Below are 56,891 nucleotides of genomic sequence, written 5' to 3' on the forward strand. Positions count from 1 at the left end.
CACGCCGACAAGGCCGACCTCAACGGCATCAACACTGAGTGGGTGCAGGGGCGGAGCGCCGACGACGGATGGATCAGCTTCCCCAAGGAAGGCCTGAACGTGCGCAAGGGGGCCGGACAAACCTGGGGAACCGTGTTCGCTGACAAAGCCGACGTGAACAGCGTGACCACCAGCCAAGTCAACGGAGCAGGCGAGGGCAGGGGATACATCCAGTTCTTGGAACAGGACAAGGGCGTGCGGATATTCGGTGGCGTGTCCGCCGGCTGGATACGGGGACTTAATGATGACGAGGCATGGATTCGCTTCAACAACAAGGGCATATGGGTGCTCAAGAACCAGAACGGCGAGCGCGCGAGCGCGAACGTGGATTGCGCCACGGTCAATGAGCGGCCTACATGATCACGGTGTGATCAGCACTGTCGACGGGTGACAGGCACTCGCCGACGTCGAAGACCACAGCGCGGATCATGATACGAGCCTATTGGAGTTCCAGGTGTGTCGGTCGGTTCACCATTGGTCACGACGGATCGACCGGCCGGTAAGGAGCCTGGACAATTGCCTGACATGATGGGGATTTCCGGCTTCGAGCCGACCTTTCTTGTCGGACTCGAAGCCGTCCGTGAGCGACACGGGCAAGGTCTGGCCACACTTGGTGGCCGACGTCTGACGGGATTCGCGCTCGTGCGTTTTGTCGAGGACGGGGACTGGTACGCCGATTGCCCGATCGTCCTGGACTTCGACGGTGTCCAGGTCGAGATCTGCCACTGGAAGCTCGATGAGCTCTCGATCGGCTGGAACAGCATCGACACGACGGTCGCTATCAGTGGCTGGGAGTGGTTCGAGCTCACCCCGGTGTGGTCCAGCGCCGACGAGCGGCTTGAGCCGTTCGTCGGCCTGGAACTGCGCGAAGTCGCTCTGCTCGAGTGGCGGCCGTCACCATGTCATGACCTGGCGGACGGCACCCTCGCTGTGGAGTTCGCCTTCGATGCCGGTCGTTTCCACATCGCCAACGCTCTTGATGAGAACGGCATCGATGTCGGCGATGCCCATCCGGAATTCGTGCGGCACCGATTGGTATCTGACGCGTAGCCCTCCCAAGAGAGGTGCCCGGACCAAGGGGTAGGACCCTGCCGGCTGCGTGGCGGGAATGATCACTCTTGAGAGTGAGGGCAGCGGGCGGACGGATCCGGATAATGGGCGGATGTTTGCGGCGGGCCGGACCGACAGGGTGGTTGACGGGGCGCTCGCGGCGAGCGTGGTCCTGGCCACGGTGATGCCGCTTGTTCTGCCCGATCCCGATCCGTGGTGGATCATCGGGCTGGGGCTGCTGGCGTCGGTGCCGGTGGTGTGGCGCAGGCGGGCGCCGATGGTGGTGGCGGTGGTGGTCGGGGCGGCGATGTCGGTGTTGGTGACGTGGGAGAAGCCGTTGCTGCCCTTCGGGCCGCTGCTGGCCGTCTACACGATCGCCGACCTGAGTCCCACGTGGAAGAGGCTGGCCGCGATTCCGGCGATCGTGGCGACGGTGGGGACCTCGTTGGTGCTGCCGGGGGAGAACGACGAGACCTTCCGGCTGGTGGGGACCGCCTTCGTGGCCGCCTACGCGCTGGGCACCAGTGTCCGGGCGAGCCGTTCGCGAGCCGCCGAGCTGACCGAGCGGGCGCGGCGGCTGGAGCAGGAGCACATCGCGGCGGCGGCCGAGGAACGCACTCGGATCGCGCGCGACATGCATGACATCATCACCCACTCCGTTGGGCTGATGGTGGTCCAGGCCGAGGCCGGGCCGGTGGTGGTGCGCGGCGACCCGGACAGGGCCGAAGCGGTTTTCGACGCGATCGCCGACATGGGGAGAGGTGCGCTGGCCGAGCTCCGGGGGGTGCTCAACACGCTGCGGACCCCTGGCGAAGGCGGTGGACCGGTGTGCGGCCATGACGGCGACGGCGGATCGGTGTGCGGCCATGCCAACGATGGCGGGCCGGTGTGTGGTCATGACGACGAGCGTCTGAGCGAGGCGCTGTTCCAGCCGCGTCTGGCCAACCTCCCGGCGCTGCTCGACCGCAGCGGTCTCGATGTGGTGAGTACGACCGCCGGTATCCCGCGCCCGGTCGCCGAGAGCGTTGAGGCGGCCGTCTACCGGATCGTTCAGGAGGCGCTCACCAACGTGCGCAAGCACGCCGGTACGAGTGCCGTACGCCTCGCTCTGACCTGGAGGGAGCGCCTGACGGTGGAGATCACCGACAACGGGCGAGGGCCGGGCGAGCGCGGCGGGTACGGGCTGGCCGGGATGCGGGAACGGGCGGCGGCGTGTGGCGGGACGCTCAGGGCCGAGGCTGGGCGAGACGGGGGGTTCACGGTGAGAGCCGAATTTCCGCTTGAATAGCCCGCATGTTGCGGGTGCTCATCGCCGACGACCAGGACCTCTTCCGTGCGGCGTTCGGGCTGATCCTGGGGGCGCAGCCGGACATGGAGGTGGTCGGCGAGGCCGCCGACGGCGAGGAGGCGATCGCCGCGGCCAGGCGGCTCCGGCCGGACGTGGTCCTGATGGACGTGCGCATGCCGGGCATGAACGGCATCGAGGCGACCAGGGAGATCTGCGCCACCACCGCCGCCAAGGTGCTCGTGTTGACCATGTTCGATCTCGACGAGTACGTCTACGACGCGGTCCGGGCGGGGGCGAGCGGCTTCCTGCTGAAGGACATCCGGCGCGACGAACTGGCCCACGCCGTCCGTACCGTCGCATCGGGTGAGGCCCTGCTGGCTCCGGCGGCGACCAGGAGGCTGCTTGAGGACCTGGTGCGCAGACCCGCCCACGGCGTCGCCCCCCGGCTGACGGCCAGGCTGGACGCGCTGACCGAACGCGAGCGCGAGACGCTGAGGCTGGTCGCGCATGGCCTGTCGAACGCGGAGATCGCCGCCGCGCTCGTGGTCACCGAGCACACGGTCAAGACACACGTCAGCCGCATGCTCACCAAGCTGGACCTGCGGGACCGGGTCCAGGCCGTGGTGCTCGCCTACGAGTCCGGGCTGGTGGTCGCCGGCAGGAGTGACAACGGAGATCACACCCGCGAGTGACGCGCCCGCGAGGTGCGGGAAAGCACGATCATCGGCATGGAACGCATCCTGCTCACCCTCGCCTCCGCCGTTCTGACGCACTTCGGCACCGGTCTCCATCCCGTCTGGTGGCTCACCTGGCTCGCGCCGCTCCCTGTCCTGTTCCTGGCTCGCCGGGCGGGCGGGGGTACGGCTTTCTTCGCCGGGACGTTGGTCTGGCTCGTCGGCCAGGCGCGGATGTGGCCGTACTTCACCGGACCTCTTGAAATGCCACCCCTGCTGGCCGCCGCCTTCATCGTCGGTCCCGCGCTCTGTTACGGCTTGGGCGTGCTGCTCTTCCGCACCCTGATCGTGCGCGGCAGGCCACTCCTGGCGGCGTCGGCCGTACCGGCCGTCTGGGTCACCGCCGAGTACGTCATGAGCCTCGCCGCGCCGCACGGGGCCTGGTGGAGCCTGGCGTACACGCAGGCCGACGTCCTGCCCGTGCTGCAGACCGCCTCGGTCACCGGGGTCTGGGGCATCACCTTCCTCCTGCTGTTCGTGCCCGCCTCCGTCGCGGTCCTGCGGCCACGCGCGGCGATGGTCTCGGGTGTGCTGGTCGCGCTCACGCTCGGCCACGGTCTCGTACGGCTCGCGACGCCCGCCGACACCGGGGGGCGGAAGGTCGCGCTGGTCGCGACGGACGACTCCGAGCAGCTCGTCCGCCGGTACGGCGAGGCCGTGGACGCCGCGGTGGCCCGCGGGGCGGAGATCGTGGTGCTGCCCGAGAAGGTTTTCAAGACCGTCGACCTGCCGTTCGCCCGTCCGGGCGTGGAGGTGGTCGCGGGGATCGCCATGGAGACCAACAGCGCGGTGAGCTATCCCTCCGGTGTGCGCTACGACAAGCACCACCTGATCCCCGGGGTGGAGCGCCGGTTCCGGCCCGGCACCGGCCTGGCCTTCCTCGACGGCAATCGGCTCGGCCTCATCATCTGTAAGGATTTGGACTTCCCCGGCCTGGTCGGGGAGTACAGCAAGGCCGGTGCCGCCGCCCTGCTCGCGCCGGCCTGGGACTTCGGCGAGGACGCGTGGCTGCACAGCCGCATGGCGGTGGTGCGCGGCGTGGAGAGCGGCCTGGCGGTGGCCCGCGCCGCACGCGGGGGATGGCTCACGGTCAGCGACGGCCGCGGCCGGATCCCGACCGAGCGGCACACCGGCATGACGGGCATGACCACGGTCATGGCCACCCTGCCTCAGGAGGGTTCGGCCACCCTCTACACCGTCCTGGGAGACTGGGCCGCATGGGCCTCGGCGGGATTGCTGCTGCTCGCGCTCGGTGCGTCGGCCCGGACGAATTCGTGAAGTCGGAACGCCCTCTTTCGTGCCTCCGTTCTAGTGATCGTCGCAACAGCCCGGCTCGAAGGGGGTGCGATCTTGCTCTGGGAGGTAGGGGCTGAAATGGTCGGCGACGATCTCCGCGATCGTGGCGGCGTCGCGGGAACCGTCGACTTCGATGACGCGGATGCCGAGCCGGTGGGCGGTGCGGACGGCGTCCTCCGCGACGAGGCGGTCCCGGGTGAGGCGGTTGGCCTGTGCGCGGGCCGGATCGCTGACGCGGTGCCCGAGCGAGGTGGCGCGCGGTAGTTCCTGGGACTGGTGCCGGCGGAACTCCGCTGTGGGCACCATGACGACCATCCGGCGTGGTGAGTCGATGATGGGGGCGACGAGTTCAGGGCGGAGTCCCCAGCCCTCGGCGATGATCGGGTGGCCTGAGACGAGCGCGCGCAGGTCGTCCAGGGCCCATTCGAACCGGTCGGGGAAACCGGCCAGGGTCATGGCGGCCATCTCCTCCGGGGTGGTGTGGACCCACATCTTGTCCGGGTCGGGCTCGGTGGTGGGCTCGCCGAGGGCGACGCGACGGGCGATCCGGCGATCGTTGTGACCGCGGGCGTCCTGGTGGTCGTAGTGGTAGACGGTGATGCGATATCGGACGGCCAGGAGCCGGGCCACGGTCGACTTTCCGGCCCATTGGCCACCGCCGATCCACAGTGCGCGGCGCAACGTGCCGAAGGGATCCCGGACTTCGCTGTCCGCAGGGGAGTCGTGGCTGGTCATCCGGTGTCCTCCTATGGTGAGGTCGGCACGGTCGGCGTCGACAACCTCATGTCACTCGCCCACGCGGACATGTTCCTGCCGATTGCCGGGTCGGGGAGGTCGTCGGGTATAGGTAAAGTCATGATCTACCTGAGACGTGCAGCGCACACCGCCGTACTCACCTTCGTGCTCGTTCCGATCACCGCCGTTCTCACCACCCCGCAGGCGGCGGCCGAACCGCGTAAACGATCACAGGCGGAGTCCGCGGCCCTCGCCCGGCGCATGCTGGCTCAGCTCAAGGTCGCCAGGCCGCTGTCCATCCGGGGCTACAGCCGCGAGCGGTTCCACTCCCGATCGGCGGCGTACCGCAAGGGCAGGTGCAACACGCGGGAGCTGGTCCTGGCCCGCGACGGGCGGAACGTGCGCCGCGACGCGGCCTGCCATCCGGTCAAGGGGCGCTGGTACAGCCCGTACGACGGCAAGTGGTTGAAGAGCGAGAAGTACGTGGACGTCGACCACCTGGTGCCGCTCGCCTACGCCTGGCGTTCTGGCGCCAAGCGATGGAGTCAGGCCAAGCGGCGCGCGTTCGCCAACGACCTGGTCCGCCCCGAACTGCTCACCGTCAGCCACTCCGCCAACATCGCCAAGGGCGGCAAAGGTCCGCAGAGCTGGCGCCCGCAACGTCGCGCCCACTGGTGTCAGTACGCGACCTCGTGGATCACGGTGAAGCGCCACTACCGGCTCTTCGTGACCCGCAAGGAGAAGGTGGCCCTGCTCAACATGCTCCGCACCTGCTGAGGTCGGCGTTCGCCGGGGCCACCTTCACGTCGAGACGATCGTCAGACGGCCGTGCGCGACCACTGCTGGTTGGTGCCGCTGTTGCACGGATACTGCTTGAGGATCACGCCGTCCGCGGTCGATGCGGCGGGCACGTCCACGCATTTGTTGCTGTGTCGTGCCCGGAGCTGGAAGTAGGTGCCGTTGCTGACCATCTGGAAGTGCTGGTTGTTGCCGAGGCCGCAGGTGTACTGGACGAGCTCGGCGCCGTCGGCGGTCGAGGCGCCCACCACGTCAAGACACTTTCCGCTGTGGCGGCTGACGATGCGCCAGTAGCCGCTGCCGACGTCCTGGAACTGCCACTGCTGCCACGCGTTGCCGTTGTAGGTGTACTGGCCGACGCGCGCACTGTCGTTGGTGCTCGCTCCTTGGACGTCCATGGCCTTGCCGCTGTGGCGCGCGTTGATCCGGTAGGTCACCGTCGGCGGAGGGGTGACGTCGCCGACGGCGTCGCCCCAGGCGTACCGGACCCGGTTGGCGCCGTGGCCGTTGCGGACGGTCACGCTGAGGTTGGTGCCGCTGCCGCCCATGACGTACATCGAGTACCAGTCGTAGCCGATGGTGCCCGGCTTGCCGCCGAGGGCGGGCCAGTAGGTGCCGCCCATCTGGTTGTCCCGCATGACCTGGGCCATGGCGCGGAGGTAGCGCACGAAGTTGTCGGTGCTGGTCGGGTCGGCGTAGTTGAGGCCGGTGGACATCGGCGCGCCGAACTCGGTCGCCACCGCGCGGTGGGCGCAGTTGCCCAGACGTGTCTGGATGTGGCTCCGGAACTCGTCGTAGGTCATCGGGCCGTAGAAGAAGGCGTAGTAGTGGAAGGACAGCAGCGTCGAGTTGAAGCGGCTGTCGTTGCAGATGTCCCGCAGGTCCTGGCTGAAGCCGGTGCCGCCGATGAGCACCCGGCCGGGCACCGCCGAGGTGTGATAGCCGAGCCAGTTCGCCGCGACGTTGCGCCACTCCGTCGACGAGTAGCCGTGCGGCTCGTTCATCGGCTCGAAGTAGACGTTGCTGTTCGAGCCGTACGTGTTGATCACGCTGGACCACATCGTGTTCCATGCGGCGAGGTTCGTGATCCTGCCGCCTGAGGCGGCGCCGTCCTCCCAGTAGGCGAGGATGACCTTGAATCCGCGTTCGGCGGCGGCGTCGATGGCGCCGCGGTAGGAGTTCCACCAGGTCGTGTTGGCCACGGTGTGAGTGTTGATGGGCAACCGGATGGTGTTGATGCCCATGATGTATTCCATGTGGTCGTAGAGCGAGTTGGCCTTCGCGCGAACCGTCGCGTTGCTGTCGGACTGGCTCAGTCCCTGCACGACGAGCGTGCCGGTGCTGAAGTTGTCACCCAGTACGGCCCAGTTCATGCCTCGGAACTGGCTGGTGGCGGCATTGGCCGACGGTGCGGAGACGACGAGGCTTGTCGCCGCGGTGAGCGCGGTCACCACGAGGGCGATCAGCAGTCGGCGCAACGACCGAGTGCTTCGCGACGGTCCTGATGAGTAACCATCAGACGCCATGATCAGTGCCATGAATGTCCAATCACTGAGGAGGGAGGGACACCGCGGGCATCCTTTCCGGGAACCGGGAAGGAGACGGCGAGGGGCGACATCACAGCTGCGCGCTCACGGCTGGACCTGGGGGGAAGGAGGGTGCATCGACGGACGCGCGGAGAATTGTTAGCGATAACATTTCTGCGTGCATCTCGTCCCTGTGGGCTTGGCGGTGGGGCGATCGGTTCTCGATGAAGGCCCGACGATCGGGTCGCATTCGTGTTTCTATTGCATTTCCGCAAAGTGTCAGGGTTCGCAAGGTGGGATGTCAATATCTCGTTATCAGAAATTCGTCCCCATACGGTCGACATTCCGAGGCGGTGGCGATGCCGGTCTCCGGGCCGGAGGCGGCCATATCGCCTGTTCAGCCCTCTTCGGTGCCTGGCGGCCGGAATCTCCGTGGCCCCTCACGACGAGGAGGCCCTCGTCGTCCGGACGGCCACCACACGACCGGCGAAGCTCGGGCACCACCGCCTGGGAACGCATCGCGGAGTCCGGCGGGGCGCCCGAGCGGCCGTTACAGCCTCAAGATCACCGGAGTCCGCAGGCGAAGTGGGACGGGCATACTGTCGGCCATGGCTTCTCTTGTGCACCACGTGAGCATCGACTGTGCGGACACCTACCGGCTCGGAACCTTCTGGGCCGAGGTGCTGAACACCAAGATCGGCGAAGACGACCACCCCGGTGACCCCGAGGCACTGGTCGAGACGGAGGGCGTCTCGATCCTGTTCATCGCCGTCCCCGAGGGCAAGACGGTCAAGAACCGGATCCACTTCGACATCCAGCCCACCGACCGCACTCGCGACGAGGAGGTCGAGCGCCTGCTCTCCCTCGGTGCCACCCTGGTCGCCGACCGCCGCCGTCCCGACGGCACCGGCTGGGTCACCCTCGCCGACATCGAGGGCAACGAGTTCTGCGTCGAGCGCAGCGCCGCCGAGCGTGCCGCCACCGCGTCCTGACTCGGGGACAGCCCGTCACTCCCGGGTGGTGATCTCCTTCGCGGTGGCGAGGAGGCGTTTGGCGGTGTGCTCGACGTCCAGGTCGACCATCGACACGATGCCGAGGCTCGCCTCGAGTGAGCGTCCCTCGCCGTCGTAGAGCGGCACGGCGATGCCGACCGCGCCCGGTGTCAGGTTTCCGCGTGAGATCGCGTATCCGCACTTCCGCGCCTCGACGACCGCGGCCGGGTCGTCGGCCCTGGGCGGCCGGGCGAGCATGATGGCGAGGCCGCTCGCCCCCTGGTCGAGCGGGTGCCGGGCACCGCTGCGCTGGGACAGATGGAAGATCGCGTCGGACGGCTCGACGACCGCCAGCACCACGGCGTCGGCTCCCTCCGACATGACGCACTGCGTGGTGACGCCGAGCTCTTCGGCCAGCGTGCGCAGGTAGGGGATGACCGCGCGCTGGAGCTGCGGGTTGGCCTGCCGGGCGAGCTGGATCACGCCCAGCCCGAGCCGGTAGCGCCCCGAACTGCCCTCGGCGGCGAGGCGGTGACTGCGGAGCGTGGTGAGCAGCCGATAGACGGCCTGCCGGTGCATGCCCAGCGCCGTGGCCAGCTCCGCGACGGTCATGTCGCGATCTTCCGCGGCGAGCAACTCCAATAGCCTCAGGCCGCGATCCAAGGTCTGGGATCCGTTGCCCTGACCGGCGCCGTCTCCGGCGCGATCTCCAGCGCTCACGCCGAGCCACCTCCACCGCTGTCGGTTTTCCTAATGCGCACTGTATCTATATTGAACAAAGCCGATGTCACTTGTCGCATGAGAGTCAACTTATGACGGTCCGATCGGCTGCGGCATTACGTCCGGCTATCCGGCCGAACGCGAGACATTCGGCGATACTGCCGCCACCTGTCGGATAAAGCAGTCCGTGTATTGATCCTAGCTCACCGGCGGAGTAGAGATTGTCTATCGAACCTCCGCGAATCGCGGCCACGCGTGCTTTCGCGTCGCGGCGCGGACCGCCGACCGTATGCGAGCCGCCCGGCCATAGCGGAACCGCGAAATAGCGGTCGCCGCCGAGCGGGGTCAGCGTGACGGGGTCGCGGCCGAAGTCGGCGTCGACGCCCGCCGCGCAGTGCTGGTTGTAGCGGGAGACCGTCTGTTCGAGCACGACCGGATCAAGCCCGCAGGATCGGGCCAGATCAGGGATTGACCTGGCCGAATGGATCCAGCCACGCCGCAGTTCCGCCTCGTTGTCCGCACTCCAGGCGTAGTCTCGCACCGGTCCGGCGGGGCCCGAGTAGGTCGGGACCAGCGTCGCCCGCTCGAAACGGGCTTGATCGAATATCCACCACGTCGGAATCCTCGGGTAAGTGAGCTGATCGGCGTCCATCGCCAAAAGCGCCAGATGGGCGGCGTGCTGCTTTCCCGGTTCGCGGATGAATCGCCGGCCCGACCCGTCGACGAAGATCGAACCCGGTGCGGGCTCGCCCTCGGCCGGTCCGAACCGGCCTGATCCCCACAGATCGACGGCCGTTCCCCCGGTGTATCCGTCGCCGGGGAATCTCGCTACGAAATGCCCTGGCCAAACATTCATGTGCCACAGTTCGGCGCCGATTTCCGTCGCCATGACGATGCCGTCCCCGGTGTTGTGCTCGGTGCCGTAGAAATGCACCGGAGTGACCGGAAGGTAGTGCGTTTTGAGCCGTTCATCGGCCTCGTAGCCGCCGACCGCGAGCACGACGCCGCGGCGTACGCCGATCCGTCGGACCCCGTCGGCGCCGTCGGTCTCCACCCCGACGACCGCGCCTCGCGCGTCGGTGAGCAGCCACCTGGCCGCCGTCGCGTACCGGACCTCGATCCCGCGCTCGGTGACCAGGCTCCGCAGGAAGCCGTGCATCGGGCAGCCGGTGTAGCCGTCGGGCCCGCTCGTGGGCTGCGCCTTGTAGACGCGGATCGACTCGTGGCCGGGCAGGGTGGGGTGCTCGCCGCGGATGTCCAGTTTGAGGTACTTGCCGCCGTGCCGGTCGAGCCAGGCCGGGGTGGCCGCCGTCTCCTCCGCCCAGGTGCGGATCAGGTCGGGGTCGATCGTGGCCAGCTCGCCGTTGACCGCGTACAGCGCGGACAGATATTCGACCGCGCCGTCGACGTCCTCGGGCACGAGGAAGAAGCCGGCGGCGTAGCGGCTGTTGGGCCGGTGGTCGTCGGCCGGTTGCTTCTCGATGACGAGCACTTCCGCGCCCTCGTCGTGGGCGGTCACCGCGGCGACCGCGCCGGCGTCGCCCAGACCGAGTACGACGACGTCGACGGTTCGATCAAAGGGACCGGTGTGCTGCATCGCGACCTCCTTGGCCGGGGGCTGTCGTCACGACTGTCCGGTGAGTCCGAACAGCTTGGCCGCGTTCTCCTTGAGGATCTTCGGGCGGATCTCGTCCCGGATGTCGATCTTGGCGAAGTCGGCCAGCCAGCGCTCTGGAGTGATCATCGGGAAGTCCGACCCGAAGAGCACCTTGTCCTTGAGCAGCGTGTTCGCGTACTGCACCAGCTGGGGCGGGAAGTATTTCGGCGACCACCCTGACAGGTCGATGTACACCTTCGGCTTGTGCATGGCGACCGAGAGCGCCTCGTCCTGCCAGGGGAACGACGGGTGCGCGAGGATGATCTGCAGGTCGGGGAAGTCGGCGGCCACGTCGTCGACGTGCATCGGGTTGGAGTACTTCAGCCGCAGCCCGCCGCCGCCCGGGGTGCCCGCGCCCGCGCCGGTCTGGCCGGTGTGGAACAGCGCGGTGAGCCGGTGCTCGGCGATGACCTCGTAGAGCGGGTAGGCCATCCGGTCGTTCGGGAAGAAGCCCTGCGTGGTGGGATGGAACTTGAAGCCGCGGACGCCGTACTCCTCGATCAGCCGCCTGGCGGCCCGCACGCCCGCCGCGCCCCGATGCGGATCGACGCTCGCGAACGGGATGAGCACGTCGCCGTGCAGTGCCGCCTGCTCGGCGATCTCCTCGTTGGTGGGCGTCTGCTCCCGGCCACTGACGTGCATCGAGTCGACGCCGAAGACGATCGCCGCCATGTTCCGCTCGCGGTAGTACTCGGCGATCATGGGGACGGTGAACCTCTTGACCGCGCCGGCCTTGAAGTAGTCGGCCATCGCCGCGAAGTTGTCGTTTCCCGGCTTCGGCGCCTCGTGGACGGAGAGCTGCACGTGGGTGTGCACGTCGATCGCGTCGAGCGCGGCGATGTCCATCACGTCACCTCACCTCGCCTTCGTCGGAGATGACCGCGGTGGAGATGCCTGACATGTCCGTCACGTCGCCTCACCTTCGTCGGAGATGACCGCGGTGGTCTTCATCACGTCGCCTCGCCCTCGTCGGTGACGATCGCGGTGGCGGTGCCGGACAGCACCTCCACGCCCGCCGCGTTCACCGCCGAGACGGTGAGCTCGGCGCGTCGCTGCCCGTCAACGGTGTCCACCGAGGTCACGGTCGCCGTCGCGGTGATCGTGTCGCCGGGCCAGACGGGCGCCTTGAACCGGGCCCGGTAGCGCCGGATGTTCTCGTGCCCGAACCAGTCGGTCAGCACGCGGCCGGCCAGGCCCATGGTGAGCATCCCGTGCGCCATGACGGTCGGGTTGCCGGCGATCCGGGTGGCGAACGGCTCGTCGGTGTGCAGCGGGTTGAAGTCGCCACCGGCACCGGCGTACATCACGATCTGCGTCCGCTTGAGGTCCGTCACGACGACCCGGCGCACCTCCTGGTCGGTGGTCACGGTCATCGGCCCGCCTCCGGGGTGTCGTCGGTCTTGGGGGTGACCGTAACGGAGACCGTGGTCGAGCGGGCGACCAGCTCTTCCTCGGCGTCGAAGAAGTCGACGTGCCGCTCGGCGAAGTTGAGCACGCCCTTCCCGCCGGTCTTCTGCCAGGTCTTTCCCTCCCGCTTGCGGGCCGTCAGCGTCTCGCCGATCCGGAGCGGGCGGAAGTACTCGAACTCCTGCTCGGCGTGCAGGCCGCCTCCTCCGCCGGATGACACGCCGGGCCCGGACCCGGAGCCGTTCCAGGGCCGGTCGGGACGCATCCGCAGCCCCCAGTCCGGATCGAACTGGGCGAAGGCGATCGGGAAGGTGGGCGGGACCACGTCGGCGTCCTCACCCAGGGCGCGGGCGAAGGCCCGCACATGGCCCTGTTCGATCGGGAACGGTATGCCGGTCACGAGGCTGTCTCCTCTGCTTGCAGGTGGCGGGTCGCCACGTCACGGGCCGACGCGCGGTTGATCTTTCCGGCCGGGCTACGGGGGAGCGAGTCCACCCTGACGATCCGGCGCGGGCGCTTGTAACCGGCGAGCCGTTCGGCCACGTGCCGGCTCAGTGTCTCGTCCTCGACGTCGCCGAGCGCGCTCGCCGGGGCGACGACGGCGGTCACGACCTGGCCCCAGCGGGGATCGGGAACGCCGACGACGACGACGTCGGTGATCTTCGGGTGGGTGAGCAGCGCCTCTTCGACCTCCTCGGGGAAGACCTTCTCACCCCCGGTGTTGATCACGCCGTCGCCCCGGCCGAGCAGGATCAGCCTGCCGTCGGCGTCCAGCGAGGCGAGGTCACCGGGCGCCGAGTAGCGGACGCCGTCGATGACCCGCCAGACCCGCGCCGTCCGGTCCGGGTCCTTGAGGTACCCGACCGGCTGCGGTCCGGCGCTGGCCAGGATGCCGATCTGTCCGGTGCCCGGGGTGATGTCCTCGTCGTTCTCGTCGAGCACCCGGGCGACGGGGGCGAGCGTGAACCGCCCGTCCACCAGGTCGGCCTCCGAGCGAGCCAGGGCCATCCCGAAGGGGCCGCCCTCCGAGGCCGAGATGTTGTCGATCAGGGTGAGGTCGCCGCCGTGCCGCAGCAGTTCCCGCTTGACGCCGACGCTCCACACGACGCCGGAGCTGGTCATCTTGCGCAGGCTGCCGATGTCGTACGGCTTGCCCGCGCTCTGGGCGGCGGCGAGGGAGTCCACCAGCGGGCGGCCGAACGCGTCGCCGACGATGACCATCTCGGTGACCGCGTTCTGCTGCACGGTCCGCCACACCTCGTCCGCGTCGAGGGATTTGGAGGTGCAGAAGCAGATCGTGCCGCCGCCGTACAGGGAGCGCAGTGTCTGCAGCAGGCCGGTGCCGTGGATGAGCGGCGACATCGGCAGCACGACGGGGGCGGTGAACCTCTCGTGCAGCTCGCGCACCCGCGCCCGCACGTCGTCCGGTGTCCTCGGCGCGTCCATACCGTGCTGGCGGAAGACCGACGCGATGATGCCCAGCAGCCCGTCACGGTCCCAGACGACGCCCTTGGGCCGGCCGGTCGTGCCGCCGGTGAGCAGGATGATGCCGTGCGGCGAGTCGGTGTCCGTCTCCCGGTGGACCGGGCCGTGCTCGGCCGCCCACTCGAAGGACAGCGCCGGTGCGGGCGGCTCGCCTGCCGATCCGACCTCCATGAGCAGGTTCAGCCTGGGAAGGTCGTCCATCCGCCGGACCTGGTCGGCCAGGCCGGTGTCGTAGACGAAGGCGACCGCGTCGGTGTAGTCGAGCACGTAGTGCAGCTCTGGGGCGAGATAGCGGTAGTTGATGTTGACCGGCTGCGCGCCCAGCTTGAACGCGGCGAGGATGGTCTCCAGGTACGCGAACGAGTTGTACAGGGAGATCGCGACGGTCGAGCCGACGCCGACCCCGCGTTCCGACAGCACCCCGGCCAGGCGGGCCGCGCGGGCCTCCAGCTCGGTGTAGCCGATCGACCGGTCGCCCTGGATCATCGCGGGCCGATCCCCCGCGGCCTCCGCCGCGGCGCGCAGAGCCGTGGCGATGCTCATCTTCCGCTCGGTGAAGGAGCCGGTGAGGGAGCCGACGGGCGAGTCGGCGAGGGAGTCGGCCGGGGAGGAGGTGGGGATGGGATCAGGCAAGGTGGCCTCCGATTCGGGTGTGACCGCGTAGCAGATCGCGCGAGATGATGAGCCGCTGCACCTCGTCGGTGCCTTCGAAGATGCGCATCGCCCGGACGGCGCGATACCAGCCTTCGAGGGGAAGCTCCTTGGTGTAGCCCATTCCGCCGTGGATCTGCAGTGCCCGGTCCACGACGCGGCCGACCATCGCGGTGCAGAAGAGCTTCGCCATCGCCGACGCGTGTCTGGCGTCGGCCCCCCGGTCGACGTCCCAGGCGGCCCGGAGGGCGAGCCATCGGGCCGCTTCGAGCTCGGTCTCCGAGTCGGCGATCATCCACTGGATCGCCTGGTTCCTGCCGATCTTGCGGCCGAAGGTCTCGCGCAGGCCGGCGTAGTCCACCGCCATCGTCAGGCAGCGCTCGGCGATGCCGACGCAGTGCGCGGAGATCACGTAGCGTCCCTTGCCGACCCAGCGCATGGCGAGCTGGAAGCCGCCGCCGACCTCGCCGAGGACCTTGCCGGCCGGCACCCGTACGTCGTCGAAGGAGAGCGAGGCGGGCTGGTGCCAGCTGCCCATCGTGCTGATGGGCGAGGAGGTCCAGCCGGCCTCCCGGTCGACGAGGAACGCGGTCGCCCCGTGGTGGGCGCCCTTGTCCCGGTCGGTGAGCGCGATGACGATCGCGTAGTCGGCGTCGTGGCCGTTGCTGATGAAGGTCTTCTCGCCGCTGATCAGCCAGTCGTCGCCGTCCCGCCGCGCGTACGTGCTGATCGCCCCGGCGTCCGATCCCGCGCCCGGCTCGGTCAGCGCGAAGCAGCCGAGGCGCTCGCCCTCGATCGTCGGCTTCAGGTACTCCTCCTGCTGGGCGGCGTCCGCGCCGTACAGGATGTTGTCGGCCTCCCCGCCGAAGCGGAAGGGCACGCAGGTCTTCGCGAGCTCGATGTGGATCAGCGACTGGGTGACCGCGGGGAGCGCCATCCCGCCGTACTCCTCGGGTGTGCTGAGCCCCCAGAAGCCGAACTCGCGCGCCTTGGCCCGCAGCCGGCGCTCCTCGTCCCTCGGCAGCCTGGCGCCGCCCTCGCGCACCAGCCTGAGGAAGTCCTCCTCGAGCGGGAGGAGCTCCTTGGCGACGAAGGCGCGCACGGTGTCGCGGATGTCCCGCTGTTCGTCGCTCAGCTCGAAGTCCATCGGGTCTCCTTCGGTACGCGGGTCATCGGGCCCGAGGCGGCAGGTCGTGGGCGCGTACGTTGGAGATCATCGCGGCGTCCATCATCCAGGTGTGGGCCCGCAGCGGATCCGCCACGATCTCCGACATCTGGAGCTGGAACCTGCGCCGCTCGGACTCGTCCTGCTCGGCCATCGCGGTGGTCGTGCGGTGGGTGATCTCCTGCACCGCCTCGACCGCGGCCTTGCGCCTGCGGTGCGCCCAGGCGTCCAGCACGTCCGGGGCGGCCTCGCCGCGGAGCACCGCGCTGAGCTGGACGGACAGGTCGAACGCGTCGTGGATGCCGCCGTTGAGCCCCATGCCGCCCATGGGGCTGTTGACGTGCGCCGCGTCGCCGAGCAGCAACACCCGGCCCCGGCGGAAGGTGTCGGCGACCCGCTGGTGCACGGAGTAGACCTTCCGTTCGCGCAGCGGCAGCTCGGGGCGGTCGCCGAAGACGCCGCGCAGCCGGTCGGCGACGTACCGGTCGGAGACGGCCTCCTCGCCGGTGACGTGGGGCGGCACCGAGACGACGAGCCGCCAGACGTCCGGCACCCGGAGGATCAGCAGGTGCTCCACCGGGTCGGCGATGTAGTTGACGTCACAGATCCCCGGCAGCAGCGTCTCCACCGGATAGTCGATGCTCAGCACGAGATAGCGATGCTCGTAGGTGAGCCCCTCGAACGAGCTGCCGAGCGCCTTGCGGACGGTGCTGCGCGCACCGTCGGCGGCGAGCACCCAGCGGGCCGCGACCTGCTCCCCGGAGGCGGTGGTCAGCAGCGCGTCGTCCTCGCCCTGACGCACGTCCGTCACGCCCGTGGCCAGCCGCAGGTCGACCGGGGCGGGACACTCGCTGATCGCGTCCTTGAGGATCTGGGTGTACTTGTACTGTTCGAGCTGCAGTCTGAAGGGATAGTCGGTCTCGTCGGCGAGTGTGCCGAAGTCGAACTCCGCGATCAGCCCGTCGCGGCGGTCGTGCACCTGGTACTTCCGCGCGACGATGCCGGCCTCCAGCATCGTCGTGACGACGCCGAGGTCGCGGGCGATCTCGATCGTCGGCGGGTGGAAGGTCGAGGCCCGCCACTCGGTGCTGAGCCGGTCGCTCTCCTCGAAGACGGTGACGGACGCGCCGCGCCTGGCCAGCGCGAGGGCCGCGGTGAGCCCGACCGGGCCGGCGCCGACCACGGCCACGTCGAGGGTGCCCATCAGTTGCTCCACTCGGCGATGTGGTCGCACATGACCCTGGCCAGGTCGGGGCGGCCCTGGAAGTAGTGGTCCGCCTCCTTGATCTCGACCAGCTCGCGCCTGTCGTGCGCGACGGCCTCGTACATGGTGCGGGCGTGGCTGGGGAAGGCGGCGCAGTCGGCCGATCCGTACACGACCATGACGGGCGCCTGCACCTGGGGAAGGGCGACGTAGGCGTTGGCCCGGCTGTGGTCGTAGCTCCACTGGCTCAGCCAGGAGCGCAGGCTGGTGAGGTGGCCCAGCGACGCCGGCTGGAAGTTGGCCGCCCAGGGGCTGCCCCACAGGGTGCCGGTCCGCCGGTCGGAGGGGTCGAGGGCGAGGTCGAGGAAGCGCGGGTCGGCCGCCGTGCCGTGCACGACGAAGGGCAGGTCGTCGGGCGCGACCTTCTCCCCGTCCGCCGACTCGCGGATGTGTCCGCGCAGTGCTTCGAGCTGTTCGGTGACCCAGCCGGAGATCCGGCGGTTGCGGTCGATCTGGGCGCGGCGGTAGCGCTCGACGAACTCCTCGCCGTAGGCCGGCCCGTTCGCGGGGTTGAACATGTCGAGCGAGTCGTCCCGGTCGAAGGGCCGCTGCTCGTCGGTGACGGCCGGGTCGAGCCCTTCGGTGTAGACGACCGCCCGGCCGGGGTGCGCCATGGCCATGACGACCTTGTCGGCCGGGATGAGCCCGGCGCCGGCGAGGTCGACGGGGTCACCGGCCGGGGTGTGGGTGATGGTCGGGTTCTCCGCCTGCGCCTGGTAGAGCGCGGCGAGGCCGCCGCCGCCGGAGTTTCCGACCAGGACGATACGCTGGTAGCCCAGCTCGCGAAGGTGCCGGATCGCCGCGCCGATGTCCAGGAGGCAGTTCTCCATGATGAGCGCGGAGTCGTTGCCGACGTAGCGGGTGGCGAGCCCGACCGCGGCCACCCCGCGGTGGGCGAGCTCTTCCAGGGCGTAGTGACCGATGAAGTTGGACGCCGGATGCACGATCAGTACGGCGGTCGTGGGGGGCCGCAGATCGTTTTTCCAGAGGGTGGCCCAGATCTTCCCGCTCATCCGGGCGACACCGGAGTTGATGTCCAGGCGTCCGCCGGGCGTCATCGGTATGGGGAGTAGTTCGCGGGACAGCACGAGGCGGCTCCTGATCAGCGCGGATGGGGCGGGGTGGGGTCGGTGGCCGTGCGCTATCCGCGCGCGGTCCACTTCCGCAGCGTCTCGACGCCCGCGCGCGCGTCGGCGTCGTCGAGGGGGCGGGTCTGCAGTGTCAGCTCGATCCGGACCCCGTTCGGGTCGAAGAGGTAGAGGGACTCCCAGACCCCGTCGTGGTCGACGATGCCCACCGTCTCCACGCCCTTGGCCGCGAAGTGCGCCTGCCACTCGTGGAGCTCCTCCATGGAGTCGACGTTGAGTGCGATGTGCCGGACCCAGGAGGGCACCGAGTCGGGGCCGGGGTTGGGCATGTCGTCGACCTCGAAGAAGGCGATGGCGCTGCCGTCGCCGAGTCCGAAGAAGGTGTGCAGGTAGGGGGTGCGGGCTCCGCTGGAAGGCACCTCGTTCAGCTGGATCGCGGTGAGCAGCTCGCACTTGAGGACCTCGGTGTAGAAGTCGTGCGTCGCCTGGGAGTCCCACGTCGGATAGGCGATGTGGTTGAGCGAGCGGGGTGCGGGGAGATCGGCTGTCGCCATCATCTGATCCTCAGTGTGTCAATTATCGGACAAGTAGTCCGGAATTTGAATTGATTGTCTGTTCGTGCATGTCAACTTGTCAACTGCGGTCCGAAGGGATCACCACGCCGCGCAGCGTCTCTCCGGCCAGCAACCGGTCGTAACCCTCCTGCGCGTCGGCGAGGCCGAACGTGCCCGAGACGTACTCGTCCAGCGGCAACCGGCCGTCCAGATAGAGGCCCGCGAGCAGGGGCAGATCCCGTGAGGCCACGCAGTCTCCCCAGATCGAGACCCGGATCGACCCGCCGGTGAGGAACAGCCGCCTCAGCCGCACCTCGGCCAGGTCCCCCTGCTTCGGGGCGCCGACGATCACCAGCCGTGAGCCGGGAGCCCGCAGGCCGTCCGCCGTCGCGAAGGTGGCGGGTCCGCCCACCGCGTCCAGGACGACGTCCGCGCCCATGCCGTCGGTGAGTTCGCGTACGCGCTCTCCGGGCTCCTGTCGGGACGCGTCGATCAGGTGGGTGGCGCCGAACCGCTCGGCGACGGCGAGTTTGCCGGGATTGGTGTCGATCGCGATGATCCGCCGCGCCCGCGCGTACGCGGCCCCGGCGACGGCCGCGATCCCCACGCCGCCGCATCCGATCACCACCACGTCGTCGGCCGGCCCGGTCTCCGCGGTGTTGACCGCCGCGCCGAAGCCGCTGGGCACGCCACAGCCGAGCAGCGCGGCTATCCGAGGCGGCACCCTCGGGTCGATCGCGATCGCCTGCCTGGCGGGTACGACGACCCGTTCGGCCAGGCCGCCGATGCCGAGCACCGGGGTCGCGGCGGCGCCGTCACCGAGGCCGACCTTCGGCCGGCGGGGCAGCCGCGACGCGCACGCCGAGAGCCGTCCCGCGTGGCAGTGCTTGCAGGTCCCGCAGGCCACCATCGGCGCGACGACGACACTGGCACCCGTCACGACGCCCGTCGCGTCCGGCCCCAGGGCCTCGACGACGCCGGCCACCTCATGGCCGACCAGGTAGGGGAAGTCGGTCCCCGACGTGCCGTGCATGAAGTGCACGTCGCTGTGGCACAGCCCGCAGGCGGTCACCCTGATCAGCACCTCGTCGCCGGTCGGGTCCCGCAGCGGGATGTCCTCGACGTTCAACGGCCCGTGCGCCTCTCGGACGACGGCGCCTCGGTAGTGGGCGGGCATGGATCACTCCTCGGATCGGGGTGGCTGAAGGTCAGTACCAGCGGGGCGCGTCGGCCGCGGCGGTGTCCACGATCACCGTCTTGAGCTCCGTGTAGGCCTCGTGCCCCACCCGGCCGAGTTCTCGGCCGACGCCTGACAGGCCGACGCCGCCGATCGGGGCGTCCAGCGCCAGCGCCCCGTAGGAGTTGATCCAGAAATAGCCCGACCGCACGGCTCTGGCGGTCGTGAGCGCCCGGTCCAGGTCACGGGTCCAGCAACCGCCCACCAGGCCGAACGGGGAGTCGTTGGCGAGCGCGACCGCCTGCTCCGCGCCGCTGAACCGCTGGACGGTGAGGACCGGTCCGAAGACCTCGTCGTACACGATGTCGGGCACCCGCGGCAGTCCCGAGGGGATCTCCAGCACGGTGGGCGCGACGAACGCGCCGTCGGGATGGACGCCGGCCGGTCGGCCACCGCCCGCCAGCACGCGCGCGCCCTGGTCCACGGCCGTGTCGATCATCGCGAGGACCCTCGCCGCCTCCCCCTCCGAGATGAGCGCGCCCAGCTGGGTGTCCGGCGCGAACGGGTCGCCGACCCTGATCGAGCGCGCCACGTCGGCGACCCGTTCGACGAACGCGTCCGCGACCGGGTCCTCGACCAGGAGCCGGGAGCCGGAGAAACATCGCTGACCGGCGTTGCGGAAGATGCCGCCGACCGTGGCGTGCAGGGCGGCGTCCAGGTCCGCGTCGGCGTAGACGATGTTCGCGGACTTCCCGCCGAGCTCCAGCAGCACCCGTTTCACCCCGTCCGCCGCCGAGGCCATCACCTGCCGGCCGACCGAGGTGCTGCCGGTGAACGACACCATGCTCACCCCGGGATGCTCGACCAGCCGGCGGCCCACCTCTCCCGCGCCCTGGACCACCTGGACGAGACCGTCGGGGAGTCCGGCGGCGGTGAGGATCCTGGCGAAGACCGGCGCCGCGAGCGGGCTGAGCTCGGGTGCCTTGATCACGATCGCGTTCCCCGCCGCGAGGGCCGGGCCGGCCTTCTGCGCCGCGAACATGAGGGTGGTGTTGAAGGGGATGATCGCCGCCACCACCCCCACCGGCTCCCGGAAGGTCATTCGCAGCGTGGATCCGTCCGCCGGCAGGGTGATGCCTTCGAGGCCGGACGCCCAGCCCGCCGCACCGCGCAGGTGGGCAGCCGCCACGAAGACGTCGCCGCGCGCCTCCGCCAGCGTCTTGCCGTTGTCCAGCGCGACCAGGTGGGCGAGTCGCGGGGCCCGCGACTCGATCAGGTCGGCGGCCATCCGCAGGATCCGCGCGCGTTCGTGCGGGGAGGTGCGCGCCCAGGCGGGCTGGGCCGCGACCGCGCCGGCCACGGCCTCGTCGACGAAGCCGGCCGTCGCCGCCTCGACCTCCGCGATCGGCGAGCCGTCGCCCGGATGACAGGTCGTGAAGACCGGCCCGCCGCCACCGCGCAGAGCGCCCCCGACGAAGCTGTGCGCCGCAGGTAACTCCGCGACGGCGAGGTGCTCGGACAGGTTTGTGCTCATCGAGGAGACTCCTTGGGCGGATCCGTGGCGTGGCCCAGGTGCATGTGCGGTCAGAAGCGTGACTACCTGCCGGACCAGTGCTCTTTACCTCATCTGCTCACGAACGCTACCATCAAAATTCAAATATAGGACTCGTCGTCCGATAAATGGAATCAGGAGATCTCGTGGAGTTCACCAACCTCGGTCGCAGCGGTCTGACGGTCAGCCGGCTGGTGCTCGGCACCGACAACTTCGGCACCCAGACGACCGAGGAGGACGCGTCCAAGATCATGGATCACGCCCACGAGCTGGGGATCAACCTGATCGACACGTCCGACGTGTACGGCTGGCGGTTCGGCGAAGGACTCACCGAGCAGATCATCGGCCGGTGGCTGTCCACCGGCGGGGGCCGCCGTGAGCGCACGGTGCTCAGCACCAAGCTGTACGGCCGGATGTCCGAGTGGCCGAACCACGCCGGCCTGTCCGCCCTGCACATCCGGCGCGCCTGCGAGGCGTCGCTCCGGCGGCTGCGCACCGACTACATCGACATCTACCAGATGCACCACATCGACCGATCGACTCCGTGGGACGAGATCTGGGAGGCGATGGACGTGCTCAAAACCCAGGGCAAGATCGTCTACGTGGGGTCGTCCAACCAGCCCGGCTGGCACCTCGCCGCCGGGCAGGAAGCCGCCGCCCGGCGCGGCCGCCCCGGTCTGGTGAGCGAACAGACCATCTACAACCTGCTCGAACGCACCGCCGAGCTGGAGGTCCTGCCCGCCTGCGCGCACTACGGCGTCGGCATGATGCCGTGGTCGCCGCTCGACGCCGGCCTGCTCGGCGGGATCCTGCGTAAGGAGCGGGAGAACCGGATGGGCACTCCGCTCCCCGGAGCCAAGGTGGCGACCCACCGGGGCAAGCGACTGATCAAGCTGGACCGGCACCGCGCCGCCATCCAGGCGTTCGAGGACCTGTGCGACGAACTCGGCGAGAACCCCGCCGACGTGGCGATGGCCTGGCTGCTGGGGCGGCCCGGCGTGACCGCGCCGATCATCGGGCCGCGTACCCTCGCCCAGCTCGACGCCGCCACCCGCGCCTTCGAGGTGTCCTTGGACGACAAGACGCTCGAGCGCCTCGACGCCATCTTCCCCGGTCCCGGACCCGCGCCGGAGGCCTACTCCTGGTAGGCCCCGGGCGGGCGGGCCCGGTTCAGCGGAACGTCTGCCGGAGGCCCAGGGGCTCGCCCCGCGGAACGTCTGCCGGAGGCTCGCGGTCCGGCTCCGCAGAGCGTCTGCCGGAGGCTCAAGGTCCTCCCGTTCAGCGGAACGTGAGGACCAGGGCCCGGTTCAGCGGAACGTCTGCTGGAGACCCAGGAGGCGCCGGGCGCCCAGCTTGTCCAGATACTCCTGGTGGTCGTCGACCGAGAACACGTACTTCTCCAGATACTCCTTGGTCCGGTCCTGGGCGGCGAGGTCCCGGTACTCCACCAGCTGCTCCCGGTCGTAGGCGTAGTGCCCCGGCGAGGACAGCGGGTGCGAGCCGTAGGGCGCGTGCGCGACGCTGTCGACGATCGCGCCGGGGATGGACACCAGGCGCGGATCCGGGGCCGGGGCGTACTCGTCCAGAATCTCGTCCGAGCTGATGACGACGTGGTCGCACGCCTTCGCCATCACGTCCTCGAACCGCCGCTGGCCGAAGACCTGCGCGTTGCCCTTACGGTCGGTGACCTGCGCGTGGAACAGCCCGTAGTCGGCGCGCAGGGCGGGGATGGTGGTCACCGTCTTTCCGGTGTACGGGTCGGTCGTGGACCGGATGTCCTTGTTGACCTTGGGCAGGTCGGTCCCCTCGTAGAGCGCGGGCAGCGGCAGGAACGGCAGCCGGCTGGCCCCGGCCCGGAACCCGTAGACGATGTAGGCCTCGTCCGCCTCGACGATCTCGATCGACCGGCTCTCCGCGGCGCGGCGGTAGTTCGGCGCCATGCCGAGGAACTCCAGCCCCACGTAGGAGACGTGCAGCCGCCGGACGCAACCGGCGGCGATCAGCATGTCCACCGGCGGGCCGCCGCTCGGCGTCGGGATCAGCTCCAGATCCTTGACCCCGCGCCGGATCAGCGCGTTCACCAGCGCCATCGGGCTGTTGTGGGAGTGCACGCCGCCCAGCGCGATCGTGGCTCCGTCGGGGATGCCGGCGACCGCCTCCTCGGGGGTCGTCACCTTGTTCGCGCTCATCGCCTGAACTCCTTAACCGGACCGGCGTCGCCGCCGGTCGTCACCTCGCCGAGCAGGCGCACCTCGGTGACGCGCTTCAGCTCGGCTCTCCTGATCTTGCCGCCCTCGTCGACCGGCAGGTCGGTCACGAACTCCACCTCGCGGGGCCGCTTGTAGCCGGCGAGCCGTTCCGCGCAGTAGTCGAGGACCTGCTGCTCCGTCAGTTCCTCACCCGGCGCCCGCTGCACCAGCGCCTTGACCGACTCGCCGAACCGCTCGTGCGGCACCCCGATCACCGCGGCGCGGGCGACGCCGGGGCAGGCCTGCAGCACCGCCTCGACCTCGCCGGCGTACACGTTCTGCGCCCCCGACCGGATCACGCCCTGCGCCCGGTCGGCGAGATAGATGTAGCCGCGCTCGTCCCGCCAGGCCATGTCGCCGAGCCGGAGCCAGCCGTCCTTGAGCACCGCGCGGGTCACCTCCGGCTGGCTCCAGTAGCCGGAGAACACGCTGGTCGCGCGGATCCGCATCTCGCCGGTCTCCCGTACGGCCACCTCGCGGTCCTCCGCGTCGAAGATCTTGACGTCGGCGAACGCGGCCGGTCTGCCCACCGGGACGATGGAGGCGGCCTCGGTGCGCAGGAAGTTGCGGTGGTCGTCCGGGGTGAGCAACGCCACGAAACCACCCGCCTCCGTCGCCCCGAACGCGTGGTAGAACTCCAGGTCCAGCGCCTGCGCCAGGGATCGGATCAGGCTCCAGGACACCGACGCGCCGCCGTACCCCACCAGCTTGAGCGCGCTCGCGCGGTGCAGGTCGAGGTCGGGCAGCGCCCGGACCAGGTCGACCAGCATGGTCGGTACCAGGAAGGCGTGCTCGACCCCGAACCTGTCGACGTCGTCGACGAACGCGGCCGGGTCGAAGCGCCGGCGCAGCAGCAGCGGGACGCCGAGGTAGGCGGTGGTCGTCACGAAGGACGCGCCGACCCCCAACGTCAGCGGCACCGAGATCCAGGTCGGGCCGCCGCGCGGCACGTTGACCTCGCACAGGTAGTTGGCCGTGCTGGCGAGCTGCTGGTCGTGCGTGGCCATGCAGCCCTTGGACGCGCCGGTGGTGCCGCTGGTGTAGCGCAGCGAGCGCAGGTCGCCGCCGGTGCCGGTCTCGGGCACGTCGCCCGGGTCACCGGAGGCGACGAGGCTCACGAACGACCCCTGGTCGTCGTCGCCCAGGCCGATGGTGTAGACGCCGCGGATGCCCGGCACCCCTCTCGCGGCCTCGACCGCGGCGGGGGTGTCGCAGATGACGAGGGACGCGCCCGAGTGGGTGAGGATCCTGGCGATCTCGGGCGCGGTGAACCGGGTGTTGATCCCCACGGTGATCAGGTTCGCCTTCCACGAGCCGTGGAAGGCCGTCACGATGTGGTGGCAGTTGGACATCACCAGCGCGACCCGCTCCTGCGCGCGGTATCCGAGCCCGATCAGCGCGTTGGCCAGCCGGTTGGTCTCGATGTCCAGCTCGGCCCAGGACAGCTGGGCCTGGTCACAGATGACTGCGGGCAGCGGGCCGCGTCGTACCGCGTTCTGCCGCAGGAGGTTCTCGATTCGCATGGGTGTCCGTTCGTCAGCGGCCGAGTGCCCGCTCGACCAGGTCGGCGATGAGGTCGGGGCGCTCGATGTGGACGTTGTGCCCCGCGCCGGGCAGCACGGTGACCTGATGGCCGAGCACCTCGGCCATGTCCGCCGGGTCGATGCCGGGGTCGTGGTCGCCGCAGGCGAGTTCGACCGGGCAGGTCACCGCGCGCATGCGCGCGGCGAGTTCGGGGCCGGTGGCCGGGGCGGCCCCGGTGATACCGGGGTCGGCGGAGAGCGCGTAGCCGCCGTCGCGGGCCGTCACCCCGCCGGCGCGGTCCTCGTCGGTGAACGCGGGTCCTCGCAGACCCGATATCCGCCCGAACAGCTCGCGGGCCTCTTTCTCCTCGGGAAAGATCCGGACCGGCCGGTCGGCCGTCGCGGACCGCCTGGCCAGCTCCTCCTCGGTCCAGGCGACCTTCATCGCGATCACCGTCAGGGACTCGACCGTGACGCCGTGGGTCCCGTCCGCGACGGTCATCCCGACCAGCCCGCCGAGCGAGTGACCGACGACGTGCAGGGACGCGTTCTCACCCAGTACGCCGGTGAGCGCGGCGGACATCGCGCCGGCGTACCCCTCGGGCGAGTAGTCGTCGCGGTGGCCCGAGCGGCCGTGCCCCGGCAGGTCGGCGACGAGCCACCGGTATCGGGTCCCGCGCTCGCGCAGCCGCTCCAGTACCGGCTTCCAGACGGCTCCCGACGCGCCGGAGCCGTGCAGGAAGAGCACCGCGGGGCCGTCGTCTCCGCCGGACTCGAGGTGGAGGTCGCTCATCGTGCCTCCGCCTTCGTCCGCGCGAGGAACCCGAGCGCCACCTCGGCGAACTCCGCCGAGCGCTCGATCTGCGGATAGTGGCCGCTGCCGTCGATCGTCTCGGTCCGCGCGTCCGGGATCTGCGCCGCGAGCTCCTGCCAGGTCGGCGCCGGCACCAGCCGGTCGTGCCGCCCCCGGACGAGACAGGTGGGCACGGTGATGCCCCCGTAGTCGCGGGCGGGCGGGCGAACATGGGGCCGTCGCTCGCCGCCGTCACGTCCCGGCGCGCGCAGATTGCCCGCCGCGGCGGTCTCCCACGCCCCGGGGACCATGCAGTACTCGTGGCGGCGGCGCAGGTAGTCTTCGCTGTCCCTCCAGCGCGGGTCGTGGAAGAGGACGTCCATCGACGGGCGCAGGCCGTCGAGCGTGCCGTCGAAGTCCTCGAGCACGGCGCGGGCCTCGGCCGCGGGGGCGGCCAGACCGGTGCCCACCACGACCATCGACCGGATCGGCCACTCGGGTGACGGCCGGTTGGCGATGTCGAGCAGCAGTCGTCCGCTGAGGGACGTGCCGATGAAGTCCGCCGAGTCGACGCGCAGGGTGCGCAGCACGCCGGCGACCTGCCGTCGCATGAGCCGGCGCTGGCCGCCGAAGTCGCGAAGTTTGTCGCTGTGCCCGAAGCCGACGAAGTCGAGCGCCAGCACGCGACGGTGCTCGGCGAACGCCGGGATGCAGTTCTCCCAGGCGAGCTGTGCGGAGGCGCCGTACTCGCCGCCGTGCAGGAGGATCAGCGCGGGACCGTCCCCGGCCTCCAGATAGTGGGTCGTACAGCCGTCGGCGACGACGTGGCGATCGTGGAAGCTCATGAGCGCTCAGGCCACGGACGGGTAGCGGCGCAGCACACCGTCGCGGTCGACCTGGGTCCGCAGCAGGGTGAGCTCCTCGTCGCTGGGCGCGCCGACGGTCTGCACGTCGTCGGCGATCAGCAGCTCGAATCCGGTCGCCGCCTGGATCTTCTCGATGCTGCTCCACGGGTGCACCTTGATCAGGCGCATCCGCTTGCTCTCCGGCTCGAAGTCGAACACGCCCAGGGGGGTGAACACCCGCCGGGGCCCGTCGGACTCCGGGCGGAAGACCTTGGAGCGGGCGTCGCCGCCGTCGAGCCAGCCCGCGCCGCTGACGAAGTCGACCTTGTCGACGAAGATCTTCGGCGTGTGGTGCTGGGTGTAGATGTAGCTGGTCTTGAAGCCGCCGAGGAAGATCAGGCCGATGGTGCCGGGTCCGCGCACCTTCGGCTTGTCCCAGTCACCGATCATGGCCATGTTCAGGTTTCCGTGCTTGTCGATCTGCATTCCGCCGAGGAACGCGAAGTCGAAGCGCATCGCCGTCTCGAAGTCCACGACGTCGTCGAGACTGAAGTGGTATTCGCTGGTCACGAGGTTTCGGTAGTCGGCCGACGACTCGGTCAGCCGCTGGATCTTCGGGTTCATCGCGCCGCTGCCGCCGCAGAAGAAGGACAGGTTGGGCGCGTGCGTGAGCTGCGCCAGGCGCAGCCCGGCGGCGGGAATGTGCGATGCGGCGCCCACGGAGCCGAAGGCACCGTCGGCCATCTCGTGCGAAATGGAGATCGCCATCATCTCCGCCCAGGTATAGGTCGCCTCCGGCACGTGGCCCCCAATCGGGTTTGAGCGACAGCGCAGGTCGTCGCGCTGGAACATCTCGCCGGGACAAGTCCTTGTCAGAACAGCGAGTCGCATTTATCGTACAGTAAGTCCGTAATTTGTAACAATGCTATCGTGGTGGTGTTTCTGTCAAGGGTCGCCGTGCCCTCGTCGGTGGCTACCGCGCAGGAGGGACAACGATGACCCGACCCGCGATCGAGCGAGTCCTGCACGGCCTCGTCGACCTGCACTGCCACTCCGGCCCCAACCCGCTGCCGCGCAGGTTCGACCACGTGCAGGCCGCCGAGGACGGCGCGCGGCTGGGCATGCGCGCCTTCCTGGCGAAGTCCCACCACCACAACACGGTGATGGACCTCCTCGCGATGGGCGACCGGCTGAAAGGCGTGAGCACCGCCGTCTACGGCGGCATCGCGCTGAACAACCAGGTCGGCGGCATCAACCCGCACGCGGTGGAGATGTGTCTGCGGATGGGCGGGCGGTGTGTCTGGTTTCCCACCATCTCCTCCGGCGCGCACGTCGACCACCACAACTCCGGCGGCGGCTTCCCCAAACCGACGATCCCCCTCACCACCACCCAGGTCGACGTACGCGGCCCGGACGGCGAGCTCATCCCCGAGGTCGGCCAGGTCATCTCGGTCGTCGCCGAGACCGGCGCGCTGCTCTCCGCCGGGCACATGGCACCCGACGACATCAGGGAGGTCTTCACCGCCGCGCGCGACGCCGGAGTCCGGCGGCTGGTGGTCAGCCATCCGAACTTCGTGATCGGCTCCGACCCGGCGCAGTGCCGGGAGTTCGTCATGCTCGGCGCCTACATCGAGCATGAGACCAGCATGTACGACCCCGAGGTGGCGAACGTGCGGTGGGGTCCGGAAGTGCTGATGGACTGGATCGAGCGGGTCGGGCCCGAACACACCGTGCTCGCCTCCGACCTCGGCCAGGTCGGCCGCCCGATGCCCGTCGACTCCTTCATCCGGGTCGGGTCCGCGCTGCTCGACCTCGGACTGCCGGAGAAGGACCTGCGGCAGATAGTCCGCGTCAACCCCTCGTACCTGCTCGGCCTGGACGACTGACGGTCCGCACCCCTCGTACCCGCCCGGCTTGGACGACTGACGGTCCGCACCCCTCGTACCCGCTCGGCTTGGACGACTGACGGTCCGCACCCCTCGTACCCGCCCGGCCCGGACGACTGACTGTAAGGACGAACCACATGTACGGCCCCAACGACCCTCGCGCCGCGCTCAACACGGCGCCGGCCACGACGAACCCGAACGACCCCATCGCCGCGCTCGCCACCTACGAGTTCCTCGCGCTGCCGCCCGACGAGGTCACCGAGCTCGGCAGCAAGACCTGGTACGTCCGCGGCCAGAACTTCGTGCTCGCCTTCACCCGCCTGGCCCCCGGCGACGCGCTCCGCCGCGACGCGGCCGCGCAGCGGGAGGAGTACGTCGTCGTCCTCCCCCACGACGACATCACGATCGACGTGACGGCCGGCGCGGAAAGCCGGACGGTGACCGGGAGCGGCGTGGTCATCGTGCCCCCCGGCGACAGCGAGCTCACCGCGCACGGCGACGCCGACCTGGTCCGCCTGTTCGACGTCCGCACCGCCGACCTCCTCGCACGCTGCGGCAACGCCTCGGAGTACGCCGAGCCACACCCGCGCGTCGCCCTGCTGGAGCCGTGGCCGGATCCGCCCGCCGGCCACCGCCTGCGCGTCTACCGCAACGCCGACTTCCCGCTGCGACCCGGCCGGTTCGGCCGCATCTTCCGGTCCAGCGCCTTCATGGTCAACTTCGGGGACCCCAAGGACGGCCCGCGCGACCCCGACCGGCTCTCCCCCCACCACCACGACGACTTCGAGCAGTGCTCGCTCACCGTCGCCGGCGACTACATCCACCATGTCCGGACGCCGTGGACGTCGAAGCGCTCCCAGTGGCGCGCCGACGAGCACGCGGCCGTCGGCAGCCCCGCCGTCGCGATCATCCCGCCGCCCACCGTGCACACCAGCCAGGCGGTCGGCGACGGCGTGCACATGCTCATCGACATCTTCAGCCCGCCGCGCGCCGACTTCTCCGCCAAGGCCGGATGGGTGCTCAACGCCGACGAGTACCCGGCCCCCGACCACATCACGACCGCATGACGTTCTTCACGACAGCCTCCGCGCAAACGCCGAGGCTGGGTACCTGGATCAAGCTGGCGACCGTCGAGAGCGTCGACATCATGGCCGACGCCGGATTCGACTTCGTGGTGATCGACCTCGAACACTCTCCCATCGACCTCACCCTCGCCGCCCGGATGATCAGCGCCGCCTCGGCGTACGGCGTCGACCCCCTGGTACGCGTGCCCGACCACCAGGCCGGCACCATCCAGCGGGTCCTCGACGCAGGCGCCCGGGGCATCCTCGCCCCCCGCGTCGACTCGGTCGCCGACGCCGAACGGGTGGTGGCGGCGACCCGCTTCCCGCCCCTCGGCCAACGAGGAGCGGGCGGCACCAGCCGCGCGGGCAGGTGGGGACTGATGTCCCGAGACGAGTACGTCCGGGTCGGCAACGAGGACGTCGTCTGCGTCCCCCAACTGGAGAGCCCCGCGGCGATCGACGCCGCCGCCGGCATTCTCGCCGTGCCGGGGGTCGACGCGGTGTTCCTGGGCGCCGGTGACCTCTCCCTCGCGCTCGGGGTCCGCATGAACGATCCCGTGGTCAAGGAGTCGCTCGACCGGGCGCGGGCCGCGGCCGCCGCGGCGGGCAAGCCCTGCGGCGCGGCGTGTGTGGACGCGTCGTCGGCCGCCCGCACCGCCGCCCTCGGCCACCAGTTCCTCATCATGGGCAACGACGCCACCATGCTCGCCCGCACGGCCCACTCGATGACGCGGGCGTTCCGGGAGCAGATGGGCGCGACCTCATGATCGTCGGAACCTGGCAGCTGGTCGACTACGTCATGGAGGGCGAGCCCGACGACGGCGCGCGCTCCCTCGGGGACAAGCCGCTCGGCCTGCTCATCTACGGCCCCGACGGCTACATGTCGGTGCAGTACATGGCCGGAGACCGCCCGCTCCTGCGGACGGAGAACTGGCGGTGGACCACCGACGAGGAGAAGCTCGCCGCCGTACGGACCTTCGGCGCGTACGCCGGACGCTACGAATGGTCCGGCGACCGCGTCGTCCACCAGGTCGAGACCGCGATCTATCCCAACTGGATCGGCGCCACCCTGGTCCGCCTCGCCGTCGTGGACGGTGACCGGCTCATCCTGCGCGCCGAGCGAACCCCCGGCAGGCCGCCCACCCCCATCCTCACCTGGGAGCGCATCCGATGACCCCTGCCCTGATCGACGCACACGCGCACCTGGTGACCAACGACCCGGCCTACCCGTTCAACCCGCCCGGCGGCTCGGTCAGCGACGCCGTACGCGACGATCCGATGACCGCGGAACGGCTGCTCGCCGCGATGCGCGACCACGAGCTGTCGGGCGCGGTCGCCGTCCAGCGCGCCCACGTGTTCGGCTACGACAACAGCTACGTGGTGGACTCGGCGGCCCGGCACCCCGACCGGCTCGCCGCGATGTGCGTCCTCGACGCGCAGGCCCCGGACGCGGCGCGGACCGTACGCCACTGGGCGGAGCGCGGCGCCGCGGCCGTCCGCCTCACCTCGCCGGGCGGAGACCAGCACGGCGGCACACCGGGAACGGAGTGGTTCGCCGGAGAGCGGGCCCGCGAGGTGTGGCGGCAGGCGAGCGAACTCGGCCTGTCGATGTGCCTGCACATCTACCGCTGGAACCGCGACGAGAGCCTGCGCGCGCTCGCCGCGGTGACCCGCGAGTTCCCGGACACACCGGTCGTGCTCGATCACATCGCGAGCGTCGAGACGGATCGCCCGGCGCCCTACCCGGGGGCCGGCGAGTTGCTCGCGCTCGCCGACCTGCCGCAGGTCCACGTCAAGGTGACGACGCTCAACTTCGCCAGGATCATCGCCGCGGGCGGTGCGCCGTCGGTCGTGGTCGAATGGCTCGTCTCCCGGTTCGGCGCGGAGCGGGTGCTGTGGGGTTCGGACGTCACCCAGACCGCCGGCGCCTACGCGGACATGGTCGGGATCGCCCGCGAGTCGGTCTCCGGCCTGTCCGAGAGGGACGCCGCCCTGGTCCTCGGCGGGACGGCGGCCTCGCTCTACCGGATCGCGACGCCGTGACGGGTGACGGCTTGTCCGAGAGCGGGGCGCCTCTCGTGGACACCCATGTCCACCTGTTCACCCGCGCGCTGCCTCTCGCGGCGCGGGCCTGGACCCGGCCCGAGGGGGAGCTGACGGCGGACACGTTCGTGTCGATGATGGACGAGCACGGCGTCGGCTACGGTGTGCTGTCGGCGATGAGCCTGCTCGGCGACCTGAACGACTACACGATCGAGGCGTTGCGGGCGCACGAGCGGCTGCGCGGGACCGTCATCGTCGAGCCCACCGTCGATCGGTACGTCCTGGACCGGATGAAGTCCGACGGTGTGGTGGGCGTCAGGTTCCAGTGGCGACGGCTCGCCGACCTGCCGGACCTCACCGACCCGGCGTACCGGCGGCTGCTGTTCCGGGTCGCGGACCTCGACTGGCACATCGAGCTGAACATCGAGGGCGACCGGTTGCCGCCGGTGCTGGAGCGGCTGACCGCCTCGGGGGTGAAGGTCGTCGTGGACCACTTCGGCGACCCGGACCGGGTCGCCGGCTACACGGGTGCCGGTGGTGCGGCGCTCCTGCGCGCCCTCGACACCGGCAGGGTGTGGGTGAAGCTGTCCGCGGGCTACCGTTTCGGCGTCGGCGAGGACACTCTGGCCGGTCACGCGGCGACCCTGATCGGGACCGCCGGGCCGGACCACGTCTTCTGGGGGAGCGACGCCCCGTTCGTCGGCGCCCGGCATCCGGTCACCTATCGTGACGCCGTCGACTCCTTCGCGCGGCTCGTCCCCGATCCCGCGCTTCGTCGACGGATCTCACTCGCCTCGCACGCGTTCTACTTCGGCTGAGCACGCGCGTCGAGCCGTCCCAGCCAGGCTGGGACGGCTCTCGCCGGTCACTTCGGGGGCGGCAGGTGGCTCTGCAGGTGCTCGGAGAACCCGGCGAAGTCGGCGGCGAGTTGCTCCGCGCTCCACCCGCCGTCGCGGTGCGTGACGAACGCCTCCTTCGGGTGCGCCCAGATCGCGAACCTGTCGCCGCCGAAGCCGATGTACTGCCCGGTGACGCCGGCCGACTCGTCCGAGGCGAGGTAGACGACGAGCGGCGCCACGTCCTCGACCTTGCCGATGCCGCGCCGGCGCAGGTCGGCCGGGACCGGGCCGCCCGCCTCGACCGCGGCGACGACCTCGGTCAGCGACGGGATGGTCGCGGCCATCCTGGTCAGCGCGGTGGGCACGATCGCGTTCACGGTCACGCCCAGCTTCGCCGTCTCGGTCGACCACACCCGCACCATGGCGATGATGGCCGCCTTGGACGCGGCGTACGCCGTCTGCCCGAAGCCGCCGTACTGGCCGGCGGGTGAGCCGACCAGGATCAGCCGGCCACCGCCGCCCTGCTCGCGGAATCGGCGCACCGCGGCACGACCGCAGGTGAAGGTGCCGCGGACGTGGCTGTCCACCACGAGGTCGAACTCCTCGTCCGTGACCTTGGCCAGCGTACGGTCGCGCAGCGCGCCGGCGTTGGTGCACATCACGTCCAGGCGGCCGAACTCCGAGACGGCCCGCTGGACCAGGGCGTCGGCCGACTCCGCGGTGCCGACGGCGCACACCTCGGCGACGGCACGCCCACCGGCGGCGGTGATCGCCTCGACGGTCTCCTTGGCGACGTCGGCGTCGATGTCGTTGACCACCACGGCGGCACCGGCCGCGCCCAGCGCCTCGGCGTACGCGCGGCCGAGGCCACGCCCTGATCCGGTGACGACGGCCACCTTGTCGTTGAGCCGCATGGGCTTCCTCTCTCTATTGCTTGCTGATCTTCACTGAGCTGTAGTGGTAGTCACCGACCACCGGTACGTCGAGGCCGGTCACCCCCTTGCGGAAGGCCGCCACGTAGGTCACGCCGCACACCGGGATCACCGGGGGTCCGGCCGCCGCGACCTCCTTGATGATCTGGTGCATCGGTGCCGCCCGCTCCGTGACGTCGTCGCTGGCCCGTGCCTTCGCCAGCAGTTCGCCGATCCCGTCCTGGGAGAAGCCGCCGGGGTTGTACGCGCCGCCCTTCGTGTAGAAGTCCGCGACGAACTGGCTCGGGTCGGGCCGGCCGGCCTGTACCAGCGCCACCGTGGCGGTGAACTGGCCGGTCCGGCGAGCGGTGATCATCTGCTGGAATTCCAGGACCTTGATCGTGGCCTTGATCCCCACCTTCTGCAGCTGTGCCTGCAGTGCCTGGGCGAGGATCTGGTACGACGTGTTGGGGCCGACCTCCAGCGTTATGTCCATGCCGTTCGGCAGGCCGGCCTCGGCGAGGAGCTTCTTGGCCTTCTCCGGGTCGTAGTAGGAGGACACGTCGCTCAGTTCGGGCACGTGGGCCCAGAAGCCCTCCTGGTACGGCTGCACCGCGGAGACGCAGGCGCCCTCGTACAGGTTCTTGCTGATCGCGTCGCGGTCGATGGCGTACATCAAGGCCTGCCGCACCTTGGGGTTGTCGAGCCCCTTGACGGAGGTGTTCAGCAGGATTCCGTTGAAGGTGGTGTTGGGGCCCCTGACCACGGTCAGGCCGTCCGCCTCGGCCTCCTTGATCTGGCCGGGTGTGATCGAGGTGCCGTCGGCCTGCCCCGACTTCACCGCGCGCAGGCGGGTCGTCTCGTCGGAGTAGACCGTCATCTCCAGGCCGCCGATGGTCGTCTCGGCGGCGTTCCAGTAGCCCTCGAACTTCTTGAAGGTGACCTTGCCCACCTGCAGCGTGTCGATCTCGAAGGGGCCGGTGCCGACCGGCTTGGTCGGCAGGTCCTCGGCGTCGAGCGCACCGGGCGCGACCACGATGCCGGCCTCACCGGCGAGCACGTTGATCATGTAGCCGGCCGGCTCGGAGAAGGTGAGCTTCACCTCGGACGGGCCGGTGACCTCGACCTTGTCGAGCACCGACAGCGTCGTCACGAGCGCGCCGCTCTTCTTGTACGCCTCCAGCGACGCCTTGACGGCCTCGGCGTCGAACTTCTCGCCGTTGTGGAACTTCACCCCTTCGCGCAGCTTGAGGGTGATCACCTTGTTCTCGTCGGAGAACGTCCACTCGGTCGCGAGCCCCGGCCCGATCTCACCGGCCGCACTCCGGCGGACCAGGTGCTCGTAGACCACGTCGAGGAACACCGGGTCGAGCGGCGCGGCCTTGCGGGGATCGAAGGAGGTCGGGTTGCCCGGCACGGCCCACCGCAGGATGGCCGCGTTGTCGAAGGCACCGGAGTCACCGGAGGCGCCGGAGGTGTTCGACGTCGGCCGGTCGGTCGTCCCGGCGCCACAGCCGGAGAGGGCGAGACCGGTGGCGAGAAATGCGCTGGCCGTTTTTACTGCTGCTCGTTTCACGGCTTATGCCTCCATATTTCAGAAGCGAGCTTGACTGGTATGACTGGCGACCCGCGGCGCTCTCCGGCTCCGTCGTCGACGTGCCGGCCCGCGTCCGCGTGTGCCGTGGTTCTCGGTGCCCCGTCTTCAGCCGTGACGCTGAATCACGCCCCCACCAGGTCCTGGACTTGTGCTGTGAACCGGCCTACAACCGGCTACCGGCGATCGCGGCGCCCTCCGCGAGCGCGGCGAGCTTCGCCCACACGATCTCCTCGTGGCCCACGCGCGATCCGATCCCGCAGTCGGTCCCCGCCTGCAGGTTCTCCTTGCCCACCACACTGGCGAAGTTCGTCAGCCGTTCGGCGACGAGGAGGGGGTGCTCGACCAGGTCGGTGGCGTGGCTGACCACTCCGGGGGCGAGGATCTTGCCCTCGGGCAGTTTCACGTCCTCCCACACCCGCCACTCGTGCGCGTGCCGGACGTTGCCGGACTCGATGGCGTAGGCCTGGGTGTTGACCTTGATCAGCAGGTCCGCGATGTGTTCGAGGCCGATGTCCTGGGTGTGCGGCCGGTGACCGCTGCCCCAGCAGGTGTGCATCCGGATCTGCTCGGAGGGCAGCCCGTCGATGCTGTGGTTGATCACCTCTACCGCGAACTCGAGGTAACGACGCAGGTCCTCGACCGTCCAGGTGGGGTGGAACTGCCAGGTGGTCGCGAACTCGGGCTCGTCGATCTGCAGCACCAGGCCGGCGTCGGTGACCGCCCGGTACTCCTCGCGGAGCGCCTCGGCGACCGCGAACATGTACTCCTCCTCGCTCGCGTAGTGCTCGTTCCTCGCACCCGCGCCCAGGCTGAGCGGCCCCAGCGCGGCGATGAAACCGTCCACCTCCTTGCCTTCGACCGCCGTCTTCATCGCCGCGATGTCGGCCGCGATGGCGTCCTGGCCGATGTAGGTGATCGGGGAGGTGCACACCCGGCCCGACGTCGGCGGCTTCGGCGCGGCGCCCGGGGTGGAGAAGCCGGGCCGCACCGGCCCTCCGGATCCGGCCAGCCAGAGGCCGGAGGCATAGGTGCCGGGGAAGTCCGCCTTGTCGCGCGCGGCGACGTACTCGCGCTTGGGCGGGACGTTCGGGTCGATGGGCAGGGTCTCCCAGCCGGTCACCCGGGCGTGGATGTAGCCGCTGTAGGCGGACAGGTTCGCGGCCTTGACGTACTCGCCGTCGTTGACGACGTCGAGGCCGCACTCCATCTGACGGGCGACGACCTCGGCCACCGCGCTCGGCAGCCGCGCGTCGACGGCCTCCTGATCGCCCTGGGCGATCAGCTCGTCCAGGTCCTTGGGACGCGGCAGGTTGCCGCCGTGCGTGGTGAGAATCCGACCGTTTTCGCGCCTCATGCGTGTCTCCTAGCCAGGGTGTCTTCTCCCGCGCCGACGCGCAGGAACTTCTGCAGTTGGTGCCGTCCGCTCGACGGCGCGACCCAGCCGGGTCTGATGGCGAAGCTGTACGTCACCTCCGCGACGTACAGGTCTCCGTGGGAGTCCAGCGCGACCCCGTGCGGCGCGATGAAGTTGCCGGCCGCGGTACGGTCCGTCGTGGAGTCCCCCCACCGCTCGACCACGGCGCCGTGCCGGTCCAGCACGGTGAGCCGGGCGGGCTGGTCCTCCAGCGCCTCGCCGTGCACGAACGACCTCTTGCCTGCCGGCCGCCACAGCTCGACGACGAACACCGAGCCGTCCGGGGCGATGGTGAGGTCGCACGGGCGCCGGATGTCGGTCCACTCCTCGATGAACTCCCCGTCCGGGGTGAAGATCTGGATCCGGTCGTTCTCGCGGTCGCCGACGAACACCCGCCCGTCCGCCGCGACGTCCAGGCAGTGCGGCAGGTGGAACCGGCCGGGACCGGTGCCGGGCTCGCCCCAGGAGCCGATCAGCTCACCGGACGCGGTGAACCGGTGCACCCGGCTGTTTCCGTACCCGTCGGTCACGTAGAGGTCGCCGTTCGGGGCGACGGCGAGGTTGGTGGGCCGGTTGAACGGCCCGCCCGGGTACCGAACGCCCTCGACGCTGTGCACGTGCACCGGCCGGCCGGAGACGAACCCGGTGTCCGACGCCGTCCCGGCGGTGCCCAGCGTCATGAGCAACTCACCCTCGGGGGTGAACTTGCGGACCGTGTGGTCGCCCGCGTCGACGCAGTAGACGCCGCCGTCCGGCCCGACGGTCAGCCCGTGCGGCGTGGTGAACAGGCCCTTTCCCCAGCTGCGGACGAAGGTGCCGTCCCGCTCGTACACGATGACCTGGCCGTCGAAGCGGGTGAACAGGTAGACGCGGTCGGCCGCGTCCACGTCGACCGCGGCCACGTCCGCGTGCCGCAGGTCGTCGGGCAGCCGCTCCCAGTCGGCGTCGACCTCGAACCTCCGCCCGCCCGTCATGACGCCGCCCCGGAGGTGGAACGCGGCGCCGGCAGCCAACCCCACGGGTGGGTGCCCCAACCCGGCGCGATCAGCTCGCCGGCCCGTACGGTCTGCACCGGCCGCAGGCCGAAGCCGCCGTGGAAGACCTCCTGTTTGGTGTCGACGAACTCGAAGTCGCCCTCGACCAGGTCGAGCACCGTGAGGTCGGCCTCCCTGCCGGCCGCGATCGCGCCGAGCTCGTGCTCCGCGCCGATCGCCCGCGCCGCGTTCGCCGTGGTCATCCGGACCACCTCGGACAGGCTGTAGCCCACGGCCATGAACTTGGCCATGCACTCCAGCAGCGAGTGGAAGGTCTCTCCGGCCGCGGTCAGGTCGCTGCTGATGGTGTCGGGGAGCAGCCCGAGCGCGCGCTGCTCGCTCGCGACCCGGTAGCCGAAGTTGCCCCTGCCCAGCGCGGAGTCGAGGGTGATCCCGCGCTCGCGGGCGGCGAGCAGGGCGGGCATCATCCGATCCGCCGCGTCCATCACGCCGCCGTGGTTCGGCGTGCACAGATGGGTGAGGATGTCTCCCGCGTCGAGCTGCTCGATGGCGAACCGGGTGGCCGGTTCGAGCAGGTGCGGATCGGGGCGCCGCCGCGCGGACAGGTCGCCGATGTGCACCATGAGCGGGAGCCCGTGCTCCCTCGCCACCGCCTTGGTCGCGGACACGATGTCCTTGCCGTGCGTGGCGACGAGCGGCCCGACCAGCCGCAGCTTGATGCCCTGGACCAGCCCGGGATTGGCGGCGACGCACTTCGCGATGGCGACCGGGTCGATCTCTGCCAGGTCGTTGACGTCGATCATCGTGGGCATGGTGTGCGCGTAGCTGCCGATGTTCAGGTACGGGACGACCCGTGTCCTGGCGTTCGGCTGGATGTAGGCGGAGAAGACACCGATGTTGGCGACGCCGACGGATCCGGCGTCGACCAGTGTGGTGACTCCGGAACGCACGCCGATGGCGTCGGGGTCGCAGCCCTCCATGCCCACACCCGGGGTGATCGCGCCGTGCGCGACGTGCGTGTGGATGTCGATCAGCCCGGGGACGACGTAGCGTCCGGGGCCGCTCGCGTCGATCACCCGGCGGGCCGAGTCGGCGGGGATGTTCCCGCCGACCTTGGTGATCCGGCCGCCGGTGACGGCGATGTCCATGACGCCGTCGAGTTCCCGCCCGGGGTCCAGAACCCGGCCGCCCTTGATAAGAAGGTCGTACCGGGTGACCGGGTCGTCGCTCATCAGAGTCCTCCTGTCGGTGCCGCGATCGCGGCACGTCCCGCTCAGCGGGCCTGGATGTGCTGTTCGGTTTGCCGGTCGGCGGTCAGAAGTGGTCCCAGCCAGGGGGCAGCGCGGTCATCTGCACGGCCCAGCCCGCCGCGAGTGCCTCGGCCGAGTCGGCGAGCCCGATCCGGTCCAGCACCTCGCGCGCGTCGGCGCCCGGCCGGCGTACCGGGTGGCCCAGGCGCGGCGGGTTGCCGTGCACCCGGATGGCGATGCCGGGCATCACCACCTCGCCGACCTCCTCGGAGATCTGGCTGACGGTGAGCCCTCTCGATCGGGCCCACGGGTCGGTCATCAGCTCCGCGAGGGTCGTGACCGGGTGCGCGCCCAGCCCCGCCGAGGTGAGGCGGTCGGTCCACTCGCGGGCGGTGCCGGCGTGGAAGGCGGTCTCCAGGGCCGCCGCCACCGCGTCGTCGTCGGACCCGTCCAGGCCGGACAGGGCCTCCTCCAGGCCGGGGACCTCGCGGAGCGTCGGCAGGCTCTCCCGGGTCGCCCCGAGGAAGAACCATCGGTCGGCCGCCCGGTGGAACCGGTGCCACGGGTCGATCCCCAGAGCAGACGGCCCGCACGGCTCGGCCGCGCGGCGGTACCGGTCGTGCGCCGCGGCCGGGAGCCCGGGTGCGGGGCGCACCGCGAACCTCGCCTGCTGGTAGCCGCCGGTCTGGGTGAGGGAGGTGCGCACCTGCTGGCCTTCTCCGGTCAGCTCGCGATGGTAGAGACCCACCGCGCTCGCGAAGGCGGCCATCGCGCCGGTGCCGTAGTCCAGGAGGTTGTACGGGCCCAGCACGGCCGGTCGGCCGTCGCCGCCCGTCCTGGTCATGATCCCGGTCGCGGCCTGGCCCTGGGTCTCGTACCCCCGGCGGCCGGTCCAGGGTCCGCCGTGGCCGTAGCAGCTGACGGAGACGTAGACGATGTCGGGGCGGCGGGCCCGGACGTGCTCGTAGCCGAGGCCGTAGCGTTCGGCGGTCCGTTCGGGGAAGTTGTGGGTCAGCACGTCCGCGTCGTCGATGAGGCGCCAGAGGATCTGCCGGCCCTGGCTCGACTTCACGTCCACGAGGACCGTCCGCTTGCCACGGTTGACGAACCCGTGCGCGCCGACGCGCCGCTGCGGTGAGTTGATCTTGACGACGTCGGCCCCGAACTCGACGAGGATCCGTCCCGCGCTCGGCCCGGCCAGGATCTGGGTGAGGTCGACGACCCGCAGTCCCTCGTAGGGCAGACGGACCGGCTCGCCCTCGCTCCCCACCGGCTCGTCGCGCGTCGGCTCGTTTCCTGCCGGCTGGTTCCCCACCGGCTGGTTCGCCGTCGGCTCGTCGCGCGGTGAGCCGGCGGGCGGCGACGTGAGTTCGGCGAGGATCTCCGCGCGGTCCGCGTCGGGCAGGTGCCGCGGCCTGCCGGGCAGCGCGGGGGTGGCGGACAGCCACACCGCCGAGCCGGGCATCACCGTCGCGCCGAGTTCCGGATCGTCGACCACGACGGCCTGCCCGGAGGCGAGCGCGTGGTCGCTCTCCAACCATTCGTCCAGCGTCCTGACCGCGGCGAGCGGCACGCCCGCCGCGTTGGCGAGCTCCTCCCACTCGCCCGCCGGGCGGGTCCGGAACAGCGCGGTGAGCCGGTCGTGCAGCAGCCGGCGCAGCGAGGGGTCGTGGTCCATCCGGGTGCGGTCGGTCAGGCCCTCGCCCGTCCAGGCTGTCACCCCGGCCGCGTCGAGGAACCAGGTGAGGAAGCGAGGTGTCGCGCCGATCGGGTTGAACTGCACATACCTGTCGTCCGCGCAGCGGTAGGTGCCACTGCCGTTGGAACTGATCGCCCGATCCGGCGGCAGCCCCTGCGCGACCGGGTAGGCGCCGCTCCCCCCGATGGCCTCGAACATCGCGTCGAACAGCGGCACCTCGACGCGGTCACCCCGTCCGGTGCGGTGCCGGGCGGTGAGGCTCGCCACGATCGCGAAGGCGCCGCAGAACGCCGCGAAGTTGGACGCGACGGGTACCGCCGTGTAGGTCGGCCGGGTGTCGTCCCAGCCGTCCGGCGCGTGACCGGCCCGGATCCGGCAGTTGCCGGTGGCGGCCGCGACGACACCCTCCCAGCCGGGGACACCGGCGCGCGGATCGTCGGCCGCGAAGCCGGGCATCGAGCAGTAGACGAGCCGCGGGTTGCCCGCGCGTGACTCCTCCCAGCCGAGACCGAGCCGGTCCATCACCCCCGGCCGGAAGTTCTCGACGAGAACGTCGGCCCGCCGGACGAGGTCGCGGGCGACGCCCAGGTCCGCCGCGTTCTTCAGGTCGAGGCTGATCCGCCGCTTGCCCCGGTTGAAGAACGCGTCTTCGGCACCGGGAGTGACACCAGGACGGTCGACGCGCACGACGTCGGCCCCCTGGTCGGCGAGCATGAGCGCGGCCAGCGGTCCTGCGACGTGGTGACCGAAGTCGACGACGCGGATCCCGTGCAGTGCTCCTGGGGCTCCTGGGGCTCCTGGGGCCCCTGAGGTCTGTGAGGTCCTTGAGGCTCGGGAGGCGCTCATCGCGAGGTCTCCTGGGTCTCGCCGATCAGCGCGTCGTTCGGCGGCGGCCGGTGCAGCACGCACGCGACCCGGTGCTCGGCGCCGATCTGCAACAGCGGCGGGTCCAGGTGGGCGCACTCGTCCTGGACGACCGGGCAGCGGGTGCGAAAGCGGCAACCCGAAGGGGGGTTCGCCGGATCGGGAAGCTCGCCGCGCAGCACGGTGCGGCGCCGCGAGCGCTGCACGTCGGGATCGGGCACCGGCACCGCCGACAGCAGCGCCTTGGTGTACGGGTGCCGAGGGTCGGTGGCGATCTGCTCCGCGGACCCCTCCTCGACGATCCGGCCCAGGTACATCACCGCGATCCGGTGCGACAGGTGCCTGACCGTGGCGAAGTCGTGGGACACGAGGACCACCGCCTGCCCGGTGTCCTGCTGGATGGACAGCAGCAGGTTGAGGATCTCCGAACGGGTGGACAGGTCCAGCGCGGAGGTCGGCTCGTCGGCGACGAGAACGCTCGGCGAGAGCGCCAGCGCGCGGGCGATGCAGACCCGCTGCCGCTGCCCGCCGGACAGCTCGTCCGGATACCTGTCGACGAACGCCGGATCGAGGGTGACCCGGCCGAGCAGCTGGGCGGCGTGCTCACGCATCTGGTCCCGGCCGATCCGGCCGTGGACCAGGAGCGGTTCGGCGACGGCGTGGCCGATCGTCTTGGTCGGGTCGAGCGCGCCGTACGGGTCCTGGAAGATGACCTGGAGCTTGCCGCGCATCTCCTTGAGCTCGCTGCCGCGCGCCCTGCTGACGTCCTTGCCCTCCACCTCGACCGTGCCCCGGTCCGGCTTGAGCAGCCGGGCCATCAGCCGGCCCACCGTCGTCTTGCCAGAGCCGGACTCGCCCACGATGCCGACCGTGGTGCCGGCCCGTACCTCCAGGTCGACTCCGTCGACGGCCTGGACGCTCTCCAGCGTCCGGCCCAGCAGGCCGCGACGCAGCGGGAACGACTTGCTCAGGCCGCGTACGCGCAGAACCACACGATCCTCAGCCACGGACGGCCCCCTTCAGAATCAGGTCGCCGGAGGCGACGCGTCCGCATCGCGTGTGGCGTTCGTCGTCGATGACCGCGTCGGCCTGTGGTCGCCGGCAGAAGTCCTCGACGCTGTGCACGCAGCGAGGCTCGAACCGGCAGCCCTCGGGGAACTGCCCTGCGGAAGGGACCCGGCCCGGGATGACCGTCAAACTGCTCCGGGCCCGGCCCGCCTGCGGTACGGCGGCGAGCAGCGCGCCGGAGTACGGGTGCCGAGGATCGTAGAAGAGCCGGTCGACGGGGGTTCGCTCGGCGACGTGACCGGCGTACATGACGACCACGTCGTCACAGAAGTCCGCGACCACGCCGAGGTCGTGCGTGACCAGCAGGACGGCCAGATCGAGGTCGCGTCGCAGGTCGCGCAGCAGCTCCAGGATCTCGGCCTGGATCGTGACGTCGAGGGCGGTGGTCGGTTCGTCGGCGATCAGCAGCTTCGGGTCGCAGGCGATGGCGGCCGCGATCATGACGCGTTGCTGCATGCCGCCGCTCATCTCGTGCGGGTAGGACCTGAGCCTGCGCTCTGCGTTCGGGATGCCGACCCGGCTCAGCAGCCGTCCGGCCTGCTTGAGCGCGACCGACCGCCGTTCGCCCAGGTGCAGCCGTCGTACCTCGGCGATCTGGTCGCCGACGGTCATCGTGGGGTTGAGGCTGCTCATCGGCTCCTGGAAGACCATGCCGACCGGTCCGCCGCGGATCCGGCGAAGCTGCCGCCGGTCGCAGGTGAGCAGGTCCACCCCGTCGAAGCGGATCGCGCCCGCCGAGACCCGGACGGCCGCGGGCAACAGGCCCAGGATCGCCATGGAGGTGAGCGACTTGCCGCAGCCGGACTCGCCGATCAGCGCGACCGCCTGCCCCTTGCGCACCTCGAAGGTGACGTCCTCGACCAGGCCGGGCTGTCTGGAGCCGCCGGGCAGGTCGATGGTGAGGCCCTCGACGGAGAGCAGCGGCTCGGTGGCGTCGCTTCGCTGCGCCGGTCCTGCTGTCATGTACGCCTCCTGAGTCCGACGGCGTCACGGATCGAGTCACCGATCGTGTTGAACGCGAGCACGGTCAGCACCATCGCGATTCCGGGCGGCACCACCGAGAAGGGGGAGTGGAACTGGTTGGTGTACGCGGCCTTGAGCATCGAGCCCCAACTCGCGTCGGGTGGCTGTACTCCGAGACCGATGAAGCTCAGGCTCGCCTCGACCAGGAGCGCGACGCCCATCAGGATCGTGACCTGGACCAGCAGCGGGGCGGCGATGTTGGGCAGGATGTGCACCCAGAGGGTTCGCCGGGTGGACGAGCCGATCGCCACCGCCGAGTCCACGAAGGTCTCCTCCGCCACGGCCATCGTCGCCCCGCGTACGACCCGGAACAGGCCGGGGGAGAAGATGATGCCGATCGCGAGCATCGCGTTGACCAGCCCCGGGCCGAGCACGGCGACGATGGCCAGCGCCCCGACGAGGGCGGGGAGGCTGAGGATGGTGTCGGCGAGCCGGCCCGCGACGCTGTCGACGACGCCGCGCCGCACACCGGCCCACAGCCCGAGCGGCAGGCCGATGAGCAACGCGACGCCCACCGAGATGAGCGGGGCGACGACGGCGATGCGCGACGCCTGGATGATCCGGCTCGCGACGTCGCGGCCGAACTCGTCGGTGCCGAGCAGATGCGTGAGGCTGACGTCGGCGAACCTGTTGCCGAGATCCTGGGCCTCCGGGTCGTGAGGGTAGACGAGCGGCCCGGCGATCGCGAAGAAGACGAGGACGACGACGAATCCGACGGCGACCGCGCTGGACGGCCGGCGCAGGATCGAGCGGAGGACATGGCGCGGACGGGCGCTCCGGGTGGCCATGGTCATGCCGTACGCACCTTCGGGTTGATCCAGCCGTAGGCCAGGTCCACGATGAGGTTGATCGCCACCACGATGACGGCGCTGAACAGGACGTAGCCCTGGATCATCGGATAGTTCCGTTGCAGCACCGAGTTGATGGCGAGGGAGCCGAGTCCGGAGATGCCGAACACGGCCTCCACCACGATGACTCCGCCGAGGAGCCGCCCGGCCTGCAGGCCGAGCACGGTCACCACCGGGATGGCCGCGTTGCGCAGGATGTGCCGCCGGACCAGCCACATGCCCGAGGCGCCTCTGGCCCGTGCCGTGCGCACGTACGGGCGAGTGAGCACGTCGGCCACACAGCCCCGGGTGTGCCTGGCGAGCTCCGCCGCCGTGGCCACCCCGAGCGCCGTGGACGGGAGGATCACGTAGGAGAGCCACTCCCCGAACCCCTCCCTGAAGTCGACGTATCCGGTCGCGGGTAACCAGGGGTTGGCCAGCGCGAACACGGACACGAGCACCATCGCGAGCCAGAAGCTCGGCATCGCGATGCCGAGGGTGGCGAGGGCGGAGACGGCCCGGTCGATCCAGCTTCCCTGGGTGAGGCCCGCGATGATGCCGGCCGTCACACCGAGCACGACGGCGATCATGATCGCCACCAGGGTGATGACCACGGTCGGCGGCGCCGCCTCGATGATCGTGTCCGCGACGGACCTGTTGGTGAACAACGAGTTGCCGAGGTCTCCCTGCAGAACGCCGGAGAACCAGGCGAAGTACCGCTCCAGGACGGGTTTGTCCAAGCCGAGTTCGGTGCGGATCCTGACCACTTCGGCCACGGTGGCGTTCTCACCGGCGATCACTTCCGCCGGGTCGCCGGGAATCAGCTGTACCAGCAGGAAGGTGAGAATCGAAACAAGCCACAAGACCAGCAGACCGCCGCCGAGCCGGCGAATTACCATGCCCGCGCTCACCGCCACCTCCGTCCAGCGCTACGTGGAACGAAGGGTGCGCGGAGCCGGGCGAGACACCCGCAGGCTCCGTTCGTGCAACATCGATCCACTGCGCTGTTGTCCGATAATGGGACAAAATGTGCAATAGTTGTAAACGCCATGCTGCCCTGCGGTTACCTGGGCGTCAAGAGGGAGCCGTTGCGTAAATGGGCGGTTTCTGCATCGTTACCGGGCGCCCGTCGCAAGGCGGTGACCACCGGAAACGCCGTCACGGTCAGAGGGCCGCGGGCGCGGGCCGGTTACCACGTATAGCCGACGGGACGAGGGAGCACTGTGGGCCGCAGCACAGGATGACGACGTACTCTTTGTGCTCACACACATGGCAACCCCGGCGTTCGACCTTAGGATTCGCACATGGCCGCAGAGTCGTCGTTCACCGGCCTCACCAGTGTCACCAGTGGGTCCACCGAGATCAGCCAGGAGAACCGCACCCTGCGTGACCTGGTGGAGATCTACCGCCAGTTGTCCGGCCTGGTTCTCCAGGACGCCGACATCGGCACGGTCGCCCACCTCGTCGCGCACCGGACCGACGTGACGGTGGCCATCATCAGCCAGAAGCTGGGCATCCTCGCCGCGGCCTCACCCGGCCAGAGCGACGACAGCGCCATCCAGTACGTCCACGACCACCTGATCCACCCCCGGCTGGCGCACATGCTCGCCAACGCCGGCAAGTCCCGCCACCCGCTCCGGCTGCCCGATCCGGCGCGAGGCCGAGCCCGCGTCGTGGCCCCGATCTTCGTCGGCGACACCGTGCCCGCCTATCTCGTCTCGCTCGTCGAGGCGGCTCCCGACCAGGGCGAGGACATCGACCTGCTGGTCGCCGAGCACGCCGCGACGATCTGCGGGGTCATCCTGGCCCGCGAGCGCGTCATCGTCTCGGCGGCGAGCCAGGTGCGTGACGACCTCGTCGAAGGGCTGCTGTCCGGGTCGGGCCGCGACAACGACGAGGTCGTGCGCTGGGCGCAGCACCTCGGCTACGACACCGAGCGTGACCATCGCGTCCTGTCGGTCATCCTCGAACCGCCCACGGGCGACCCCCAGCGCAGCGTCCTCATCGCCGACCGCGCCGCGGGCGCGACCGCCCGCCTGTTCGTCGCCCAGTCCCCGGGCGCGATCACCTCGGTACGCACGGACGAGGTGGTCGTGGTGCTGACCGAGAGCGCCACGCCGGGCTCGACCACCCGGGCGGAGCAACTCGGCACCCTGTGCGTGCAACGACTCGGAGCGCTGTTTCCCGACGTCGGCGTCTCCATCGGCGTCGGTGGAGCGTTCCGCGAACCGGCGCACATCGCCCGCTCGTACGAGGAGGCGCGGCGGACCAACGAGGTGATCCGGCGGCTCGGCCGGCGCGGCGCCGTGGTCGCCTTCGACAAGCTCGGCATCAGCCGCCTGCTGCTCCAGGTGCCCGACATCGAGACGCTGCACGAGTTCGCCGCGGACATCCTCGGCGAGGTGCTGCGCCACGAGAAGAAGCACCACTCGGAGCTCATCTCCACGCTGACGTGCTACTTCCGGGAGAACAACAGCCCGCAACGCGCGTCGAAACTGCTGCACGTGCATCCCAACACGGTCACCTACCGGATCCACCGGATCGAGGAGATCACCGGCCTGGACCTGAACACCTATCGCGACCGCCTCGCCGCACAGGTGGCTCTGGAGATCATCGACGCCCTCGGCGGAGAGATCATGTGAGGTCCGTGCCGGGCCTTCGGGTCCTCGGTGGGGAGGTCATGTGAGGTCCCCGCCGGACTCCCGCCGCCCGGCCTCCGGGGACGGATCGGCCGCTGTCACGGCGGCGGCGGCCGAATAGACGATGCCGGCGCCGGTCGACGAGTCGATGTAACGCGGGATCCAGCTCTCCTCGTCGTCGACCTGGGTCGCCCCCCACCCGTAACAGAGGTTGAAGCCGGTGGAGGTGCGCACGCGGAACAGGAACATGTTGTCCGACAGCCGGCGTCCGGGGCTGACGAAGGCGTCCATCTCGCTCCTGGCCAGGTCCCAGGCGATCTCCACCTCCTCCAGCGTGGTCGCCTCGATCATCAGGTGCTCCAGGCCGAGGGTCTCGCCCCCGTTGAGCAGGGCGATGCTGTGGTGGCGAGGATTGCACCGCAGGAACCACATCTCACCGAGGTGCGCGCCGAGGTTGATCGCGTCGGACACCTTCATGCCCATCACGTCGGCGTAGAAGTCGAGCCCCCGCTGCAGGTCCGGCAACCGCAGCACGACGAAGCCCAGGCCGAGCGCTCCGGTGACCGTCCGTGACGTCGGCCGGTGCCCCCGGTAGGAGCCCGCCGTCCCCTCCTGGCCGACGAAGAACTCGTGCCGCAGGCCGAACGGGTCCTCGAAGGAGACGAGCCGCTCGACCGAGCGCGCCGCCGCCAGTTGTGCCGAGCCCGCCGTCACCTCGAACCCGGCGGCGGTCAGGTGCGCCGCGACGTCCTCCAGCGACTCCTCGGCGCCGATCTCCCAGCCGAGGTAGAGCAGCCGGTCGGAGTCACCCGGGTGGATCGCGAGGCGGTGCGAGCGGTCGCACCAGCGCACCCGGACCGTGCCGTCGGGAAGCCGGTAGGTCTCGAAGCCGAAGACGCGCGGGCCGAAGTCCAGCCAGTCCGCCGCCGACGCGGACCGCACGCCGACGTACCCGATGCTTCGCATGCCGCATCTCCTCGCACTTCGTGGCGCACAGGGTGCGCCACGACAAGACTACGCGGCGGGGAGAACGCGGCACCGCCTCAGGTCAGGGCGGCGCGCAGCACCGGTTCGATGTCCGCCGCCGCCGCCTCGCCGTAGGCTTCGCGCAGGCGGGCCACGTCGGTGTCGGCGTCGATCGTCCACTCCTGGGCGCCGTTCGTCTCCAGTACCAGCGTGGCGACGAGCGCCCCGAGCTGAGCGGCCCGCTCCGGACCCAGCCCGCCGTTCCCACCGGCGAGGAAACCGGCACGGAACCCGTCGCCGACGCCGGTCGGGTCGGCGATCGTCCTGGCCGGCACCACCCCGACGTGCAGCGCGGTGCCGTCGCGCCCGGCGATCTCCACACCCCGGTCGGACAGGGTGGTCACCCGCAGGCCGACCCGGCCGGTGATCTCGTCGGCGTCCCAGCCGGTCTTGCGGATCAGCAGTTCCAGCTCGTACTCGTTGGTGAACAGGTAGCGGGCGCCGTCGACCAGGGTCCGGCACCGGTCACCGTCGAGGCGGGGAAGCTGCTGCGACGGGTCGGCGGCGAACGGCACGCCCAGCGCCCTCGCCTCCTCGGTCTGCGCGACCATCGCGTCCGGATCGCTCGCCCCCACCAGCACCAGCCCGACACCGTACCGCTCCACGATCGGGGCGAGTGAGATGTTCTTCGTCTCCGTCATCGCCCCCGGATAGAACGACGCGAGCTGGCACTGGTCGTCGTCGGTCGTGCAGGTGAAGCGCGGGGTGTGGGCCGTCTCGACGGTGAGGACCCCACCGCAGTCGACGCCGTGCCGTTCGAGGATCGCCCGGTAGTCGGCGAAGTCGGCGCCCACCGCCCCCACCAGCACCGGCCGTTGCCCCAGGACCCCCATCCCGAAGGCGATGTTCGCGCCGACCCCGCCACGGCGGACGACGAGATCGTCGACCAGGAAGCTCAGCGACACCCGGTCGAGCCGGTCGGCCACGAGATGGTCCGCGAAGCGGCCGGGAAAGTGCATCAGATGATCGGTGGCGATCGATCCGACCACGGCGGTCGTCCCTGGGGGCACGGTTACTCCTCGATGTGGATTCTGTTGCGGGCCGACGGGGTCAGAAGACGATCGTGGTACGGCCGTTCACCAGGACACGGTCCTCGCAGTGCCAGGTCACGGCCCTGGCCAGCACGGTCCGCTCGATGTCGGCGCCGCGCCGCGTCAGTTCACGCGCGCTCTCGCGGTGCGAGACCCGGACGACGTCCTGCTCGATGATCGGCCCCTCGTCGAGCTCCTCGGTGGCGTAGTGCGCGGTCGCTCCGATGATCTTCACGCCGCGCTCCTTCGCCTGCTCGTACGGCCCGGCGCCGGCGAAGGCGGGCAGGAAGGAATGGTGGATGTTGATCACCGGTACGCCGATCCGGTCCAGGAAGTCACCCGAGAGGATCTGCATGTAGCGGGCGAGGACCACCAGATCGACATTGCCCTTCAGGAGGTCGAGCTGGCGCCGTTCGGCCTCCGGTTTGGTCGCCCTGGTCACCGGGATGTGCTCGAACGCCACCCCGAACGAGGACACCTCCTCGGCGAGGTCCGGGTGGTTGGAGACCACCTGGCACACCTCGACGGGCAACTCGCCCCGGCGGGCCCGCCACAGCAGGTCGAGCAGGCAGTGGTCGTAGCGCGAGACGAAGAGCGCCACCCGGGTCGGCACGGAGGCGGCGCGGAACCGGAAGTCCGCGTCGAGCCGCGCCGCGACCTCCTGCCGGAACTCGCGCTCCAGCCGGGGCAGTTCCTTGTCCAGTCCCGGCAGGTGGAACACGACGCGCAGGAAGAACCGGCCGCCCGCGGGCCCGGTGGAGTCCTGGTCGGACTGCACGATGTTGGCTCCGCGCCGGTACAGGAACGACGAGACGCAGGCGACGACGCCCGGCCGGTCGGTGCAGGACACGACGAGCCGGCCGACGTCGGGGTCCGTCCCGTTCACAGCGTCGCGGGGACGGCGTCGGCGGACAGCGCGGCGGCCCGGCGGAGCGCGTCGGCCCGATCGGTCCGCTCCCACGGCAGGTCGAGGTCCGTACGCCCGAAGTGTCCGTAGGCGGCGGTCTGGCGGTAGATGGGACTGTGCAGTCCGAGGTATTCACGGAAGGCGGCGGGCCGCAGGTCGAAGTGCTCGGCCACCAGCGTCCGGATCAGCGAACGGCTCACCCGCTCGGTGCCGAACGTCTCGATGAGCACCGACACCGGCCTGGCCACCCCGATGGCGTACGCCACCTGCACCTCCGCCCGGCGGGCGAGACCGGCGGCGACCACGTTCTTGGCGACGTGACGCGCCGCGTAGGCGGCGGACCGGTCCACCTTCGAGGGGTCCTTGCCGGAGAAGGCACCGCCGCCGTGCCGGGCGAATCCCCCGTAGGTATCGACGATGATCTTGCGTCCGGTGAGTCCCGCGTCACCCACCGGGCCGCCGATCACGAACCTGCCGGTGGGGTTGACCAGCAGGCTCCGGTGGAGCGCGTCGGCGTCGTACAGCTCGGCCGGCAGCTCAGGGGTGACGACGTGCCGCCAGAGATCCTCGCGGATCCGCTCCAGGGAGACCTCCTCGGCATGCTGGGTCGAGATCAGCACCTGCTCCACGCCGACCGGGACGTCGCCCTGATAGCGCACCGACACCTGCGTCTTGCCGTCCGGGCGCAGGTAGCCGAGGGTCCCGTCCTTGCGGACGGCGGCGAGCCTGCGGGACAGCCGGTGCGCCAGCGCGATCGGCATCGGCATGAACTCGGAGGTCTCGTCGGTGGCGTAGCCGAACATCATTCCCTGGTCACCGGCGCCGGCTCGGTCGAACTCGTCGCCGGAGCGGTCCCGGCGATGCTCGTGCGCCAGGTCGACGCCCTGCGCGATGTCGGGTGACTGCTTGTCCAGTGCCACGAGAACGGCGCACGAATGGCCGTCGAAGCCGTAGGCCCCGTCGTCGTACCCGATCCCGTTCACGGTGTCCCGGACGATCTGCGTGTAGTCGAGCGACCGCGGGGCGGTGATCTCTCCCGCCAGGACGACCATGCCGGTGGTGATCAGGGTCTCGCAGGCGACCCGGGAGTGGGGGTCAAGGGTCAGCGCCGCGTCCAGCACGGCGTCCGACACCGCGTCGGCGATCTTGTCGGGGTGTCCCTCGGTCACCGACTCGGAGGTGAACACGTAGTCGTCGTCGATTCCCAATCGGGTCATTGCTCAGGCTCCTCGGGCGATGGTTCGAGCGGGTTCAGGTGGTGGGCGGCGCCGGTCGGTTCTGTCCGCATCGCGGGGGCGCCGGTCAGCCCGGTGTCCGCGCCGTGGGGGCGTCGGCGGGTTCGGTTCGCGCCGTGGGGGCGCCGGTCGGTTCGATCCGTACTGTGGCGGCGCCGGTCAGCTCGGTCCGCACCATGGCGGCGCCGGCGACCATGGCCGCGAGCTTGGCCCTGGCGACGGGCGCGGAGACGTTCCGCAGCCCGCAGTCGGGGTTGACGACCAGCCGGTCGGCGGGAACGAGGTCGAGCGCGCTCCGGATCCTGGACGCGACCGCCTTCGGGGTCTCCACGTCGGAGGACTTGACGTCGATGACGCCCAGCCCGATGGTGCGGTCCCAGCCGAACTTGTCGATCACCGGCAGGTCCGCGTACCCCTTGCGTGCGAACTCCAGGACGAGCTGGTCCACGGCGGCGTCGAGCACGGCGGGGAACAGGAAGTCGTAGTGGCCCTCCCACGAGGGGCGCGCGTAGCGGTTGCCGTAACAGACGTGCAGGGCCCAGGTGACGTCGACGCCCTCGGTGACGACGTTGACGGCCTTGATCGCCGTCTCCACCTCGCCGGGGTAGCCGGCCAGAAAGGGCTCGTCGATCTGCAGCAGCCGCGCGCCGCGCTCGGCCAGGGCACGCGCCTCGGCGTTGAGCACGCGCGCGATCGCCATCACGAGATCGCCGGGATCGTCGTACGCCTCGTTCCGCACCCGCCGGGAGAGTGAGAACGGCCCGGTGAAGGAGAACTTGACCGGATCGGAGGTCTGCTCGGTGGTGAAGGAGAAGTCGTCGGCCAGCATCAGCGGTGCCGTGGCCGCGGGCGGCAGCCGCTCGACGACCCTGGCCTCGTGGTAGTCGAAGTAGAAGTCCTTCGACGTCCGCGGGATGTCGATCCCCGGCATCCTGGCGAGGAAGTAGTCGATGTCGTTGTCGCGGCGCAGCTCGCCGTCGGACACGATGTCGATGCCGGCGATCTCCTGGTCCCGGAGCGCCGCCTTGATCGCCATGTCGTGCAGGTCCTGGAGCTGCGCGTAACTCATCCGGCCGCGGTAGTAGTCGGTCTTCAACCGCTCCATCCACTCGGGAACCGGGTAGGAGCCCACGACGCTGGTGGGAAGCAGGGGCAGGCGGCCCATGAGGTCGGCCTGGTGGAGCGCGGCCATCAGTCCCTCACCTGCGCCGTCATCGTGACGATGTTCCCGCCCGCCCGATGGGCGAAGGGCGCGTAGTGCACGTCGAAGCCGTTACGCCGGCCCACATGCGCCAGCAGCGGCCCGTTCACCCAGTTGACGACGGACCCCTCGTACTTCCCCGGGCCCCGGAAGTTGGTCCGATAGGCGTGTACGTCGGTGACGAACAGGTCGTGGCAGACGAGCCTGCCGAACGGATGCAGGAGCCGCAGGCTGTCGGCGAAGCTCGCCACCGCCCCGTTGCTGACGTGCATGCGGATGTCGGCGCCGGATTCGAGCAGGGGCCGCAGCAGCTCCCCGCTCATGGACGGCGCGAGGGAGTAGAGGTCGAGGCCGGCCAGCGGGACGTACCGCTCCTCCAGCCTGACCATGCCCCACACCGTCCGCCAGAAGGAGACGGCGGCGTCCACGTCGGCGAAGCGGGTGGGGTCGGTCTCGGCCAGCAGCCCCGGCCCCAGCCGCAGCAGCCTGTGCACCAGAGCCGGCAGTTCGCCCACCGAGGCCCCCACCGACTCGGCGAGCTCGGTCACGGTGGCGTCGTCGAGGTAGGCGCGGGTCTCCACCCGGTAGGTTCGGCCGCCCAGCTGGGCGACCTCGTCGGTCGGCAGGTTGTCGTAGACGTTGGAGATGTAGACGAGGAAGACCTTGTACTTCAGGAAGCCGAGCGAGGTGCACGGCGTCGTCGCGTCGAGCACGAACGAGCTGATCCGCGCCCGATGCTCATCGACCGCCTCACGGGCCAGATCGAGCACATGCTGGGAGTAGTCGCACATCATGTAGTGCAGGCGCCGGTAGTAGCCGCGTCCGTGCTCGGCGTCGAGGGCGCGAAACTCGTCCAGGAAGACCTTCGCCTGGCTGCCGTTGCCCACCCCGAGCTCGACGACGTACAGCTCCTCGGGCAGGGCGTCGCCGTCGGCCAGCGCATCCCAGACCTCGAAGAGGTCACCGATCACGTCGCGCGCGGCGTCGCGGTTGTGCGCGTCACTCTCACCGCCCGGCAGCGCCTGCTCGTACCCTCGCCCGGTGGACTTCTCCCACAGGTCCAGGTCCTTCCAGTAGCGGGCGTTGAACTCCCAGACGCGGCTGCGGCTGCCGGGACCCCAGTCCTCCAGCAGGACGCGGCCGTTCGCGCTCCCCCGCCGCAGCGCCGCGGTGACCTCCTCAAGGGAGATGACGGCACTGCGCCGTACGTCGACGGCGATCTCCACGGCGTCGTCCCTGGCGCCCAGGGGCACGATGGCGGGGCCGGGCCTCGCGCTCGGCTGCGGGCACTGCAGGATCGGCCGGACGTCGACCACCTCGCGGAAGTTCGACTTGTACTGGACCCAGTCGCACACGAACCGGACCTTGTCGAGGTCCGTGGAGCCCTCCCGCAACGCCTCGACGACGGGCGCGAGCGAGGTCATCAGGTCCAGGGAACTCGTGCCGCTGAGTTTGGAGTGAGGCCGGAAGTCAACGAGCATGACCGATGCCCTCCATGGAGTGGTGGCGGTTGTGATCGGAAAGCGCGGTCGGCGGCCGGGGGACACCGGCCCGCCGCAGGATGTCGGGCACGCCGTGCTCGTAGCCGAGCGCCATGAGATGGACGCCCGCGACATCGGGGATCGTGGCGAGCCGCTGCACGGTCTCCACGCACATCTGGATCCCCTCCTCGGCGACCCGGTCGGCGGGTACCCCGCGCAGCCTCCGGTCGACGTGGTCGGGAACATGCACGCCGGGGACGGAGGTGCGCATGTACTCCAGGGCGCGCAGCGAGCGGATGGGGCCGACACCGGCGATGATCTTGCAGCGTTCGGTGACGCCGAGATCCCGCAGGTCGGCCATCCACCGTTCGAATATGTCGAAGTCGAACACGTACTGCGTCTGGACGAACTCCGCACCTGCGGCCACCTTCTTGGCCAGCCGGCGGGCCCGGAACCCCAGCGGAGGCGCGAACGGGTTCTCGACCGTGCCGATCGACCAGGCCGGACGGGGGGAGACGGCCCTGCCGGAGATGAGCACGCCGTCGTCCCGCAGGGTTCGCGCGGTCCAGACGAGTTGCACACCGTCGAGGTCGAAGACCGGCTTGGCCTCGGGATGGTCACCGAACCGGGGGTGGTCGCCGGTGAGCAGCAACACGTTCGGGATGCCGAGGGCACCGGCCGCGAGGAGGTCCGACTGCAGGGCGAGACGATTGCGGTCGCGGCAGGTCAGCTGCATCACCGGCTCGACCCCGGCGCGCTGGGCGAGCAGGCTGCCCGCCAAGCTCGACATCCGGGCGTTCGCCCCCTGGTTGTCGGTGACGTTCGCGGCGTCGACCCAGCCCCGCAGGAGTTCCGCCTTACGGGTGACCGCCTCCGCGTCGGCCCCTCTGGGCGGGCCGATCTCGGCGGTGACGGCGAACCTGCCGGCGGCGAACGCGGCGCGCAGCCCACCTCCCGCCGGCTCGGCGCTCATCGCGGACTCAACCCCAGCTCGCGCCGCAGCAGCGGGCGGGGGTCGTCCGGGCCGGGCGCCACCCCCAGCCCGTCATCGCGGCCCTGCCAGTAGTTCACCCACGAGCTGCGGTCCCACGCGCGGTGATCGACCGGACGCTGCAGCAGGTCGAGGTCGGCGCCGTGCCCGCCGCCCTGCGCCCGCTCGATCGCGGTCACCCAGACGCAGACCAGATCGGGATGGACCTCACAGCGGCCGGAGGCGGACACCCCGCCACATGGGCCGTTGCGCAGTTGCTTCGGGCAGGTCATCGGGCAGGTGTAGCCGGTGTCGGGCAACGCGCACTGACCGCACATGCGGCATCCGTACAGCTGTTCCTTCGCCACCCGCTCCGCGCGGGTGAACCAGCGATAGGTCCGCTGCCTGCGTTCGAGCCAGGCACCGACCCTCCGGTACACGGGATTCGTGGCGAGGAAAGGGTGGAGGGCGTAACTGAGCCGAGCCCCGATTCGGGGGATCACGGGGCGAGGCCATCCGCCGCCGGGTGCGTTCCGCTCGTCGAAGCCCACGATCTCCTCCTTCTGGATACGCGGCCGGAAATCACCGTTGACCTGGCCGGAAAAGACGCGGCCGGATCGTTCGGCGAATTTCGTTCAACCGCTGAGATCGAGGCTGCCAGAGCGTGCGACGGGTGTCTTAGGCCCGCACACCAACACTGGGAGGACGTTCGTTGTGATGGCCCACAACCCGCTCGGCGCCGTCACGACACCTTCCGCGGTGGGGCACGCTCCTTCTCGTCGGGCTCGTCGGGCTCGTCGGGCTCGTCGGGTTAAGGGCGACCGCCGGGTGTCGCGCGGCCGTATCCGCCCCTACGGCGGGACCGCGTCCACGGAGGTGGTGGACAGGCGCGCGACACCATGGCCTCGATCGCACCGAGGCCGACGATACGTATAGGGAAAGTCGGCTGATTGAGCGATTCGCGGTTTTTGTAGAGCTATGAGCGCATCACGATTTCAGCGCTTGTGGGTGAGCTTGTCGCTACATACTGCCTTTAGAGGGATTCGGCGTTATTATCGGCAAAGTCCTCCGCGATCAAGCGGACCCCGATCGAAGCGAAGGTGGCGAGGTGTCCGAACGCGGCGAAGACGGGAACGAGACGACGCTGAACAAGGGGCAGCTGCCTGCGGAGATCGACACGACGAAGCCCAGCATCGCGAGGGTCTACGACTGGTTCCTGGGCGGCAAGGACAACTTCGCCATCGACCGGCAGGTCGCCGAGGCGGCGATGAAGATCTCCCCAGGAGCCCAGCAGGCAGGGCAGGACAACCGGGCCTTCCTGCGGCGGGTCGTGCACCACATGGTGGCCGAGGGGGGGATCAGGCAGTTCATCGACATCGGCTCCGGCCTGCCCACCCAGGGCAACGTGCACCAGGTGGCGCAGGAGGTCGATCCGGCGGCCCGAGTGGTCTACGTGGACAACGACCCCATGGTGCTGGTCCACGGGCGAGCGCTGCTCGCCGCCGACGACAGCACGACGGTCATCCAGGCGGACGCTCGCGACCCACGGTCGATCCTGGAGAACGACCAGGTCAAGAGGTTCATAGACTTCAGCGAGCCGGTGGGGCTGCTGATGCTGAGCATCCTGCACCATCTGCACGACGACGACGATCCCGCGGGAGTGGCGGCCACGCTGCGCGCCCCGCTGGTGTCCGGCAGCTTCGTGGCGATCTCGCACTTCTGCAATCCCGGTGAGGCGCACCCGGCGGCGTCCCAGCAGGCCACGACGGTCGAGAAGCTCTTCAACGAGAACCTCGGCACCGGCCGCTGGCGCACCCCGGACGAGATCACGGAGTACTTCGGCGACTTCGAACTGGTCGAACCTGGCCTCGTCCCGCTCCCCGAGTGGCGTGCCGAGCCGAGCTTCTTCGTCAAGAACGCCCTGCTGTACCACACCTACTACGGCGGCCTGGCCCGCAAGGCCTAGAACCTGTTCCAAAGGCAGGTGAGCCGGTCGTTGACGGCGGCGTGTGGACGAACCACTGCCACAACCTCGCGCACGCCGACCAGGGGACGCCCTGCATCTGCGGTACGAGGGCGTGACATTCCCCTTTCACGGCGGGCACGGCGGCCGGCACCGCGTGGAAGTTTCACGGCGGGGTGGGGCGTCCCGCCACCGGGCGGAAGTGGTTTTCGCAGGAGACGAGCGGGGACGGGCCGGCGCGGAAGGATCATGCTGTGGGCAACCGGTTGCCCGGATTTTGCGGCTATATAAGGATTCTCGCGTGACTGATCGCGCGCCCGCCGGACCGGTGGAGATCACGGAGTCGGAGCGGGAACCGGCCGCCGCGGAA

At 70.1% G+C, this 56,891-nt stretch carries 54 protein-coding genes (1 of these 54 only partly in view); 17 read left to right on the forward strand and 37 right to left on the reverse strand.

All coding sequences use genetic code 11. The annotated features are described in order from the left end of the window. The 5 genes from ABT352_RS03530 to ABT352_RS03550 form a co-directional block, all read left to right on the forward strand. Positions 1–399: hypothetical protein (locus ABT352_RS03530; protein ID WP_350942177.1), on the forward strand; the 399-nt coding region annotated here is incomplete at its 5' end. 156 nt (positions 400–555) lie between these two features. Continuing rightward, positions 556–1,089: a hypothetical protein gene (locus ABT352_RS03535; protein ID WP_350942178.1), complete on the forward strand. Its 534-nt coding sequence runs from the start codon at positions 556–558 to the stop codon at positions 1,087–1,089. Between the two features lie 112 nt (positions 1,090–1,201). After that, entirely contained in the window at positions 1,202–2,377 is a 1,176-nt protein-coding gene (locus ABT352_RS03540) for a sensor histidine kinase (protein WP_350942179.1), read from the forward strand. A 5-nt stretch (positions 2,378–2,382) separates the two neighbouring features. Then, the gene (locus ABT352_RS03545) at positions 2,383–3,069 is read left to right on the forward strand and encodes a response regulator (RefSeq protein ID WP_350942181.1); all 687 of its coding nucleotides are present in this window, start codon (positions 2,383–2,385) and stop codon (positions 3,067–3,069) included. A 36-nt stretch (positions 3,070–3,105) separates the two neighbouring features. Further along, entirely contained in the window at positions 3,106–4,389 is a 1,284-nt protein-coding gene (locus ABT352_RS03550) for a hypothetical protein (protein WP_350942183.1), read from the forward strand. A gap of 30 nt (positions 4,390–4,419) precedes the next feature. On the opposite strand, the gene ABT352_RS03555 is transcribed toward ABT352_RS03550, so the two are convergent. Then, entirely contained in the window at positions 4,420–5,142 is a 723-nt protein-coding gene (locus ABT352_RS03555) for a hypothetical protein (protein WP_350942184.1), read from the reverse strand. A gap of 120 nt (positions 5,143–5,262) precedes the next feature. On the opposite strand from ABT352_RS03555, the gene ABT352_RS03560 reads away from it, so the two are divergent. Beyond that, positions 5,263–5,919 carry an HNH endonuclease family protein gene (locus ABT352_RS03560; RefSeq protein ID WP_350942185.1) on the forward strand — a complete coding sequence of 219 codons (657 nt, stop codon included), beginning with the start codon at positions 5,263–5,265 and terminating at the stop codon, positions 5,917–5,919. A gap of 41 nt (positions 5,920–5,960) precedes the next feature. Here ABT352_RS03560 and ABT352_RS03565 read toward each other — a convergent pair whose 3' ends face one another. After that, positions 5,961–7,418: an RICIN domain-containing protein gene (locus ABT352_RS03565; RefSeq protein ID WP_350942187.1), complete on the reverse strand. Its 1,458-nt coding sequence runs from the start codon at positions 7,416–7,418 to the stop codon at positions 5,961–5,963. A gap of 656 nt (positions 7,419–8,074) precedes the next feature. Here ABT352_RS03565 and ABT352_RS03570 point away from each other — a divergent pair. Continuing rightward, the gene (locus ABT352_RS03570; protein ID WP_350942188.1) at positions 8,075–8,458 is read left to right on the forward strand and encodes a VOC family protein; all 384 of its coding nucleotides are present in this window, start codon (positions 8,075–8,077) and stop codon (positions 8,456–8,458) included. Between the two features lie 15 nt (positions 8,459–8,473). Here ABT352_RS03570 and ABT352_RS03575 read toward each other — a convergent pair whose 3' ends face one another. The 12 genes from ABT352_RS03575 to ABT352_RS03630 form a co-directional block, all read right to left on the reverse strand. Beyond that, positions 8,474–9,178 carry an IclR family transcriptional regulator gene (locus ABT352_RS03575; protein ID WP_350942190.1) on the reverse strand — a complete coding sequence of 235 codons (705 nt, stop codon included), beginning with the start codon at positions 9,176–9,178 and terminating at the stop codon, positions 8,474–8,476. A gap of 85 nt (positions 9,179–9,263) precedes the next feature. After that, positions 9,264–10,775, reverse strand: coding sequence for an FAD-dependent oxidoreductase (locus tag ABT352_RS03580; RefSeq protein WP_350942191.1), 1,512 nt, complete (start codon positions 10,773–10,775; stop codon positions 9,264–9,266). 27 nt (positions 10,776–10,802) lie between these two features. Further along, the gene (locus tag ABT352_RS03585) at positions 10,803–11,681 is read right to left on the reverse strand and encodes an amidohydrolase family protein (RefSeq protein WP_350943532.1); all 879 of its coding nucleotides are present in this window, start codon (positions 11,679–11,681) and stop codon (positions 10,803–10,805) included. Positions 11,682–11,785: 104 nt separating this feature from the next. Further along, entirely contained in the window at positions 11,786–12,208 is a 423-nt protein-coding gene (locus ABT352_RS03590; RefSeq protein ID WP_350942193.1) for a MaoC/PaaZ C-terminal domain-containing protein, read from the reverse strand. Beyond that, positions 12,205–12,642: an FAS1-like dehydratase domain-containing protein gene (locus ABT352_RS03595; protein ID WP_350942194.1), complete on the reverse strand. Its 438-nt coding sequence runs from the start codon at positions 12,640–12,642 to the stop codon at positions 12,205–12,207. Before ABT352_RS03595 ends, ABT352_RS03590 begins: the two co-directional genes overlap by 4 nt. Further along, the gene (locus ABT352_RS03600) at positions 12,639–14,360 is read right to left on the reverse strand and encodes an AMP-binding protein (protein WP_350942195.1); all 1,722 of its coding nucleotides are present in this window, start codon (positions 14,358–14,360) and stop codon (positions 12,639–12,641) included. The genes ABT352_RS03595 and ABT352_RS03600 overlap by 4 nt, the downstream gene beginning before the upstream one ends. Next, positions 14,353–15,525 (reverse strand): acyl-CoA dehydrogenase family protein, encoded by a 1,173-nt coding sequence (locus ABT352_RS03605; protein ID WP_350942197.1) that lies wholly within the window; start codon positions 15,523–15,525, stop codon positions 14,353–14,355. Before ABT352_RS03605 ends, ABT352_RS03600 begins: the two co-directional genes overlap by 8 nt. A gap of 22 nt (positions 15,526–15,547) precedes the next feature. Next, complete coding sequence (locus ABT352_RS03610) at positions 15,548–16,747, reverse strand: FAD-dependent oxidoreductase (RefSeq protein ID WP_350942199.1); 1,200 nt, start codon at positions 16,745–16,747, stop codon at positions 15,548–15,550. Then, positions 16,747–17,895, reverse strand: a complete 1,149-nt coding sequence (locus tag ABT352_RS03615; RefSeq protein WP_350942200.1) for an alpha/beta hydrolase — start codon at positions 17,893–17,895, stop codon at positions 16,747–16,749. The genes ABT352_RS03610 and ABT352_RS03615 overlap by 1 nt, the downstream gene beginning before the upstream one ends. 53 nt (positions 17,896–17,948) lie before the next feature. Continuing rightward, positions 17,949–18,449 carry a VOC family protein gene (locus tag ABT352_RS03620; RefSeq protein ID WP_350942202.1) on the reverse strand — a complete coding sequence of 167 codons (501 nt, stop codon included), beginning with the start codon at positions 18,447–18,449 and terminating at the stop codon, positions 17,949–17,951. Positions 18,450–18,528: 79 nt separating this feature from the next. Next, positions 18,529–19,626: a zinc-binding dehydrogenase gene (locus ABT352_RS03625; protein WP_350942204.1), complete on the reverse strand. Its 1,098-nt coding sequence runs from the start codon at positions 19,624–19,626 to the stop codon at positions 18,529–18,531. A 31-nt stretch (positions 19,627–19,657) separates the two neighbouring features. Continuing rightward, complete coding sequence (locus ABT352_RS03630) at positions 19,658–21,160, reverse strand: aldehyde dehydrogenase family protein (RefSeq protein WP_350942205.1); 1,503 nt, start codon at positions 21,158–21,160, stop codon at positions 19,658–19,660. Between the two features lie 164 nt (positions 21,161–21,324). On the opposite strand from ABT352_RS03630, the gene ABT352_RS03635 reads away from it, so the two are divergent. Next, positions 21,325–22,326, forward strand: a complete 1,002-nt coding sequence (locus ABT352_RS03635) for an aldo/keto reductase (protein WP_350942207.1) — start codon at positions 21,325–21,327, stop codon at positions 22,324–22,326. Positions 22,327–22,485: 159 nt separating this feature from the next. On the opposite strand, the gene ABT352_RS03640 is transcribed toward ABT352_RS03635, so the two are convergent. Genes ABT352_RS03640 through ABT352_RS03660 form a run of 5 tightly spaced genes read right to left on the reverse strand, consistent with a single transcriptional unit; the run spans position 22,486 to position 27,479 of the window. Continuing rightward, entirely contained in the window at positions 22,486–23,367 is an 882-nt protein-coding gene (locus ABT352_RS03640) for a CoA transferase subunit A (RefSeq protein WP_350942209.1), read from the reverse strand. Continuing rightward, the gene (locus ABT352_RS03645; protein ID WP_350942210.1) at positions 23,364–24,950 is read right to left on the reverse strand and encodes a class I adenylate-forming enzyme family protein; all 1,587 of its coding nucleotides are present in this window, start codon (positions 24,948–24,950) and stop codon (positions 23,364–23,366) included. Before ABT352_RS03645 ends, ABT352_RS03640 begins: the two co-directional genes overlap by 4 nt. 13 nt (positions 24,951–24,963) lie before the next feature. Continuing rightward, complete coding sequence (locus ABT352_RS03650) at positions 24,964–25,743, reverse strand: alpha/beta fold hydrolase (RefSeq protein WP_350942212.1); 780 nt, start codon at positions 25,741–25,743, stop codon at positions 24,964–24,966. Further along, entirely contained in the window at positions 25,740–26,588 is an 849-nt protein-coding gene (locus ABT352_RS03655; RefSeq protein WP_350942214.1) for an alpha/beta fold hydrolase, read from the reverse strand. Before ABT352_RS03655 ends, ABT352_RS03650 begins: the two co-directional genes overlap by 4 nt. Before the next feature lie 6 nt (positions 26,589–26,594). Then, on the reverse strand, positions 26,595–27,479 hold the full coding sequence (locus tag ABT352_RS03660) for a CoA-transferase subunit beta (RefSeq protein WP_350942216.1): 885 nt from the start codon (positions 27,477–27,479) through the stop codon (positions 26,595–26,597). A gap of 104 nt (positions 27,480–27,583) precedes the next feature. Between ABT352_RS03660 and ABT352_RS03665 the strand changes: the two genes are divergently transcribed. From ABT352_RS03665 to ABT352_RS03690, 6 genes are all read left to right on the forward strand, one after another. After that, positions 27,584–28,474: a DUF6282 family protein gene (locus ABT352_RS03665; RefSeq protein ID WP_350942217.1), complete on the forward strand. Its 891-nt coding sequence runs from the start codon at positions 27,584–27,586 to the stop codon at positions 28,472–28,474. 137 nt (positions 28,475–28,611) lie between these two features. Then, positions 28,612–29,541 (forward strand): cupin domain-containing protein, encoded by a 930-nt coding sequence (locus ABT352_RS03670; protein ID WP_350942218.1) that lies wholly within the window; start codon positions 28,612–28,614, stop codon positions 29,539–29,541. After that, complete coding sequence (locus tag ABT352_RS03675) at positions 29,538–30,305, forward strand: HpcH/HpaI aldolase family protein (RefSeq protein WP_350942220.1); 768 nt, start codon at positions 29,538–29,540, stop codon at positions 30,303–30,305. The genes ABT352_RS03670 and ABT352_RS03675 overlap by 4 nt, the downstream gene beginning before the upstream one ends. Then, a complete protein-coding gene (locus tag ABT352_RS03680; protein ID WP_350942222.1) occupies positions 30,302–30,712 on the forward strand; it encodes a lipocalin-like domain-containing protein in 411 nt (136 codons plus the stop codon). The genes ABT352_RS03675 and ABT352_RS03680 overlap by 4 nt, the downstream gene beginning before the upstream one ends. Further along, positions 30,709–31,581 carry an amidohydrolase family protein gene (locus tag ABT352_RS03685; protein WP_350942223.1) on the forward strand — a complete coding sequence of 291 codons (873 nt, stop codon included), beginning with the start codon at positions 30,709–30,711 and terminating at the stop codon, positions 31,579–31,581. The genes ABT352_RS03680 and ABT352_RS03685 overlap by 4 nt, the downstream gene beginning before the upstream one ends. A gap of 35 nt (positions 31,582–31,616) precedes the next feature. Continuing rightward, complete coding sequence (locus ABT352_RS03690) at positions 31,617–32,399, forward strand: amidohydrolase family protein (protein WP_350942225.1); 783 nt, start codon at positions 31,617–31,619, stop codon at positions 32,397–32,399. A gap of 47 nt (positions 32,400–32,446) precedes the next feature. Here the strand turns inward: ABT352_RS03690 and ABT352_RS03695 are convergent, their stop codons facing one another. From ABT352_RS03695 to ABT352_RS03740, 10 genes are all read right to left on the reverse strand, one after another. Then, positions 32,447–33,334 carry an SDR family NAD(P)-dependent oxidoreductase gene (locus ABT352_RS03695; RefSeq protein WP_350942227.1) on the reverse strand — a complete coding sequence of 296 codons (888 nt, stop codon included), beginning with the start codon at positions 33,332–33,334 and terminating at the stop codon, positions 32,447–32,449. Between the two features lie 13 nt (positions 33,335–33,347). Next, positions 33,348–34,907: an ABC transporter substrate-binding protein gene (locus ABT352_RS03700; RefSeq protein ID WP_350942228.1), complete on the reverse strand. Its 1,560-nt coding sequence runs from the start codon at positions 34,905–34,907 to the stop codon at positions 33,348–33,350. A 184-nt stretch (positions 34,908–35,091) separates the two neighbouring features. Next, positions 35,092–36,282 (reverse strand): uroporphyrinogen decarboxylase/cobalamine-independent methonine synthase family protein, encoded by a 1,191-nt coding sequence (locus ABT352_RS03705; protein WP_350942230.1) that lies wholly within the window; start codon positions 36,280–36,282, stop codon positions 35,092–35,094. Then, entirely contained in the window at positions 36,279–37,316 is a 1,038-nt protein-coding gene (locus tag ABT352_RS03710) for a peptidyl-alpha-hydroxyglycine alpha-amidating lyase family protein (protein ID WP_350942232.1), read from the reverse strand. The genes ABT352_RS03705 and ABT352_RS03710 overlap by 4 nt, the downstream gene beginning before the upstream one ends. Further along, positions 37,313–38,569, reverse strand: a complete 1,257-nt coding sequence (locus ABT352_RS03715; RefSeq protein ID WP_350942234.1) for an amidohydrolase family protein — start codon at positions 38,567–38,569, stop codon at positions 37,313–37,315. The genes ABT352_RS03710 and ABT352_RS03715 overlap by 4 nt, the downstream gene beginning before the upstream one ends. Before the next feature lie 82 nt (positions 38,570–38,651). Next, complete coding sequence (locus tag ABT352_RS03720; RefSeq protein ID WP_350942235.1) at positions 38,652–41,132, reverse strand: CaiB/BaiF CoA transferase family protein; 2,481 nt, start codon at positions 41,130–41,132, stop codon at positions 38,652–38,654. Next, positions 41,129–42,157 (reverse strand): ABC transporter ATP-binding protein, encoded by a 1,029-nt coding sequence (locus ABT352_RS03725; RefSeq protein WP_350942237.1) that lies wholly within the window; start codon positions 42,155–42,157, stop codon positions 41,129–41,131. The genes ABT352_RS03720 and ABT352_RS03725 overlap by 4 nt, the downstream gene beginning before the upstream one ends. Beyond that, on the reverse strand, positions 42,150–43,181 hold the full coding sequence (locus ABT352_RS03730) for an ABC transporter ATP-binding protein (RefSeq protein ID WP_350942238.1): 1,032 nt from the start codon (positions 43,179–43,181) through the stop codon (positions 42,150–42,152). Before ABT352_RS03730 ends, ABT352_RS03725 begins: the two co-directional genes overlap by 8 nt. Continuing rightward, positions 43,178–44,035 carry an ABC transporter permease gene (locus ABT352_RS03735; protein WP_350942239.1) on the reverse strand — a complete coding sequence of 286 codons (858 nt, stop codon included), beginning with the start codon at positions 44,033–44,035 and terminating at the stop codon, positions 43,178–43,180. Before ABT352_RS03735 ends, ABT352_RS03730 begins: the two co-directional genes overlap by 4 nt. Continuing rightward, on the reverse strand, positions 44,032–44,979 hold the full coding sequence (locus tag ABT352_RS03740) for an ABC transporter permease (protein ID WP_350942240.1): 948 nt from the start codon (positions 44,977–44,979) through the stop codon (positions 44,032–44,034). Before ABT352_RS03740 ends, ABT352_RS03735 begins: the two co-directional genes overlap by 4 nt. Positions 44,980–45,372: 393 nt before the next feature. On the opposite strand from ABT352_RS03740, the gene ABT352_RS03745 reads away from it, so the two are divergent. Next, a complete protein-coding gene (locus ABT352_RS03745; RefSeq protein ID WP_350942242.1) occupies positions 45,373–46,710 on the forward strand; it encodes a PucR family transcriptional regulator in 1,338 nt (445 codons plus the stop codon). Positions 46,711–46,746: 36 nt separating this feature from the next. Here the strand turns inward: ABT352_RS03745 and ABT352_RS03750 are convergent, their stop codons facing one another. The 8 genes from ABT352_RS03750 to ABT352_RS03785 all read right to left on the reverse strand — a co-directional run bounded on the left by ABT352_RS03750 (position 46,747) and on the right by ABT352_RS03785 (position 55,061). Then, positions 46,747–47,673, reverse strand: a complete 927-nt coding sequence (locus ABT352_RS03750) for a VOC family protein (protein ID WP_350942243.1) — start codon at positions 47,671–47,673, stop codon at positions 46,747–46,749. 77 nt (positions 47,674–47,750) lie between these two features. Beyond that, positions 47,751–48,692 (reverse strand): carbohydrate kinase family protein, encoded by a 942-nt coding sequence (locus ABT352_RS03755; protein WP_350943533.1) that lies wholly within the window; start codon positions 48,690–48,692, stop codon positions 47,751–47,753. 91 nt (positions 48,693–48,783) lie between these two features. Then, positions 48,784–49,650 (reverse strand): formyltetrahydrofolate deformylase, encoded by an 867-nt coding sequence (purU, locus tag ABT352_RS03760; RefSeq protein ID WP_350942244.1) that lies wholly within the window; start codon positions 49,648–49,650, stop codon positions 48,784–48,786. Beyond that, complete coding sequence (metK, locus tag ABT352_RS03765) at positions 49,647–50,888, reverse strand: methionine adenosyltransferase (RefSeq protein WP_350942246.1); 1,242 nt, start codon at positions 50,886–50,888, stop codon at positions 49,647–49,649. The genes purU and metK overlap by 4 nt, the downstream gene beginning before the upstream one ends. A gap of 85 nt (positions 50,889–50,973) precedes the next feature. Next, a complete protein-coding gene (locus ABT352_RS03770; protein ID WP_350942247.1) occupies positions 50,974–52,098 on the reverse strand; it encodes a uroporphyrinogen decarboxylase/cobalamine-independent methonine synthase family protein in 1,125 nt (374 codons plus the stop codon). Then, on the reverse strand, positions 52,098–53,588 hold the full coding sequence (locus ABT352_RS03775) for a hypothetical protein (protein ID WP_350942248.1): 1,491 nt from the start codon (positions 53,586–53,588) through the stop codon (positions 52,098–52,100). Before ABT352_RS03775 ends, ABT352_RS03770 begins: the two co-directional genes overlap by 1 nt. Then, positions 53,578–54,561 carry a methylenetetrahydrofolate reductase gene (locus ABT352_RS03780; protein WP_350942250.1) on the reverse strand — a complete coding sequence of 328 codons (984 nt, stop codon included), beginning with the start codon at positions 54,559–54,561 and terminating at the stop codon, positions 53,578–53,580. The genes ABT352_RS03775 and ABT352_RS03780 overlap by 11 nt, the downstream gene beginning before the upstream one ends. Then, entirely contained in the window at positions 54,558–55,061 is a 504-nt protein-coding gene (locus ABT352_RS03785; protein ID WP_350942251.1) for a methylenetetrahydrofolate reductase C-terminal domain-containing protein, read from the reverse strand. The genes ABT352_RS03780 and ABT352_RS03785 overlap by 4 nt, the downstream gene beginning before the upstream one ends. Positions 55,062–55,666: 605 nt before the next feature. Here ABT352_RS03785 and ABT352_RS03790 point away from each other — a divergent pair. Continuing rightward, positions 55,667–56,524 carry an SAM-dependent methyltransferase gene (locus ABT352_RS03790; RefSeq protein ID WP_350942253.1) on the forward strand — a complete coding sequence of 286 codons (858 nt, stop codon included), beginning with the start codon at positions 55,667–55,669 and terminating at the stop codon, positions 56,522–56,524. A gap of 298 nt (positions 56,525–56,822) precedes the next feature. Next, a protein-coding gene (locus ABT352_RS03795; protein WP_350942254.1) for a mannosyltransferase family protein crosses the window boundary here: on the forward strand, positions 56,823–56,891 show its beginning. It continues 1,218 nt past the right edge of the window; the window shows 69 of its 1,287 coding nt (coding positions 1–69); the start codon lies at positions 56,823–56,825; its stop codon lies beyond the right edge, outside the window.

The organism is Streptosporangium sp. NPDC000563 (assembly GCF_040299985.1).
Lineage (GTDB): Bacteria > Actinomycetota > Actinomycetes > Streptosporangiales > Streptosporangiaceae > Streptosporangium.

Bases quoted from the DNA above. Each gene is read 5' to 3' on its own strand.
- ABT352_RS03540 (WP_350942179.1), top strand. From the start codon at position 1,202: ATGTTTGCGGCGGGCCGGACCGACAGGGTGGTTGACGGGGCGCTCGCG.
- ABT352_RS03545 (WP_350942181.1), top strand. From the start codon at position 2,383: ATGTTGCGGGTGCTCATCGCCGACGACCAGGACCTCTTCCGTGCGGCG.
- ABT352_RS03550 (WP_350942183.1), top strand. From the start codon at position 3,106: ATGGAACGCATCCTGCTCACCCTCGCCTCCGCCGTTCTGACGCACTTC.
- ABT352_RS03555 (WP_350942184.1), bottom strand. From the start codon at position 5,142: ATGACCAGCCACGACTCCCCTGCGGACAGCGAAGTCCGGGATCCCTTC.
- ABT352_RS03560 (WP_350942185.1), top strand. From the start codon at position 5,263: ATGATCTACCTGAGACGTGCAGCGCACACCGCCGTACTCACCTTCGTG.
- ABT352_RS03570 (WP_350942188.1), top strand. From the start codon at position 8,075: ATGGCTTCTCTTGTGCACCACGTGAGCATCGACTGTGCGGACACCTAC.
- ABT352_RS03580 (WP_350942191.1), bottom strand. From the start codon at position 10,775: ATGCAGCACACCGGTCCCTTTGATCGAACCGTCGACGTCGTCGTACTC.
- ABT352_RS03585 (WP_350943532.1), bottom strand. From the start codon at position 11,681: ATGGACATCGCCGCGCTCGACGCGATCGACGTGCACACCCACGTGCAG.
- ABT352_RS03590 (WP_350942193.1), bottom strand. From the start codon at position 12,208: ATGACCGTGACCACCGACCAGGAGGTGCGCCGGGTCGTCGTGACGGAC.
- ABT352_RS03605 (WP_350942197.1), bottom strand. From the start codon at position 15,525: ATGGACTTCGAGCTGAGCGACGAACAGCGGGACATCCGCGACACCGTG.
- ABT352_RS03610 (WP_350942199.1), bottom strand. From the start codon at position 16,747: ATGGGCACCCTCGACGTGGCCGTGGTCGGCGCCGGCCCGGTCGGGCTC.
- ABT352_RS03620 (WP_350942202.1), bottom strand. From the start codon at position 18,449: ATGGCGACAGCCGATCTCCCCGCACCCCGCTCGCTCAACCACATCGCC.
- ABT352_RS03625 (WP_350942204.1), bottom strand. From the start codon at position 19,626: ATGCCCGCCCACTACCGAGGCGCCGTCGTCCGAGAGGCGCACGGGCCG.
- ABT352_RS03630 (WP_350942205.1), bottom strand. From the start codon at position 21,160: ATGAGCACAAACCTGTCCGAGCACCTCGCCGTCGCGGAGTTACCTGCG.
- ABT352_RS03640 (WP_350942209.1), bottom strand. From the start codon at position 23,367: ATGAGCGCGAACAAGGTGACGACCCCCGAGGAGGCGGTCGCCGGCATC.
- ABT352_RS03645 (WP_350942210.1), bottom strand. From the start codon at position 24,950: ATGCGAATCGAGAACCTCCTGCGGCAGAACGCGGTACGACGCGGCCCG.
- ABT352_RS03650 (WP_350942212.1), bottom strand. From the start codon at position 25,743: ATGAGCGACCTCCACCTCGAGTCCGGCGGAGACGACGGCCCCGCGGTG.
- ABT352_RS03655 (WP_350942214.1), bottom strand. From the start codon at position 26,588: ATGAGCTTCCACGATCGCCACGTCGTCGCCGACGGCTGTACGACCCAC.
- ABT352_RS03660 (WP_350942216.1), bottom strand. From the start codon at position 27,479: ATGCGACTCGCTGTTCTGACAAGGACTTGTCCCGGCGAGATGTTCCAG.
- ABT352_RS03665 (WP_350942217.1), top strand. From the start codon at position 27,584: ATGACCCGACCCGCGATCGAGCGAGTCCTGCACGGCCTCGTCGACCTG.
- ABT352_RS03670 (WP_350942218.1), top strand. From the start codon at position 28,612: ATGTACGGCCCCAACGACCCTCGCGCCGCGCTCAACACGGCGCCGGCC.
- ABT352_RS03675 (WP_350942220.1), top strand. From the start codon at position 29,538: ATGACGTTCTTCACGACAGCCTCCGCGCAAACGCCGAGGCTGGGTACC.
- ABT352_RS03680 (WP_350942222.1), top strand. From the start codon at position 30,302: ATGATCGTCGGAACCTGGCAGCTGGTCGACTACGTCATGGAGGGCGAG.
- ABT352_RS03685 (WP_350942223.1), top strand. From the start codon at position 30,709: ATGACCCCTGCCCTGATCGACGCACACGCGCACCTGGTGACCAACGAC.
- ABT352_RS03695 (WP_350942227.1), bottom strand. From the start codon at position 33,334: ATGCGGCTCAACGACAAGGTGGCCGTCGTCACCGGATCAGGGCGTGGC.
- ABT352_RS03705 (WP_350942230.1), bottom strand. From the start codon at position 36,282: ATGAGGCGCGAAAACGGTCGGATTCTCACCACGCACGGCGGCAACCTG.
- ABT352_RS03710 (WP_350942232.1), bottom strand. From the start codon at position 37,316: ATGACGGGCGGGCGGAGGTTCGAGGTCGACGCCGACTGGGAGCGGCTG.
- ABT352_RS03715 (WP_350942234.1), bottom strand. From the start codon at position 38,569: ATGAGCGACGACCCGGTCACCCGGTACGACCTTCTTATCAAGGGCGGC.
- ABT352_RS03720 (WP_350942235.1), bottom strand. From the start codon at position 41,132: ATGAGCGCCTCCCGAGCCTCAAGGACCTCACAGACCTCAGGGGCCCCA.
- ABT352_RS03730 (WP_350942238.1), bottom strand. From the start codon at position 43,181: ATGACAGCAGGACCGGCGCAGCGAAGCGACGCCACCGAGCCGCTGCTC.
- ABT352_RS03735 (WP_350942239.1), bottom strand. From the start codon at position 44,035: ATGACCATGGCCACCCGGAGCGCCCGTCCGCGCCATGTCCTCCGCTCG.
- ABT352_RS03745 (WP_350942242.1), top strand. From the start codon at position 45,373: ATGGCCGCAGAGTCGTCGTTCACCGGCCTCACCAGTGTCACCAGTGGG.
- ABT352_RS03750 (WP_350942243.1), bottom strand. From the start codon at position 47,673: ATGCGAAGCATCGGGTACGTCGGCGTGCGGTCCGCGTCGGCGGCGGAC.
- ABT352_RS03755 (WP_350943533.1), bottom strand. From the start codon at position 48,692: ATGCACTTTCCCGGCCGCTTCGCGGACCATCTCGTGGCCGACCGGCTC.
- metK (WP_350942246.1), bottom strand. From the start codon at position 50,888: ATGACCCGATTGGGAATCGACGACGACTACGTGTTCACCTCCGAGTCG.
- ABT352_RS03770 (WP_350942247.1), bottom strand. From the start codon at position 52,098: ATGGCCGCGCTCCACCAGGCCGACCTCATGGGCCGCCTGCCCCTGCTT.
- ABT352_RS03775 (WP_350942248.1), bottom strand. From the start codon at position 53,588: ATGCTCGTTGACTTCCGGCCTCACTCCAAACTCAGCGGCACGAGTTCC.
- ABT352_RS03780 (WP_350942250.1), bottom strand. From the start codon at position 54,561: ATGAGCGCCGAGCCGGCGGGAGGTGGGCTGCGCGCCGCGTTCGCCGCC.